Genomic DNA, 57,671 nt, shown 5'->3' with positions numbered 1-57,671 from the left:
GAGTGGACGGCTGCGCGTACGTCTCTTCGTACACGCGCCCTGCCGGGCTGGACACGCCACGGCCTCACCCCATCGTACGTGGCTTCGGCCGGGCAGGCCTTCTGGGGCTCTGGGGTCAGGGATGCACAGTGAGTGAACGCCGCGGAGAAGCGTGGGGGACGCCCCGGAGAAACCGCAGGTCAGTGGTGAAACGAACCTTGCCCGCCGGACGGCCGGCGGGCAAGGGACTTGAGCCAGATCTGAGCTGGGTGATCTTCCGGAAGATCACCCAGGGACTCTCGGAGTCTCTTCCGGGCACTCAGGGTGCGATGTGCGTCACTTCTCGGACAGGCTCGCGGACTGGCTCGCGGGCGACTCCACCGACCCGCTCGCCGAGCCGGAGACGTTCGGCTCGGCACCCGGCCGCGCACCCGGCTTCAGGAAGCCGATGTCCTCGTACTCGGGCTCCTGGAAGCCGAAGGCTCCCGCGTTGGCGACGGTGCGGCGGGCGGCCACCAGTTCCGGGCGCTGGAAGAGAGGAATCGATCCTGCTGCGGCCCAGATACGGGCGTCGGCCTGCTTGACCAGGGAGCGCTCCTCCCCCTCGTCGAGCTCACCGATCGCCTGGTCGAAGAGCTGGTCGATGTGGTCCGTGCCGACCCGGGTGTAGTTCTGCTCGACGGTGAGCGAGCCGTCCGCCGCCGGCACCGGCTTGGCGTAGATCGGGCGGGCGTCGGTGGCCGGGAAGGCCGAGGCGGGCCACGAGTAGAGCGCCATGTCGTACTGCCCGGACGCGATGTGGTCCTTGAAGTAGCTGGCGTCGGTGACCTTCGACGTCTCCGTGCGGATGCCGATCTTCGCCAGCATCTGCGAGATCCGGTCCGCGACCGCGTGCAGCGAGTCCGAGCCGGGGCCCGACGGGAGCACGAAGCGCAGCGTCAGCGGCTTGCCGTCCTTGGCGAGCGGACCGGCGGGGGCACCGGCCGGTGCGGGCGTCCCCTTCGGGGCGTAGGCGCCCGGGGCGCCGCCTCGCTCGGCGGCCTCCTTCGCGTACTGCTCGGCGTGCTTCTTCTCCTTGTCGACCTCGCGCAGCTTCTGCGCGTCGGCCTGGTGCAGGAGCGCCGCGTGCTGGATGGCGGCGGCGCGCTCGGGGGCGAACAGCGACGTCTGCCCGTCGCCCGGCTTCTGGTCGCTCTCCCCGACGATGTACGTGCCGTCGTCGGAGTCCTCGGAGACGGCCCCCTTCTTGTCCTCTGCGCCCTTCTTGCCTTCGCTGCCGGATTCGCCGTCGGCCTTGCTGCCGGCCGTCTTCGGCTTGGTCTTCTCGGTCTCCTTCTTCAGGGGACCGCCCTGCACCCAGCCCGCGTCCGAGAGCAGCGCACGGGCCTCCGCGGTGTCCTGGCTGCCGAGGGCGCCGCTGCTGTCGGCGTACGCCTGCTGCCCCGCGAGGGCGAGATGGCTGCCGACCGTGTGCGCGGGCAGGCCGAGCGGCTTGAGGACGACCTCGGCGAGCTTCTTGCGGTCGATGGCGCGGGCCACGGCGCGGCGCACGCGCTCGTCGGCCAGCGGGCCCTCGGAGCCGTTCAGCGCCAGCTGCGTGAAGGCGGGTTCGAGGGACTTGCGGACGACGTAGCCGCCCAGGCCCGTCTGTCCCTGCTCGTCCTTCTCGGCAGCCCTACGGGCCTCGACGCCCTGGCCGGCCGCCTCCTCGTTCTCGGCAGGCGTGCGCGCGGCGTCGGGGCCCTGGGCGAGCGGGCCCGAGGTGTCCTTGTCGCCGCCGGCGCGGGTGATGCGGGACGCGTCCTGCGGGTCGACGGCGGCGAGGTCGATCTTCCCCGCGACGAGCGCGTCGGCCCGCTTCTCGCGGGGCACGACCTGCAGGACGATCTTGTCCAGCTTGGCCTGACGGCCCCACCAGCGCGGGTTGCGCACCAGCGTGACGTCCTTGGCGCCCTGGTCGATGTCCTTGATCGAGAAGGGACCCGCGGTGACCTTGAGCTTGCGGCGGGCTCCCTCGTTGAAGGCGTCCGGGGTCCCCATGACGTCCTTGGGATACAGCGGCGAGAACAGCGAGCGCCAGTCCGCGTACGGCTTGGCGAAAGTGACCCGCACCTCCAGGTTGTTCTTGCCGCGCTCGATCTTCTCGATGCGGTCGTAGCCCGCGTTGTGGGCCGTCCAGTACGCGGATTCCTTGCCGGACAGGGCGCGCCACTGGGCGGCGAAGTCCGCTGCGCCGATCTCGCGGCCGTCGCTCCACACCGCCTGCTGGTTGAGCTTGTACAGGACGACCTGCTTGGGCTCGGTCTCGATGACCTCGGCCTTCTCCAGGAAGTCCGGGTCGCGCACCGCCCTGCCCTGCTTGTCGAGCCGGAACATCGACGGAAGCACGGCTCCGGAGACGCGGGTCGTGCCCGCGTCGGCGTCGGCCTGGAAGGAGTTGAGGGTCCCCGGCAGGGCGTCGACCGCCCAGCGCAGGGTGCCGCCGTCGGCGACGTCGCCGCGGGCCGTGGACGCGATGTCCTGGGCGGCGGCCGGGCTGCTGGACTCGTCGTCGTCATCGCCCGAGCCACAGCCGGCCAGGGCCGTCACCGCGAGTGCCCCCGACACGAGGAACGCGGCCGAGCGCAGGACGGGACGCCGCGCGGGACGCCTGGCGGGGCGCGATGTGGCGCCGTCATGGGACATCACGAGTACCTCCGGGGCTAGCCCGGCCGCCCGCTTACCAGGACTGGACCGGGTTTGATCACGTTTGGCGGTATATGGAGCTGATCACATCTATCGCCCCACTGAAGGCGGTGCCTCTCGACGGGTGGCGACGACACGGCGATATCCGCCCGGAACCCCACTCGTGCGGCCCAATGCGGCGCCGATCGGGGTGGGGGCCTGTCGCACTCGCGCGGCCCCGCCCGGGAGGCGCAAAAACGGGGCGCACGCCGACGCACGCTTCAGGAATCCGCGCAGATCCCTTCACAAGGCGTGATGTGACGCGCGACACTCGCAGGCGCATGAGCATCTCCGCCGCACCAGCGGAAGCGAGGGCAAGTCATGTCCCTGAACGACGACTTGGCGGCAGCCGAGCGCTGCCTCGACGAGCTGTGCCGGACCGTGGGGCGCCTGGAGCGGCAGCTCGACGGCGGCCTCGACGTACGGCGCGTACGCACCGACGCCGACCATCTGCGCGAGAGCGTCGCCCTGCTGCGGGCGGCCGCGGCAGGCGCCCCGCCACCGCGCCGGCCCGAGCTCGTACCCGTCCCCGACACCCCGTACGACAGCACGCTCTGGACCGACTCGGACGACGAAGGACTCGGCGTCCGGGACCGGCACGCCCCCTGACCCTCTGAGCGGAGGCTTCGTTGGCCACCGGCACGGAACCCCATCCCCAAGCGGGCGCGCACGGCGTCCGGGACAGGACGCGCGCCGCGATCGCGTCCGGGCACCTGCGCACCGACCGCTGGTGGCTGGCGCCCGCCAGTACCGCCGCGGGACTGCTCGCCTTCATCGTCTACTCGACCTGGCGGGCCTTCGCGAACGCGGACTACTACCACGCGCCGTACGTCTCGCCGTTCTACTCCCCGTGCATCGCGCAGAACTGCAAGCCGATGCACGCGGGCCCCAACTGGGAGATATTCGGCGGCTGGTGGGGCCTGTCCCCCGCCCTGCTCATCCTGATCTTCCCACTCGGCTTCCGGCTGACCTGCTACTACTACCGGAAGGCCTACTACCGCGGGTTCTGGGCGTCACCGCCCGCCTGCGCGGTCGCCGAGCCGCACAAGAAGTACACGGGCGAGACCCGCTTCCCGCTGATCCTGCAGAACATCCACCGGTACTTCTTCTACGCGGCGATCCTCGTGGCGGGAATCCTCACGTACGACACCGTGCTCTCGTTCCGCAACGAGCGGTACGAGTGGGGCCACATGGGTCTCGGCACGCTCGTCTTCCTGCTGAACATCACGCTGATCTGGGCGTACACCCTGTCCTGCCACTCGTGCCGGCACATCGTCGGCGGCAAGCTCAAGCACTTCTCCAAGCACCCGGTGCGCTACCGGATGTGGCAGTGGGTCGGAAAGCTGAACAACCGTCACATGCTGCTCGCCTGGGCGTCGTTGATCAGCGTCGCGCTCGCCGACTTCTACGTGTTCCTGCTGGCGTCCGGCGCCTTCGACGATCCGCGCTTCTTCTAGATGGGGTGGCACTTCTGATGTCTCAAGTGGAGCGGCAGCAGTGGGACGTTGTCGTGGTCGGGGCGGGCGGTGCGGGCCTGCGCGCGGCGATCGAGGCGCGCGAGCGCGGCGCGCGTACGGCCGTGATCTGCAAGTCCCTCTTCGGCAAGGCGCACACCGTGATGGCCGAGGGCGGCATCGCCGCGGCCATGGGGAACGTGAACTCCGGCGACAGCTGGCAGGTCCACTTCCGTGACACGCTGCGCGGCGGCAAGTTCCTCAACCAGTGGCGGATGGCCGAGCTGCACGCGCGCGAAGCACCCGACCGTGTATGGGAGTTGGAGACCTGGGGCGCCCTGTTCGACCGGACGGCGGACGGCCGGATCTCGCAGCGCAACTTCGGCGGGCACGAGTACCCGCGCCTCGCGCACGTCGGTGACCGCACGGGCCTTGAGCTGATCCGCACGCTCCAGCAGAAGATCGTGGCGCTCCAGCAGGAGGACTTCAAGGAGTTCGGCGACTACGAGGCACGCCTCAAGGTCTTCCAGGAGTGCACGGTCACCCGCGTGCTCAAGGAGGGCGAGAGGGTTTCCGGCGCCTTCTGCTACGAGCGTGAGAGCGGCCGTTTCTTCGTCCTCCAGGCGCCGAGCGTGGTGCTCGCCACGGGCGGCATCGGCAAGTCGTTCAAGGTGACGTCGAACTCGTGGGAGTACACGGGCGACGGCCACGCGCTCGCGCTCCTCGCCGGGGCGCCGCTGCTGAACATGGAGTTCGTCCAGTTCCACCCGACGGGCATGGTCTGGCCGCCGTCGGTGAAGGGCATCCTCGTCACGGAGTCGGTGCGCGGCGACGGCGGGGTCCTGCGCAACTCCGAGGGCAAGCGGTTCATGTTCGACTACGTCCCCGACGTCTTCAAGGAGAAGTACGCCGAGTCGGAGGACGAGGGCGACCGCTGGTACGACGACCCGGACCACAACCGGCGCCCGCCCGAGCTGCTGCCCCGCGACGAGGTGGCGCGCGCCATCAACTCCGAGGTGAAGGCGGGCCGCGGGTCCCCGCACGGCGGCGTCTTCCTCGACGTCTCCACGCGCATGCCGGCCGAGCGCATCCGGCGCCGGCTGCCGTCGATGTACCACCAGTTCAAGGAGCTGGCCGACGTCGACATCACGGCCGAGCCCATGGAGGTCGGCCCGACCTGCCACTACGTGATGGGCGGCATCGCCGTCGACTCGGACACGGCGGCGGCGCGCGGCGTGCCGGGCCTGTTCGCGGCCGGCGAGGTGGCGGGCGGCATGCACGGCTCGAACCGTCTCGGCGGCAACTCGCTGTCCGACCTCCTCGTCTTCGGCCGACGGGCCGGACTGCACGCGGCCGAGTACGCGGCCGGGCTCGACGAGCGCCCTGACGTCGACGCGGACCAGGTCGACACGGCGGCGGCGGAGGCGCTGCGCCCGTTCTCCGCGGAGGGTCCGCCGGACGGGGGCGTCGCCGAGAACCCGTACACGCTCCACCAGGAGCTTCAGCAGGCGATGAACGACCTGGTCGGCATCATCCGGCGCGAGGAGGAGATGGCCGAGGCGCTCGACCGGCTCGCCGGACTGCGGCTGCGGGCGCGGCGGGCCGGGGTGGAGGGGCACCGCCAGTTCAACCCCGGCTGGCACCTCGCGCTCGACCTGCGCAACATGCTGCTCGTCAGCGAGTGCATCGCGCGGGCCGCGCTGGAGCGCACGGAGTCGCGCGGCGGCCACACCCGTGAGGACCACCCGACGATGGACCGCGGCTGGCGGCGCGCCAACCTGCTGTGCCGGCTCGTCGACCCGACCGGCGGCCTCGCCGCCACGGACCCGGTCCGGGGCCAGATCGACCTCGTGCACGACACCACCGAGCCCATCCGCCCGGACCTGCTCGCCCTCTTCGAGAAGGAAGAGCTGGTCAAGTACCTCGCCGAAGAGGAGCTCTACGAGTGAGTTCGTACGACGCGCGTTTCAGGGTCTGGCGCGGGGACGCCGAGGGCGGTGACCTGAGGGACTTCTCCGTGGAGGTGAACGACGGCGAGGTCGTCCTCGACATCATCCACAGGATCCAGGCGACCCAGGCCTCCGACCTCGCGGTCCGCTGGAACTGCAAGGCGGGCAAGTGCGGTTCGTGCTCGGCGGAGATCAACGGCAGGCCCCGCCTGATGTGCATGACCCGCATGTCGGTCTTCGACCGCGAGGACGTCATCACGGTGACGCCCCTGCGCGCCTTCCCGGTGGTCCGTGACCTCGTCACGGACGTCGGCTTCAACTACGCGAAGGCCCGCGAGATCCCGGCGTTCGTCCCGCCGGCCGGGGTCGGGCCGGGCGAGTACCGCATGCAGCAGGAGGATGTGGACCGCTCACAGGAGTTCCGCAAGTGCATCGAGTGCTTCCTGTGCCAGGACACGTGCCACGCGGTGCGCGACCACGAGGAGAACAAGGCGGCGTTCGCCGGCCCGCGCTTCCTGATGCGGGTCGCCGAGCTGGACATGCACCCCCTCGACGCGGCGTCGGACTCCGGCCTCGACCGCAAGCGTTCGGCCCAGGAGGACCACGGCCTCGGCTACTGCAACATCACGAAGTGCTGCACGGAGGTCTGCCCGGAGGGCATCCACATCACGGACAACGCGCTGATTCCCTTGAAAGAAAGGGCAGTTGACCGCAAGTACGACCCGGTGGTGTGGCTGGGGGACCGGATTCGGCGCCGCAAGGGGTGACCCCTCGGCCGCTGTGCCAGACTGCGGCGCATGCGGAATTCTGCGGGGGTTCTCGGGACGCTTGTGCTCGCCGGGGTGCTGGCGACGGGGACGACGGGCTGCTCGTCGGGTGACGGCGTGGACGACTCTGGCGGCTCGGCGGGCTCAGGCCTGACGCGGGCACTGAGCACACTGCCCGCGTCGGCGGGCGACGAGACCATCACGTACATCGACGTGCCGACGGCCCGGAAGCTGTACGCGAAGGACCGCAAGCAGTACATGGTCCTCAGCGGCTACGGGATCCAGGAGCGCACCCAACTCGGTTACACCGGCGGCTCGTTGAAGGACGGTTGGGGCTTCGACGACAAGGACGTGGACACGTCGCTGATGGTGGGCGACGGCTCTTCACTCCTGTCCGGGAAGTTCGACACTGAGGCCGTTCGGCGCGCGATGACCAAGCACGGATACACGGCCGCCGAGGGCGACGGGGGCGTCAGCCTGCGCAAGTCGGGCAGCGTCGCCGTCGACGTCTCCGACACCGTCCGCGTCACGCATCGGTCCAAGTCCCCGAAGCTCCCCCTCACCGCCCCGGACAGGACGCCGGCCGACGACAAGGCGTACACGGCAGTCAGCGCGTGCATGGGAGACGTGTACGAAGCGACGTTCTACGGGAAGCGGAAGCAGGGCGGCGGGGTCGTGCTGTCCGGGATCGGGGGTCGCCTCGCCGGCGACGGCACCTCGTCCGAGAAGCTCTGCGCGCTGACTTCGTCGAGGAATGCGGCCGAACGAACCGCGAAAGCGCTGCGCAAGGAGACCGGGCCCGGGAAGGCGTACGCCGGCACGAAGGTGACGGTCGGCGAGGGGGACACGCCTCTGGTGACGATGAGCTGGAAGAACAGCCGGGAGTCGAGCCATCGCCCGATGGCCAACAACCAGACGTTCACGCTGCTGCACGCGTTGATCAGGTAACCCGTGCCGCACCGCTGAGCGGTCGGGCGGTCCGGCGTTGCGCGACGCCGGGTGAGCCCCTACCGCGTGCCCCCGTCGAGGCGGCGCATCAGCGTGTCCACGTCCCCCGCCACCAGCGGTCGCAGCCGCGCCGGCGTGACGCGGCCACCGGTCCTCTCGACGGTCACGCCCAGTGCGAACTCCGCGTCCCCGTCCAGGACATGGACCTCCGCCGTGCGCCCGTGGACGACCGTGTACGCCCGGTCCCCGAGCCCGGTCACCGTACGGACGTCCGCCCGCCCCGGTATCCGCTCGGCCGCCGTCGCCCTCGCCGCGTCGAATTCCTCCGCCGAGCTCACGCTCTTGTGCAAAACCACGGACGCCGTCAGCGTCGCGGCCCGCGCCGACCCTTCCTTGCGCTCCAGCTGCCCCGAACAGTCCGCCGTGTCCACGGCCGGATGCGCACTCTCCGTCGACTCCCAGCGGGACCCGCGGTCGAGGACCGTCGCGAGGTTCGGCATCGTGAGGAGCGAGCAGAGGCGGTCGCTCACCCGGTAACCCCTGAGGTCGGGGCCCGGCGCGCCGAAGGCGTAGAGGCCGGCCCCCCAGACGGCGGACGCGGCCACCGCGCCGACGAGCAGCGGGCCGAGGGAGCGTCCGGGCCGGCGCCGGGTGCCGGGTGCCGGCTCCGCGGGAACCGTCCCGCCGCCGGACACCACAAGCTCCGGTTCACTGATCGCGCCGCCCGCGGCCCGGGATCCGTACGTCATCCCGGAAACCTACGATGAGCAGCGGTTTCACAGGAGAGGCCGCCGATAACGATGCGGATTCGGATGGCTGGGCAACTCCGGGGGGCCAGGCGAGACGCACTAGTGGCCGACGGTGAAGTGCCTGTCTTCGCTCGGGCTCTCGAGTTCGTCGAGGACGGCCACCGCAAGGTCTTCGGCCGCGATCCGGGACGCGCCGTCGGCGCCGGTGATGAGGGTGGTGGTGCCGCGCCGGTACTTTCCGGTGCGGTGTCCGGGTTCGAGGACAGCGGGCGGGCTGAGGTAGATCCAGTCGGCCGGATGCGCCCGGCAGGCGTCCAGCTGCGCGGTGCTGGCTGCGGCGATCGTGCGCCATTGCTGCGGAACGTACTCGGGACTGTCGAGGACCAGCAGGTGAGGGCTTCTTGGGTTCAGCAGGGGTCCGGCTCCGCCGACGACGAGGATCCGCGTCCGGGCCGCCGCGGCCGCGTCGAGCAGGGCCGTCGTGGTCGGGGCGGCGGTGTGTTCGTACCCGGGGACAGGGCGGGTGGCGGCCACGATCGCGTCGACGCCGTCGAGCAGTCGGCTCATGGCGTGCGGGTCGGTCGCGTCGCCCTGGACTGCGGTCACGCCGGGCGGCAGGTCGGCCGGCCGCTTGCTGCGGAACACCGCGACAAGCTCGTGGCCCCGGTTCACGGCTTCGGTGACAACACGTGAGCCGACCATTCCTGCGGCTCCGATGACGGCGATCCTCATCGCGGGGTCCCTTCCGGTGCGGGTGTTGAAGTCGGGGGTGTTGAAGTGCCGGGCGCCGAAGTGGCGTCGGGTGAACGGGTGGGCCCGGGGAGCTGCCCCGCGACGATCGAGGCGAGGGCGAGGCCGAACCCGGCGAGCTGGACCGGGCCGAGGGTCTGGCCGAGCACGACGGCGCCCAGAACGGCGGCGACCAGCGGGGAGAACAGGCCGAGGACGGCGACCGACGTGACCGGCAGCGCGGCGATGCCCTGGAACCACAGCACGAAGGTGATCAGACCGCCGACCAGGCCCAGCCAGAGGTAGCCGAGAGCGGCGTGCAGGTCGATCGCGGGAGGCGCTCCCTCGACGAGGAAGGTCAGGGGCGTCAGGAACATGCCTCCGGCGGTGAGTTGCCAGCCGGTGAAGGCGAGGGGACTGACGCCGTCGGGGCGTCCCCAGCGTTTGGTGAGCGTCACGCCGAGGGCCATCGTGGCCGCCCCGGCGAGGCCCGCGGCGATCCCGGCGGTGTCGAGTGCCGCGTTCGGCCCGATCACCACCAGGGCGACCCCGGCGACACCCGCCCCGCCCCACAGAAGGCGCCGGGCGGAGAGGCGTTCGTGGAGCACGGTCACGGCCAGGACGGCGACGATGAGCGGCTGGGCGGCCGACAAGGTGGCGGCGACGCCTCCCGGCAGGCGCTCGGCGGCTATGAACAGCAGCGGGAGGAACAGGCCGATGTTCAGCACGCCGAGCACCGCGGCCTTCCCCCACCAGGCTCCGCGCGGCAGCTTCCGGGTGAGCGCCAGCGCGATCAGCCCGGCGGGCAGCGCGCGCAGGAATCCCGCGAACAGGGGGTGTCCCGGGGGAAGGAACTGGGTGGTGACGATGTAGGTCGTGCCCCACACAGAGGGCGCGAGCGCGGTCAGGGCGGTGCGGGCCATGGTCCCGTGGAGGGTGCCGCCGGCTCCGCCGGGAGCCCGTTGCACGGTTCGGCTTGTCATGTACCGAAGTCTCGCCGGGACTCGATCGATGAGTCCAACACATGCTTGTCACTTCATTGATCTCGATTCACGATGGATCAATGGAGCTTCAGCAGATGCGTTATGTGCTCGCCGTCGCCGAGACGCGCAACTTCACCCGGGCCGCCGAGCGGTGCCTGGTCGTCCAGTCCGCCCTCAGTCACCAGATCGCCGGCCTGGAACGGGAACTCGGGGCGAGGCTCTTCGAGCGCACCAGCCGCCGGGTGCGGCTCACGCCGGCCGGCGAAGCGTTCCTCCCGGCCGCCCGCCAGTGCCTGGACGCCGCCGACCGCGCGGCCGCCGAGGTCGCCGCGGCGGTCGGAGAGGTGCGCGGGCGGCTCGCCGTAGGCCTGATCCCCACGGTCACCGCGGTCGACATCCCGGGTGCGCTGCGGGATTTCCGCCGACAGCACGCGCACGTACGCATCAGCCTGAACGTGGGCGCGAGCAACGACCTCGTCGAGCAGGTCAAGCAGGGAGAGCTGGACGTGGCCTTCCTCGGGCTGCCGACAACGGCGCGGGCCCAGGGCGTCGCCGCCCATGAACTCGCCCGTGACCGGCTGGTCGCCGTGGTCTCGCCGGACCACCCGCTCGCCGGCGAACCGGCCGTCGACCTCCGCAGGCTCTCCTCCGAGGTCTTCGTGGACTTCCCGGCCGGGACGGCCGGCCGCGCGCAGACCGACCTGGCGTTCTCGGCCGCCGGTCTCGTCCGTGACGTCGCCTTCGAGGTCACCACCGCCGACTACATCGCTCAACTCGTCGGGCCGGGCCTCGCCGTGGCCATGCTTCCCTCCGCCTACGCGCCTCAGGTCGGCGGTGTCGTCACCGTCGACGTCTCCGACGCGCCGGCCCGCGTCGAGTACGCCATCTGGAGCCGCTCCGGCCGCACACCGGCGGCGACCGCCTTCCTCGGCATTCTCGATATCCCGGCGGAAGATCAAGCCACTCGTGAAGCGCAGACTCACGAAGCGACGACTCGTGAAGCGAAGACTCGTGAAGGGCGGCGGACCGGCTGAGAACGCGGCCGCCCCGGCGAGACGCGGCCGGCCTCCCGTCCGGTACCGCGCCCGTCATGCCGTGGGGCGTACCGGTAGCGGCACCCCAGATCCGGTCATACGCTCCCAACTGTGACGCCGCCTCCGAGTCGCCCCCGTCCGGTACGGATAGCCGCGCGGTCGGCCGTGGCCGCCGTGCTCGCGCTCTGCTGGACACTGCTGCCCGCCACGACCGCCCGCGCCGACGACCCCGTCACCCTGTCGAGGACCGGCCAGATCACCGACAAGGTGGACGCCCTCCGCGACCGGAAGCCCGCTGTCGCCTCCGCCCTCGACTCGCTCGACCGTGCGCGCAACATCCAGCTCTTCGTGGTCTACGTACGCGACTTCTCCGGCCGCTCCGCCCAGGACTGGGCGAACGACACGGCCGCCAAGAACGGCCTCGGCCTGGGCGACGTGCTCCTCGCCGTCGCCACGCACGACCGGCGGTACGCCTACTCCGTCGACCAGGACTCCCAGCTCACCGACGCGCAGCTCCGGGACGTCGCGCAGACCGCGATCGAACCGGCGCTGCGCAGGAACGACTGGGCGGGCGCCGCGATCGGCGCGGCGAACGGCATCTCGGCCACGCTCGCCGGCAGCCCCGTACCCGCCCCGTCGATCACCCCGGGCCCGGCCGACCCCGGCGGCTCGGACACGAGTCCCAGCGCGGCCGATCTCGCCCTGCCCCTCGTCGTGGTCGGCGGCGCGGGCGCCCTCGCGGCGTTCACGTACACCCGCCGCAGGAGGCGTACGAACACCCGCACCACACCCGGCGGCGGCTGGGGCGGGGGACCGCGGGTCACGCCGCTGCCCGAGCTGGACAAGCGGGCCAGGCAGATGCTGGTGGAGAGCGACGACTCGATCCGCACCAGTACGGAGGAACTCGGCTTTGCCACCGCGCAGTTCGGCGACGAGGCCGTCAAGCCGTTCACCGAGGCGGTGGCGTACGCCCAGTCGGAGCTGACGGCGGCCTTCCGGCTCCGCCAGCAGCTCGACGACGCCCACCCCGAGGACGACACGACGAAGCGGCGGATGCTGGACGAGATCATCAGCCGCTGCACCGAGGCGGGGCGCAGGCTCGACGCCGAGGCCGCGGACTTCGACCGGCTGCGGGCCCTGGAGCGCACCGCCCCCGAGGCGCTCGCGCACGCGGAGCTCGCCGCCCGTGACCTGGCCGCCCGCACCGCGGCGGCCCAGGAGACGCTGACGGGGCTCGGCTCCCACTACGCGCCGTCCGCGCTGCTTCCCGTGGCGGGCCACATCGAGCAGGCCAAGGACCGCCTGGAGTTCGCGACGACGAACCTCGGGCAGGCGCGGAGTCGTGTCGACGCGGGCGACAACGGCAAGGGCGCGGTGTTCCTGCGGGCCGCCGAGTCGGCCGTCGACCAGGCGGGCACCTTCGTGGACGCGATCGACCGGCTCGGCCATGAGCTGGCCGAGGCCGCCGAGAAGCTGCCGGCCGCGCTCACCGAGTCCGACACCGACCTCGCGGACGCGCACGGACTCCTCGAAGGCATGACCGAAGGCGCGTCCACGGCCGGTCTGCGCGGGCGCATGGCGCGCGTGGAGACCGTCGCCGCGGGCGTGCGCAAGGAGATGGCGGCCGGCCCCTATGACCCGATCGACGCGCTGCGCCGCGTGGAGCAGGCCGACTCCGCGCTCGACGCGTCCCTGGACGAGGCCCGCGAACGCGAGTCCGGCACCGCACGCGCGCGCTCCCTGCTCGACCAGGCGGAGCTCACGGCCCGCAGCAGCGTCGGCGCGGCGTCGGACTACATCACCACGCACCGCGGGGCGGTGGGCAGCGAGGCCCGTACGCGTCTGGCCGAGGCGCAGCGGCACCTGGAGTACGTACGGACGGCGGCGGAGGCGGATCCCGCGGCCGCCCTGGCCGGTGCGCAGCGGGCCGACGCGCTGGCCCGGCAGGCGCAGCAGCTCGCCGAGCAGGACGTGCGGTCCTTCGGGAATCCGTACGGAGGCGGAGGCGGGGGCGGGCGTGGTGGCGGGGGCCTGGGAGGCGCGGTGCTCGGCGGGATCATCCTCGGCGAACTCCTGGGCGGCGGGCGGTCCGGCGGAGGGTTCGGCGGGGGCGGCGGCTTCGGCGGCGGAGGTCCGGGGAGTTTCGGCGGGGGCGGGACCCGTGGCCGGAGGGGCGGCGGCGGACGTTTCTGACCCGGCGGCATTCCCCAGTCCCCCACGTACCTCCCTGTGCGTTCCCCACCTACCTCCCTGTGCAAGGAGCACCTCATGACCAAGCAGACCATTCTCGGCCGTGTCACCCAGCTCGCGAAGGCGAACATCAATGCCCTCCTTGACGGCGCCGAGGACCCGCAGAAGATGCTCGACCAACTGATCCGCGACTACTCGAACAACATCGCCGAGGCCGAGCAGGCCGTCGCGACGACCATCGGCAATCTGCGGATGATGGAGCAGGACCACAAGGAGGACGTCGAGGCGGCCGCCGAGTGGGGCGGCAAGGCGCTCGCCGCGAGCAAGAAGGCCGACGAGCTGCGGGCGGCGGGCGGCGCCGCGGAGGCCGACAAGTTCGACAACCTCGCCAAGGTGGCGCTCGGGCGGCAGCTGAACTCCGAGAAGGAGGCGAAGGACGCCGAGCCGACGATCGCCGCGCAGAACGAGGTCGTCGGAAAGCTGAAGTCCGGCCTCGACCAGATGAAGACGAAGCTGGTGGAACTCCAGTCGAAGCGCGACCAGTTGGTGGCGCGCTCGAAGACGGCGCAGGCCCAGAACCAGATGATGGACGCCGCCAAGAACATCAACGTCCTCGACCCCACCAGCGAGCTGAGCCGCTTCGAGGAGAAGGTGCGCCGCGAGGAGGCCAAGGCGCTGGGCAAGCAGGAGCTCGCCGACTCCTCGCTCGACGCGCAGTTCGAACAGCTGGAGGGTCTGGGCGACACGGCCGAGGTCGAGGCGCGCCTGGCGGCGCTCAAGACGTCGGCGTGAGTCCGCGCGGCGCGCGTCCGGTCAGTACAGGCTGAGCAGCGCCTCCGTCGGGTCCACGGCCGCCGAGTCGCCGTCCGGCAGCGGCAGTTCGAACCAGACGGTCTTGCCACGCGGCGTCCTGCGCGAACCCCACGAGGCGCTGAGCAGGCCGACGAGCTGGAGCCCGCGGCCGCCCTCGTCCGTGTCGCGCGCGCGGCGGCGGCGCGGCTGGACGAGGCCCGCGTCCCACACCTCGCACACGAGGGTGCGGTCGAGCAGGAGGCGCAGCCTGATGTCGCCCTCGCCGTACCGCAGGGCGTTGGTGACCAGCTCGCTGACCAGGAGTTCCGTCGTGTCGACGAGCGGCTCCAGGTCCCATTCGGTGAGCTTGGCGCGGGTCAACTCGCGGGCGCGGCCCACCGAGCGCGGCTCGCGCGGCAGCGTCCAGTCGCCCACGGCGTCGGCCGGCAGGCCTTGCACGCGGGCCATGAGCAGCGCGATGTCGTCCTCGCCGTGGTGCGTGTCGAGCGTGGTCAGCACGTGGTCGCAGACCTCTTCGAGCGCGGGTGAGGGATCGTCCAGGGCGCTGCGGAACGCGGACAGGCCCTCGTCGAGGGGGTGGTCGCGCGACTCGACGAGCCCGTCGGTGTAGAGGGCGAGGAGTGCGCCCTCGGGCAGTTCGACCTCGACCTCCTCGAAGGGCTCCCCGCCGACGCCAAGCGGCATGCCCGGGGGTACGTCGAGCATGAGCGCCCCTTCGCCGGGCTCGACCACGACGGGCGGCAGATGGCCCGCGTTGGCGAAGGTGCAGCGGCGCGTGACGGCGTCGTAGACCGCGTACACGCAGGTCGCGAGGTAGACCTCGGAGAGGTCGGCGTCGCCGGTTCTGCGGGCGGCGCGGGTGGCTTGCTGGACGCCGCGGCCGGGGCCGGGGCCGGGGGCCGGGGACGACGGGCTGCCGGGCGCGCCGAGGCCGCGGGCGATCTCGTCGAGCGCGGAGAGGACCTCCGCGGGTTCGAGGTCGAGGAGGGCCAGGGTCCTCACGGCGGTGCGCAGTTCGCCCATGGCGACGGCGGCGCGCAGGCCGCGGCCCATCACGTCGCCGACGACGAGTGCGGTTCTGTGCCCCGGCAGCTCGATGACGTCGAACCAGTCGCCGCCGACCTCGGTGGCCGCGTTGCCCGGGAGGTAGCGGCAGGCGATGTCGAGGCCGGACGCCTCGGGGTCGTCCGGCGGGAGCAGCGACCGCTGGAGTATCAGGGCGCGCTCGTGCTCGCGCCGGTAGAGGCGCGCGTTGTCGATGCAGACGGCGGCGCGGGCGGCGAGTTCGACGGCGAGGGCGCGGTCGCGGTCGTTGAAGGGCTCGCTGCCCTTCGTACGGGCGAAGCGCGCGAGGCCGACGACGGTGTCGTGGGCGACCATCGGCACGGCCAGCGTGGACTGGATGAGGCCGCCGGACTCGGCGGGGACGAACTGGGGGCGGGCGGTGCGCAGGGCGTCCGCGCAGGGCGAGTTGAAGGAGTAGCGGTGGACGGCCCCGACCTCGACGACCCCGTCGCCGCCGGACGCTTCGAGGAAGGGCACGTCGGCGACGGCGCTCGCGGCGGCGACCCTGCGCAGCTCGGCGCTGCCGTCGGCGAGGCTGCGGCTGTTGAGCGCCGACTCGTCGCCCGCGAGGAGGCCCTGGTAGAGGTCCACTGACGCGAGGTCGCAGAAGCCGGGGACGACGACGTCGAGGAGTTCGCGGGCGGTGGTCTCCAGGTCGAGGGAGTTGCCTATGCGGGCGCCCGCCTCGTTGAGGAGGGCGAGGTTGCGGCGGGCGTGGGCGGCCTCGCGGGCGGCGGCGTGCCGCCGGGTGACGTCGGTGGCGATCCCGGCGACGCCGATGGGCCGGCCGCTGCCGCTGTGTACGCGGTAGAGGTTGATCGACCAGTGGCGGCGCTCGGCGGAGTCGGGCGCGGGCCCGACGAGCTGCATGTCGGTGACTGAGTCGCCGGTGTCGAGGACGCGGCGCAGCGCGGCCTGGACACGGTCGGCCTCACCGCGGGGCAGATAGTCGTGGACGGTGCGGCCGCGGTGGTCGCCGGCCCCGCCACCGAAGACGGCGGCGAAGGGCCGGTTGGTCCGCTGCACCTTCAGGTCGGTGCCGAACAGCAGGAAGCCGAAAGGAGATTGGCCGAAAATGGCCTGCGACGCGGCGAGGTCCGTCTCGATCTGACGCAGGGCCCGGACGTCGACGACGATGCAGACGGCGGCGTGCTCGCCGGACTCCGTCTCGGTCGGCATGACATAGACCTCGGCTATCCCCTCCGTATACGGATCGGGGAGGTGCCGGCCGGGGCCGTCCTGATCAGGGACGTGCGGATCGCGCTCGCCGGACTCGGTGCCGCCCGCGTCCGCCGCCCGGTCCCTCGGCATCCGGAAGGGGACGACGCCGGTCCACTCGCGGCCGTCGAGGATCTCCGCCATCTTGCGGTGGCCGCGCTCGCGCAGCTGCGTGGAGACGAACGCCTCGATGGGGTCCTTGCCCACGGCTTCCTGCGCGGAGACGCCGAAGAGCTGCGCCGCGCGCCGGCTCCACTGGTCGATCAGGCCGTCGGGCCCGATGGAGAAGGAGGCGACCTTGATGTAGTCGTACATGGAGCCGGGCGGACTGCTCTGCCACGTCTCGGCCCGGGGCGGGCCTGCCGCATCGCGCGCGGCCGCCTCGCCCGAGGTGTCCTCGGACGACATGGCCTTCGCTGGTATCTCGCTCACGCGAACCGTCCCCTCCAGCTCACCGCGTCCGGCACCGGTCACCGGGGCGGCTGCCCGCAGTATCCAGCACTACGGAGCCGCGCAACACGGTGTTCACGATCACACCACGGTCCCGACGCTTTTTGGCCCGTCCCCGCATAACAGGACGACAACCAGATCCGCGACTGTCCCGTGCCTTTTCCTGGCCGGCCCCTTCGCCGGTCGGCATGCTCCCTGTCTCCTAACCAGGGAAGGTTCCTCTTAACCGGCGCGACGCCACCGGTTCCGGCCGCCGGTTCCGGCCCCCGGTTCCAGCCCCCTGCCCCGGCCGCCGGTCAGTGCACACCTGGCAGCGACAGTTCGAACCACACCGTCTTGCCCGTGTCACCGGGCCGCGTCCCCCACCGCCGTGCGGACCCCGCGACCAGCTGGAGCCCCCGCCCGCCCTCCTCGTCCGGTCCCGCGACGCGCTCGAGGGGTGGATCCGGAAGGGGATCGGAGACTTCCACCCGCAGGGTGTCCGCCGGGTCCGACGACCGCAGGAGGCGCAGGCCGATGGGACCGGAAGCGTGCCGGACCGCGTTGGTCACCAGCTCGCTGACGAGCAGTTCGGTGACGTCGCCGACCGAATCGAGCCCCCAGACGCCGAGCTGGCCGCGGACCGCGGCGCGAGCGGAACGGACTGCGCCCGGCTCCTCGGGGAAGAACCACTCGGCGCACTCCGCGTCGGTGTCGATCACTCCGATCACTTCCCAGGCAGCAGTAGAACCCCGTCCACCCCTTCGGAATGTGTCCGATTTCACAGGGTTAATTGGGATATACCCGGGTGGGCGTGAGGGCTACCGTCTCACAGCAACACTCCGCGAACGGCGGCACGAACGGAGCACCCAGGACGGCACGATGCCCGGATCACGGCCTGCGGATCGCGGATCGCGGATCGCGGATCGCGGATCGCGGATCGCGGATCGCGGCCAGCGGATCACGGCTGTTGCGCCGCGAGCACCGCCTTCACCGCCGGTACGTCCTGGTCGAGCCAGTCGACGGACCAGATCTCGTCGGGCCCGAGCCAGCGCAGTTCGTCGTGATCCTCCAGGGGGCGCGGCCGGCCGGACAGCAGGCGCGCGGTCCATACCCGCAGCACATATCCGGGCTTCAGGGGCCACTCCCCCGGGACGCGCGCCACCAGCTCCGCGCCGATCCCGAGCTCCTCGCGCAGTTCCCGTACGAGAGCCTGCCGCGGGTCCTCGCCGGGTTCGACCTTGCCGCCGGGAAGTTCCCAGCGTCCCGCGAGTTCGGGGGGCGCACTGCGTCGCGCGGCCAGCAGGGAGCCGCTCTCATGGAGGGCCGCCGCGACGACGACGGTCGGTTCAGTCATGCGCCGGAGCCTACGACGCACGGACGGACGTCAACGCGCGGCGCCGTTCTGTGCCTGGCCCAGGCGCTCGACCCAGTAGAGCTGTTTGTGGCCGCGGCCGTCGAGACTGTCGGCGATCTTCTGGGCTTCCGCCCTGGTCGCATACCTGCCGACGCGATAGCGGTTGCCGTTGTCGTCCTGGCGTATGACGAGCCACGGAAGTGTGGTCGTGCCCTCGCTCATCGCGCCCCTCCACTCCCCGACCCCGGCTCGCACAGCGCCCCGCTTTCTGAGGAAACCCCACTCCGCATATGCCCGAGCGTACGCCTGACCTTCACGCAGCGGATACGCATTGGCACAAAGAGATACGCAACCAGCCAATCCACAGGGGGCGCGCTCCGATGAGTGCGCCCCCTGGATGTTTCGTGGCTTCCCCGCTCCGGGCGTCAGCCCGTACGCACCGTCGGCATCGGCATCAGTACCGGTCCTGCCTGCGGCTGCTTGCGGCACGCGTCGCCGCACTCCGCGTCGAGCGAGCAGCACAGCGAGCAGATGGGGCCCGACCGGACAGGGCAGTCCGCGATGTCGGGGAGTTCGTACGCCGTATCGCAGACGCTGCACGAGTGGGTCGCCGTGATGTCGGCGATCTCGACGTCGGGCCCGTTCACGGGGTTGGGCCTGGCGAGGTAGTACCTGCCCTTGGTGGCCCAGGCGATCAACGGGCAGAGAGTCAGGGCGAGTCCGGCCGCGATGAACGTCGAGAAGGCCTCCGCGTACTCACCGAACACCCCGAAGAACGCGACGATCGACACGGTCGACGCGATCACCATGGCGCCGAAGCCGGCCGGGTTCACGGCGTACAGGTAGGCCCGCTTGAACTCGATGTACTTGGGGCTCCAGCCGGCGCGCTTGTTGATGACGAGGTCGGCGGCGACGGCCGCGATCCAGGCGATGCCCACGTTCGAGTAGAAGCCGAGCAGCTTGTTCAGGGCCGCGAACATGTTCATCTCCATCAGCGTCAGCGCGATGGCGAGGTTGAGGAAGATGTACCAGACCCGGCCCGGGTGGCGGTGGGTGATGCGGGAGAAGAAGTTCGACCACGACAGCGAGCCGCTGTAGGCGTTGGTCACGTTGATCTTGATCTGGGAGACGACCACGAAGAGCGCGGCGGCGGGCAGGGCGACCGAGCCGAGCCACGGCTTGAGCGCTTCGACCTGCGGCGCGATGGGCTCAAGCGCGTGGGTCTTGCCGACGGCTTCGAGGGCGACGAAGGCGAGGAGCGCGCCGCCGAGTTGTTTCGCGGCGCCGATGATCACCCAGCCGGGTCCGGCCGCGAGAACGGCCAGATTCCATCGCTTCCGGTTCTGTTCCGTCTTGGCCGGCATGAAGCGCAGATAGTCGGCCTGCTCGCCGATCTGCGCGATGAGGGAGAGCGCGACACCGGTGCCGAGGCCGAAGCCGAGCCAGGAGAACCCGCTGCCCGCACCCTCCGTGCCGCCGAAGTGGGTGAAGTCGCCGAAGGAGCCCGGCGAGTGGAAGGCCAGGATCACGAAGGGCAGGACGAGCCCGATGAGCCAGACCGGCTGCGTCCACGCCTGCACCTTGGCGAGCGCGCCCATGCCGCGGAAGACGATCGGGATGACGATGAGCGTGGTCAGCAAGTAGCCGACGGGCAGCGGCAGTCCGACGACCTCGTGCATGGCCTGCGCCATGATCGAGCCTTCGAGCGCGAAGAAGATGAACGTGAACGAGGCGTAGATGAGGGACGTGAGCGTCGAGCCGAAGTAGCCGAAGCCCGCGCCCCGGGTGATGAGGTCCATGTCCAGGCCGTACTTGGCGCAGGCGCGGGCGATGGGGATGCCGGTCAGGAAGATGATCGTCGCCGCGCACAGGATCGAGGCGAGCCCGCTCGTGAAGCCGTACGTGAAGACGATGGAGGCACCGATCGCGAAGTCGGCGAGGTAGGCGATCCCGCCGAGCGCGGTGGACGCGACCATGGTCGGTGACCAGCGCCGGTAGGAGTGGGGCGCGTAGCGCAGCGAGAAGTCCTCGCGACTCTCGTCCGCGGCGAGCTTGGCGTAGCTGCGCCGCGGCGGGGCTGCCTCTGTGTCACGGGTGACCGTGTCCGTCATGAGGGTTCCTGTCGTCCGGCCGATTTGCGGGTACGGACGGAAGTTAGGAGCCGTGCATGACGATGCGGGGCAGCCGGTGATTGCCCCGGCGTTACGGGAGGCGCCCGCGCGTTAAGTCGCCGTCACACCCAGCGGACAGGGCGTTCGCGTATCGGTCACTTCACGGGCAGGTGGTATGCGATCCGGTACCGGTCGGCGGGGACGACGACGTCCGCCGTCTCGACCGGTCTGCCCGACGCGTAGTACGTGCGCTGGATGACCAGGACGACATGGCCGGGCACTCCGCCGAGCGCCATGAGCTCCTCGGCGAGGCCGGGGCGGGCGCCGACCTCCTCCGTCACGTTGTCCACGACCACGTCGATGGCGGCCATGCGCTCGACGACGCCGCAGCCGCCGAGGGGGCCCTCCTCGGGGAGCATCACGGGGGTGCGCCCCGTGACCGCGAGGGGCTCCCAGGAGGTGGAGAGCATCATGACCTCTCCCGCGTCCCGGTAGACGTACTTCGTGCACATCACGCGGTCCCCGGCGCGCAAGCCCAGGCGTTCGGCGATGGCGCCGCTCGCCTCGGCCTGCTCGCTGCGGGAGTCCCAGGTGCCGCGCGCCGTCTCGTCGGCCTGCTCCTGCTTGAAAGGCGTGGAGTCGCTCGTCGGCCGGTATCCGGAGCGGGCGACGCGGCGCGGGACCGGGGTCTCGCGCACGTAGGTGCCCGATCCCGAGCGTCCCTCGACGAGGCCCTCGGCCATCAGCACCTTGCGGGCTTCGAGGGCGACGGTGTCCGAGACCCCGTACTCCTCGCGGATCCTGGCCTGTGAGGGAAGGCGGGTGTGCGGTGGCAGCGATCCATTGACGATCTTCTCGCGAAGATCACCCGCGACGCGCAGATACGCCGGCTGCTCACCGAATGTCACTGGCTGCACTCCCTAAGACCCATGGCGACCCGTCAGATTGACAGACAGCAACAGCGTCGCAACCCTGGGTTGTGCGCCGCAAGCAAAGGCCAGAGAATCACTCGAAGTGATGACAAGCTGGGGCGCGGGCCTTTACGCAGGGACTTTCTCCAGGTAGAGGTTCTCCAGGCAGAGGAACGCTTACTCCTGGCCGTCACGGCAGGGGGCGGCCGGTAACACCCCCGCCATCCGTGGGACCTCCGGCGCGGGTTGCCCGACTCCCGTCCGCAACCGCCCGCATCGTCGGAGCGTGACCCGATCCCGCCGCTCCCCCGCCCGCCTCACCGTCCTCCTCGCGCTCGCGGTGCTCGGGGCCGCACCGGGCGCGGCCCTGGCGACGCCCGGCCCGGCGCCCACCGCACCCGCGCGCACCCCCGGCCCCGCCGGCCCCGCGTCCGGAGCATGCACCGGCGACCCCGCCTGGGCCCCGGCCACCACCCGTATCGACCCCGCGAACGCCTATCACGCGTACACCGGCAACGGATATCTCGGCGTGCGCGTCCCCCCGTCCGGCGCGGGCTACGACGAGCCCGGCGGCAAGACCGGCTGGCCGCTCTACACGCCGCGCTACGACGGGGCGTTCACCACCGGGCTCTACGCGCGCGGCCCCGAGAACACCGCGCACCGCGAGGCCGTCGCCGCGCTGCCGAACTGGACCGGTCTCGACCTGACGGTGGGCGACGAGACGTACGGCCCCGAGAGCCGGATCTCGCACTACCGGCAGACCCTCAGCCTGCGCTGCGGATTCGTCCGTACGTCGCTGACCTGGACGCACAAGGACGGCCGGCACACCGACCTGACATACGACGTGCTGACCGACCGCTCGCACGCGCACACCGGGGCCGTGCGGCTGCGCCTCACGCCGCACTGGAGCGGCGCGGCGACCGTGACCGACCTGATCGACGGCCGCGGCGCCCGGCGGATCGCGCCCACGGGCGGCGGCGCCGCGGGCAAGCGCACGATGGCGGTGGGCTTCCGCACGGACGGCACCCGCACGGACGGCGTCGTCGCCTCCACCCTGCGCGCCCCCGGCCGCACCCGCGCGGCCGGCCGCACCAGCACCTTGACGGGCCATCAGGCCGCCACCTTCTCCGTCGACACGGGCCGCACGTACGCCGTCACCAAGTACGTCGGGGTGGACACCTCTCTCACCTCCCGCACCCCGCACGACTCGGCCGTCCGCGCCTCCCGGCAGGCGGCAGCCGCCGGATGGGACGAGTTGCTGCGCGAACACACCGCGGCCTGGCGCACGTTGTGGACGTCGGACATCGAGGTGCCGGACCGCCCTGATCTGCAGCAACAGGTGCGGGCCGCGCGGTATGGGCTCCTCACGGCGGTGCGCACCGGTGGCCGCGACAGCGTCGCGCCCTCCGGGCTCACCAGCGACGCCTACGCCGGCATGATCTTCTGGGACGCCGAGACGTGGATGTTCCCCGCACTGCTCGCCGACCGGCCCGAACTGGCGCGCCCCGTCCTCGAATACCGCTACCGCACGCGCGAGGCGGCCGCCGACAACGCCCGCAAGACGTCGGTCGAGGGCCTCATGTACCCGTGGACCAGCGCGAGCCGCGGCGCCCTGTGGACGGAGTGCCAGAGCTGGTTCCCGCCGCACTGCGTCACCCAGAACCACCTCCAGGGCGACATCGCGCTCGCCGCCTGGCAGTTCTACCTGGCCACGGGCGACCGCGCCTGGCTGCGCTCGCGTGGCCGGCCGCTCCTCAAGGGCCTTGCCGAATACTGGACTTCACGCGTCACGAAGAACGCCGACGGCTCGTACTCCGTCAAGGACGTCGCGGGCCCCGACGAGTACAGCAACGGCGTCGACGACGGGGTCTACACGAACGCCGTCGCGGCCACGGCGCTGCGCTCCGCCGCCCGCGCCGCCCGGCTCGTGGGGGCCGCGCCCCCGGCCGCGTGGACGACGATCGCCGACGGGCTCCGCATCCCGTACGACCCCGAGCGCAGGGTCTTCCTCCAGTACGAGGGCTACAACGGCTCGACGATCAAGCAGGCCGACGCGGTCCTGCTGCTGTACCCGCTGGACTGGAAGCCGATGCCGAAGGGCGCGGCGGCGGCGACCCTCGACTACTACGTCGCGCACACCGACCCGGACGGGCCCGCGATGACGGACTCCGTGCACGCGGTGGCCGCCGCGTCGATCGGGGAGCCGGGCTGCGCCACGTACACGTTCCTGCGGCGCGCCTCGAAGCCTTTCTTCCGCGAGCCGTTCGGGCTCTTCTCTGAGGCGCGCGGCACGAGGGCGGGGTCCAGTGACCCGCTCTCGGGCACGCCCGCTCAGGACTTCCTGACCGGGAAGGGCGGCTTCCTCCAGGTGTTCACGCACGGCCTGACCGGTCTGCGCCTCCAGGAGGACGCCCTGCGCCTGGACCCGTCGCTGCCGCCGCAGCTCGGCAGGGGCGTGACGCTGCACGGGCTGGCCTGGCGCGGACGGACGTACGACATCGCGATCGGGCCGGAGCGTACGACGGTCAGGCTGACGGCGGGCAAGCCGTTCCCCGTCGTCACGCCCGCCGGGCGCGCCACGGTCGACCGCGACGGGCTCGTCCTGCGCACCCGGCGCCCCGACCTCGAACCCACCTCCGACCTGGCCCGCTGCCGCACCGCGACGGCGACGTCCGAGGAGCCGGGCCTGTACGCGGAGGCGGCGGTGGACGGCAATCCGGTCACGGCCTGGCGCCCGGCGACCGCACACGCCTCCCTCACGGTCGACCTCGGCCCGAGCCGGACCGTGTCCGGGGTGGACGTGACGGGCACGCGCGCGTACACGGTGACGACATCCGCTGACGGGGCGGCGTGGCGGGCCTTCACGCCGGGGCACACGGCCCGGTACGTGCGCGTCACCGAGGACGGTGAAAAGCCCGAGCCCGTAAGGGAGTTGAGGGTGAGGTAGGTGAGGTGGGTGGAGTAGGGCACGAGGCAGCCGGGCGCCGGGCGCGCGGCCCCACACCGCGCGACGGCGCCCGGCTGCCGGTCAGTTGGCCTCGGCCGGTACGGCGGCCAGGGAGCGGGAGCGCACGACGAGCTGAGCCGCCGCCGTCACCACCAGGTTCGGGACGAGCGCGATCAGCCCCGTGTCGACCGTGCCGACGTCCACACCTCCGAACGTGAGCCAGATCAGGACGCCGACGCCGGTCAGGATGCCGAGCAGCGCGGGCACGGCATCCAGACGGACCTTCTTCGCCAGGCCCATGACGATCGCCGGGGCGAGCTGGGTGAGGCCTCCGTAGGTGAGGAGCAGCAGGTCGGACAGGAGCCCCGGCCTGGTCAGGCCGAGCACGAGGGCGAGCGCGGCGGCGGCGATCACGCACAGGTGGTTGGTGCGCAGTTGCGTACGTTCGTTGCGCACGCTCAGCAGATTGCGGGACAGCAGGCTGGAGATCCCTACGACGATGGCCGCCGAGGGGACCATCGCGGCCGAGGCCGCGGCGACCGCGACGACGCCGACGAGCCAGCCGGGCAGGGTCTGTCCGGCGAGGGTCAGGGCGACGGAGTTCGCGGGCGACCCCGGCTTCACCAGGAGGATTCCGGCGAAGCCGACGATCACCGGGATGCCGAGGGCTATCTGGTAGAGCGGCAGCCAGACCGCGTTCTTGCGCAGGGCGCGCCCGCTGCCGGCGGCGAGGACCGGCGGCCACAGGTGGGCCATGGTGCCGAGTCCGCCGCCGATACCGGAGACGATGACGGCCGTGACGAAGAAGGTTGAGTCATAACCCTCTTGATGGAGCGTCAGGAGCTGCGGATGACTGTCGCGCACCGCCTCGAAGAGGCCGCCGACGCCGCCCTTCACCGAGACCGCGACGCCGGCGAGCAGCACCACGAGCCCGACGATCATCAGGGCGTCCTTGAGGTAGGCGACGCGGGCGATGCCGCGGATCCCGGACCACAGGACGAAGGCGACGGTGAGGACGGTCGCGAGGACCATGCTGAGGTTGCCGCCCGTGCGGCTGCCGGTGGCGAGCTGCACGATCATGCCGAGCCCGGTGATCTGGAGCTGGAGGTAGGGCAGCAGGAAGACGGCTCCGACGACGGCGACGACCTTGCCCAGCAGGGGGCTGCGGTAGCGGTCGACGAAGAAGTCCGCCTGCGTCAAGTAGCGGCCCTCGCGCCCGAGTTCCCGCATGCGGGGCGCGGTGAAGTACTGGAGGACGAAGTTGATCGCGAGGTAGCACAGGGCGAACGCGGCGGCGACGCCTCCGCCGAAGGCGATGCCGGCGAGGCCGAGGAAGCTGAACGTCGTGAAGGCCTCGCCCGCCTGGAGGAACCAGGTGGTGAAGGTGGAGAACTTGCGCTTCCCCACGGTCCATTCGCCGAGTTCCCCACTGCGCGGCCTGCGTCCGCTCACGCCGACGACGGCGACGCCGACGATGCCGATGAGGGTGATGACCATGGTGGTGTTCACGCGGCGGCCTCCTCGGCCTCGTCGCGGTCGTCCGCGTCGTCCGTGTGCTGCGCGAAGTGCTCGACGAGCGCGAGCGACGCCGTCGTCCCGGCCGTCCAGAGCAGACACCAGGCCAGGACGGAGGGGATGCCCAACCAGAGGTACGGGCCGTTGACGAAGGGCAGGAACGGGGTGCTGAGGAAAGCCAGTACGGGCACGACGGCCCAGAGCATGTGCGGTTTTCTCATCAGGGCTCCATACAGCTGCGGAAGGTACGGCTACGGGAGGGAGGGGCGGCGGCGTCCGTGCCCGGTGGCGGCCTCGTACGCGGCGCCGGTCTCGAGCACGGTCCGCTCGGCGCGGGGCGGGCCCACGATCTGGAGGCCGACGGGCAGCCCGGCCGCGGTGAAGCCGGCGGGTACGGAGAGGGCGGGTGCGCCCAGGACCGAGACGAAGTAGGCGGAGCGCATCCAGTCGAGATAGGTGTGCTGCGGCCGCCCGTCGATGACGGTCGGGTACTCCGCCTCCACGTCGAAGGGGGTGACCTGACTGACGGGTGCGACCAGTACGTCGTAGCGCTCGAAGAAGCCGACGGCCGCGAGGTGGATGCGGGCGTGTTCGGCTGTGGCGCGGGCGAGGTCGGCGCCGGTCAGGCGGCGCCCCTCCTCGATGTTCCAGACGAGGCTGTCCTTCAGCCGGGCGCGGTCGCTGTCGAGGAGCGCGCCGAGACCCTGGTTGAACTCCTGGGCGCGCAGCGTGCGGAAGACGTCCTCGGCGCCGTCCAGGTCGGGGCAGTCCTCGACGACGGCGCAGCCGAGGTCCTCGAAGACCTTGGCCTGCCGTTCGAAGACGTCGCGCACGTCGCGGTCGACGGCGACCCGCCCGCCGAGGTCGGGCGCGAACGCCACCCGCAGTCCGGCCGTGTTCCGCCCGAGCGGTGCGCGGAAGACGGCGCCCGGCGCCTCCAGGGAGATCGGGACGCGCGGGTCGGGCCCGGCCATGACGGACAGCAGAAGCGCTGTGTCGGCGACGGTGCGGCCCATGGGCCCGGCGACGGCGAGGGTCTCCCACAGGTTGCCGGTGGGGTGCGAGGGAACGCGGCCGGGGGTCGGGCGCAGGCCGACGACGTTGCAGAAGGACGCCGGGTTGCGCAGGGAGCCGCCCATGTCGCTGCCGTCGGCCAGCGGCTGGAACCCGGCGGCGAGCGCGGCGGCGGCCCCGCCGCTGCTCCCGCCCGCCGACCGCTTCGTGTCGTACGGGTTCCTGGTCGCGCCGAAGACGGGGTTGAAGGTGTGCGAACCGGCGGCGAACTCGGGGACGTTGGTCTTGCCGATGCGGATGGCGCCCGCGTCCTGGATGCGCCGCACGATCAGCTCGTCCTCGTCGGGGACATGGTCGGCGAAGAGGGGCGAGCCGTGTGTGGTGCGCATGCCGCGGGTGAGGTGGGTGTCCTTGAACGCGATGGGCAGGCCGTGCAGCGGCCCGAGCTCGTCGCCGCGCGCCTGGCGCTCGTCGGCGGCGGCCGCCGCGGCGAGCGCGCCCTCGGGGTCCATGGTGACGATCGCGTTGACGGCGGGGTTGAGGCGTTCGATGCGGTCGAGGTGGGCCTGGACGACCTCACGGGCCGACAGCTCACCGCTGCGGACGCGCGCCGCGAGGTCGACGGCGTCGAGGGCGCAGAGTTCGTCGTTCACGGGACCGGCTTCGGAGGGACCTGTGGAATCGGGCATGGCAGTCCTAGGGCAGCGGGCAGAGAGACGCGGCCGGCCGGGGCGGGGCGACGCGTGTGGTGCACCACACTGCGGGCGCTGACGATTTCAGTCAACACCTGAGACTCTATGAACTTTTAAGACGCCAGACCCACAGGTGTGAATATTTCGGTCGCGTTACGCAGGCCGGCTGGACGTCGGAAACTCCACCCCGCTGCGCTTGAACGCGTCGACCACGAGATGTGACTGCACGGCCTCCACGTGCCGCACCCAGGGCGAGGCGGTCAGGAACTCGTACAGCGCGGCCTTCGACGGCTGCGTCACGTCGACCAGGAGCTGGTGTTCGCCCATGACCACGGCGGCGTACCGCACGAGCGGCGATTCCACGAGCAGCCGCCCCACGTTCTCGACCTCGTCGGGCCGGGTCCTGATCCACAGGAGCGCCTCGACCGGCAGGCCGAGCAGCGCGGGCTCGACGGCGGCCCGGATGCTCACGCGCCCGTCCCGGGTCAGCGTCTCGACGCGGCGGCGGGCGGTCGCCACGGAGACCCCGGCGACGGCGGCCAGGTCCTCGTGCGTGCGCCGCCCGTCCTCGGCGAGCGCGCCGAGGATCGCCCGCTCCTCGGGCCCGGCCTCGACGTCCGGGAGCCCGATCTCGTCGACGATTCCGGACGGCCCGCCGAGCGCCTCGATCTCCCCGGCGTCCAGGATCCCCGGCGACCACTCGTGCACGGTCCTGAAGTACCGCAGCACCGGCGACACACTCTGCGAGACGAGACCGGGCAGCGCGGGCACCTCGTCGAGCATCAGAGGCCCCAACCGGCCCTGCGGAAACTGAAGTTCGGCCACACAGTCGACCGGCCCCGCGAGCGCGTACGAAAAGATGCAGTCCGCCCGCCGGGCCGCCGCCACGGCCGCGTCCCGCACCGAGCCGGGCCGGCACGTCATCCGCAGAATCACGGTCTCGCCCCGCACGACGAGCCCGCGCACGGCCACGTCCCCGCTCTCCAGCAGCCGCAGCCCTCGCCGCGCCACCTTCCGCTCGGGCTCCCCGATGGCCGCGGCGATCCGCCGCCACGAGGCCCTCCCGTCGATCTGCAGGGCAGCGACGATGCGCCGGTCGAGGGGGTCGAGGGGGGCGGGGCCGGTCGGAGTGGGCGGTACTGGGTGCGTCACAGGACGACCCTAACGACCGGGGGCCGCTGACGATCGGGGTCCGCCCGTACCCCTGGGTGACAGGCGGCTCCTGCGCGCTTACTTGTCCGGCTTCGCCGGGGAAGGGTCCGGTCCGCGGCGGAGGGTCGCGCCACGGCGACGGCCCCCAGCACGGCCACGCCGGCCACAGTCCATGGAAGCCATGCCCCAGTCCGTGGAAGCCACGCTGCCGCGCCCGATCGATCGTCCGTGCCTGTGGTCACTGCTGCGGGAGAACCGGCCGTCACGGCCGGCTCGGGCTGTGCGGGCTGTGCGGATGCGGCCCGCCGGGCCTGTCGCGCCTTCGCCGCCGCGGCGGCGAGGACCAGCACGGGCGTCGGGAAGTCCGGCTCCTCGCCGCCCGTGCCCGACTCGTTCCAGTTGACGACGGACCCGACCGAGTACGTCTGGGCCACGTCGAAGGTGAGGCTCGCCTCCTTCGGCAGCGGGCCCACCCGTACGTGGAAGTAGCGGTGTGCGTCGCCCGAGAAAGCGCCGGACGCCCGAGAAGGGCGCGGGGCCGGACCGTAGGTGACGGTCCGACCTCGCGCCCCGGCGTCTCCCGGCGGGCCGCGCGATGTGGGGGCTCAGTCCTCGATCACCGGATTGCACGGCGAGAGGAACGGGTCCAGGCGCTCCTCGACGACCCCCCGGCGCACGACGCGCACCCGGAACGCGTTGTCGGCGTTCGGGATGTCGCCTTCGTCGGAGCGGTCGTGGAGCAGCCCCCACGAGCCGGGGAAGCGGCGCGCGATGTAGGCCACCAGTTCGTCCAGCTGCCCGGCCTCGTAGCCGATGTGGTTCGTCTGGCCGGCGGCCGTGACGACGTGCAGCCCGTTGAAGACGTCGAGCACGACCTTGCAGCTGGAGGACCACTGGACCGCGTCGATCCGCGCACGCAGCTCCTCGACCCCTGACCTCAGAGACTGCGGGTCGTCCTCGTACGGGTCCTCGGAGATACCGAACCAGCCATGGAACTCGTACATGCCCTCACTCCAGCGGAGTCGTGTCGATCACCGGCTCGACGCCGTACCGGCGCCCGTATTCCTGGAGCTTATCGATCACGCCTGGTCCGGGCGGTCCGTCGAACTGGAAGTACGGCGTGCGGCCGCTTTGGATCGCCGCCTCGAACGTGGCTTGTGCCTGCTTGCGGAACTTCTTGTTCAGGGTGAAGTCCGCGGGCTTCGCCTGGGCCACGTACTCGTCGCTGATCGCGTCGAACTCACGTCCGTCCGGGTCGTTCTCGAACCTCCTGCGGGGCTCTCCGCCGAGCTTCTCGGCCAGCTTGTCCGCGTCGGGGTCGGGCTTGTTGACCTCGTGGAGTTCGCCGAGCCCCCCGTTGTCCTCGTACGGCGCGAGGCCCAGGGGATCGCTGAACCGGTGCGGGTTGTGCACATACGCCGTCGGGTTGGGCGCGGGCGCGAGGCCCAGCGGGTCGGGCGTGACGTACCGGGCGGTCTGCGGGTCGTAGTAGCGGTGGTGGTTGTAATGGAGGCCGGTCTCCGGGTCGAAGTACTGGCCGGGGAACCGCAGTGGTGTGTACGCGGACGCGTCGGCGTTCCACGTCGTGATGCCCCACAGCGTGGTGCGGCTCTGCCAGGCGATGCGCCCGTCCTCGTCGATGAGCTCGGTCGGGGTGCCGATGAGGTCGGTCGCGATCGCGAAGAACCGCGCGTCGATCTCCCGCTGGGTGGCCGCGTCGGTGAGCCGTTCGGTCTGGGCGACAGGGGTCAGGCCGTCGTGGTCCCAGCTCAGCGTCGTGTGGTGAGGCAGGTCGCCGGGGAGCTCCGTGGTCTGCTCGGCGAGCACGGGACCGTCCCAGACGAAGCGCGTGCGCTCGGCCACCGCCTCGCCGTCGGCCGCCATGCGCTCCTTGGCGATGCGCCGGCCGAGCGGGTCGTACCGGTAGCGCCACAGGGTGCTGTCCGGGGTCCTGACCTCGGTGAGCCGGTCCTCGGCGTCGTACGCGTACGTCCACACGTCACGCTTCTTCGACAGCCGGGTCTTCGAGCGGCGGATCAGCCGGCCGGCGTCGTCGTACACGTAGCGGTTGGCCCCGGCCTCCGTGATCCGGGTGCCGGTGTAGGAGCGTTCGCCGCGCGCGTCCCCGTCGGCGTGGCGGTCCGGCCAGGCGGCGGAGATGTTGTTGCCGCCGCTGTCGTACGCGTAGGACTCGCTCCACCGGTCGGCCGTCACGGCGGTGACCCGGCCCGTCGCGTCCAGGCCGAAGCGGCGCGGGCCGCGCAGGGCGTCGTCGACCGCGACGAGATGGCCGTCCTCACGGTACGTGTACGTCCGCAGGTTCAGCCGGTGGGCACCGCGCGCGATCTCCTGGGCGGTGAGCCGGCCTGCGGCGTCCCAGTCCGACGTCAGCGTCAGCGTCTCCCCGACGCTGCGCGTCAGTTCGCGCCCCGCGGCATCACGCGTGAACACGATGTCGTGGCCCGCGACGGTCAGCGCGGCGGCGCGGCCCGCGCTGTCGTGCGTGTACGAGGTGACATGGCCGCTCGGGGTGACGCGCCGGGTGCGGCGCCCGGCCGCGTCGTACGAGAACGTCAGCGCACGCCCGTCGGCCAGCTCGGTCTTGACGTGGCCCCGGCGGTCGTACGCGTACGTCAGCTCCGCGTCGGGCCCGATGGCCCGCAGCAGCCGGCCCGCGGGGTCGTACTCGTAGGTCGTCACGGCACCGCCGGCGTCCTTGCGGACGACCTGGCCGAGCAGGTCCCGCTCGTAACGGACGGCCGCGCCGAGCGGGGTGGTGCGGGTCAGCACCCGGCCGAGCGGATCGACGTCGTAGGTGAGGGTGCGGCCGTCGAAGTCGGTCTCGGCGATGAGGTTGCCGACCGGGTCGTAGGTGTAACTCCAGTGCAGGCCGAGGGGGTTGCGGACCTCGGTGAGGCGCAGCTCGGTGTCGTGCGTGAACTCGTGGCGGGTGCCGTCGGGGTCGGTGCGGGCCGTGAGCAGGTCGAAGTGGGTGTACTCGAAGGCCGTGATGCCGCCCTCGGGGTCGGTGTGGCGGACGCAGTTGCCCTCGCCGTCGTACGTCCACGACTCCACGGCGCCGTCCGGGCCGGTGAACCGCGCGAGCCGGCCCTCGGGGGTCCACTCGAAGCGGGCGACTGCGCCGCTCGGTCCGGTGCGCTCGGTGATCCGGCCGAAGGCGTCCCGCACGTACGCCGTCGTGCCGCCGTCCGGGGCCGTCCGAGCCAGGAGAAGGCCCGCGGCATTGTGGCGCAGCAGGGTCGTGTCGCCGAGCGGGTCGGTGACCGAGGTGACGTGGCCGAGCCCGTCGTGGGTGTACCGGGTGGTGCGTCCGGCGGGGTTGGTGACCGCGACCCGGTTGCCGCGTTCGTCGAACTCCTGCTTCCAGCGCAGCCCGCCCGGCTTGACCAGCTCGACCGGGCGGCCGTCGCCGCTGTACGCCGCCGTCTGCACGCTGCCGTCGGGACGGGTCGTCGAGACGAGGCGGCCCTCGTCGTCCCAGCGGAACTCGGTGCGCGCGCCGAGCGGGTCGGTACGGGACAGCAGTCGGTCGTCGCGGTCGTACGTGTACCGGATCGTCGCGCCCCCGGGCCAGGCCTCGGCGACGACCTGGAGGTGGCTGTTGACCCCGTAGCGCCAGGTGTGGCCGAGGGAGTCGGTGACCGTGGTGGTGGTCAGGCCGGTGCCGGGGTGCGGGTCGCTGTAGTGGAACTCCGACCGTAGATGCCCTTCGGCACCGGTCTGGGACACACACCGGTCGCTGTCGTCGTACACGAAGCTGTAGCTGGAGCCGTTCGTGTCGGTCCAGGCGACGATGCGGCCTTCGGTGTCGTATGTGAAACGGGTGGGGATGCCGGAGGACTTGCTGACCTCTGTGAGATGGCCTTCCTCGCTGTATCCGTACCTGGCGATCTCGGTGCCACCGAGGCTCAGCGAGGTGATCCGGCGGTTCTCCGTGGTGAAGGTGAGGCGGTAGCCCCCCGAGTGGGTGAGGGCGAGCGGGGCGCCCTCCTCGTCGTACTCGGCGATGATCGTGTGCCCGTCGCGGTCGGCGATCTCGGCGAGCGGCGCGGAGCCGTTGCCTCCCGGCTCGGCGCCGGGCGGGGCGAGGAAGTGCCGGACGACGCCCGTTTCCGGGTCGGTGAGCGTGTAACTGCCGTCGGTGTGCCGTTCCAGCGGCCGGCGCGGCCCTGCCACGGGGAGCACGGGTGTGCCGGGGGCCGGGTGCGGATACGGGACGAGCAGGTTGTCCTCACCGTGGAGAACGACACCGATCGGGTCGACGGTCAGGCGCTGGTCGATCGTCGACGACCAGCTCTCGCCGAACCAGCGGCCCGCCCGGTACGAGGACTCGAAGTCCCTGCGGAACAGCAGCGGCAGGCTGCCCGGCAGCAGCACGTCCTCCTGCGGCAGGAACATGCGGCCGGTCGCGAAGTCGACGGGCTCACGGCCGCACCGCTTGCCGTCGGGCCTGCGGACGGTCTCCCTGAGCTTCTTGGCGCGGCGCGCCTTGGCGGCATCCGCGAGCTCGTCCGTGAGCCTCGCGCCCTTCGCGGCGGCTCCGGCGCCACCCGTCGCGGCGGTGAGGATCGCGTCCGGCACCATCGTGCCGAGGCCTTCCGCCGGGTCCTTCATGAAGTCGTCCAGCATCTGCTTGCCGGTGCCCCAGGGGTCGTTGGCGACCTGGACGAGACCGGCGACGGTGCTGTTGAGGTTCATGACGTAGTCGGCGGGATGCGTGATGTTGTACGGGTCCATCGGGTTGAGGCCCCGCACGAAGTTCACGATGCCCGCGGCGCCCTTGACCACGCCCATGGTGAAGTGGGTCTTCATCAGTTCGTACTCGTCGAGCCCGTCCTTCAGCTGTTCGCCGTAGGAGGGCTTGGGCGGGGCTGCGTCCCGGGCCTTCTGCACGGCTTTGCGGGCGGGCTCCGCGGCGGAGTTCCGCTGCTTGCGCGCCTCGGCGAGGATGTCCTGCGCCTCTTTCATCAGCGCCTTGCCCGGGTCGGAGAACTCGCCCGGCTTCGCCGGCAGTGTGGCGGGATCACGCTTGTCGGCGGGCATCGCGTTGTACTTGTCGACGGCGTCGTTGTAGCCGTCGACCTTCTTCTTGTGCGCGTCCAGGGCGTCCGCCGAGGACTTCGTGCCTTCCTTCCACTTGTCGATCGCGAGCTGCGCCTGGCCCTGCGCCCAGGTCACCGTGTCCGCGAACGACTCCAAGGACTTCGTCGCTTCTTCGAACGCGTCCGCGCCCTTGTACCACTTGGACGGCTCCGGCTTCACCGTCCTGCGGAACGCGTCCGCCGCCTGGCCCTGCAGCGAGTCCGAGTCGAGCCCTTCGAGACCGAGGCCGACGTCGTTGAACGAATCCGTGAGGTCACGCAGGTGGGAGGCGGTGGAACGCAGCTTGCCCGGCGAGCCGTAGATGAGCTTGGTCTTGTCCTCGGTCTGCCCGAGGTCCATCTCGTCGACCTCGGCACCCATCCGGTTCGCCAGTGAACGCGACTGCTCGCGCACCCAGTCCGCACCGGACTCCCAGCCGACGTCGTCGAGCCGGTCCGCCGCCCAGTCACCGGCGTCCTCGACCCGGTTGCCTGCCCACTCGACGCCGTCCTCGACCGCGTCCTCGACGACATCCGGCGTGAGGTCACTGACGATGTCCCCGATACCCATACGTCAGTTCCCCTCGCCGTCGTTCCGCTGCTGTTCCTGCTGGGCCCGCTCCTCGGGCGACGGCCCGAAGGTGTCGTCGACGGCCCTGTCGAACTGTTCCTGGTCGATGCCGAAGAGGTCGTTGAGCCTGCGCGACTGTTCGCCGCCCTGTCCCTCGGTGACCAGCGCGCGCCCGGTGTCCTTCCAGGTCTGGCCCATCTCGTCACCGGCGCGGTCCCACGACCCGGCGCTCCAGTCCGGGTTCAGCGCGTCGGGGGTGAAGACATCGCCCCAGTCCTGCCCCGCGATGTCCTCCTCGGAGGCGTACGGGCTACCGCCGGCGATCGAGTTGACGCCGTACTTCAGCGCGCTCTCGACGTACCGGTCCTCCTCCCACAGCACGCCCGCGGCCAGGCCGAGCTTCGCCGCGATGGTGTTGGCGTCCTGGACCAGTGCCCGTACGCCCCACTCCCACCGCTCGCAGAAGTCCTCGAAGTCCACGGACAGGCCGTGGTGCCCGGCTTCCATGCCGGTCATCGCCAGTTCGGAGAAGCCTTTGCCGAGCACCGCTCCGGTGCTGGTACCGATCTCCTTCAGCTCACCGACCGCGTCGCGTATGCCCTGGGTGAGCCGCTGGACGGTGTAGTGGTCGACACCGAGGTCCTTCGCCCCGTCGCCCATCAGGCGGCACCCCCTGCGGTCCCGCCGACCGGCTTGTCCGGCCCGTCGACGGCGGCTTCGTCCGGAACGATGCCCATGGCGGGCGGGAAGAGCATGGACCCGTCGGGGTCCGCGACATCTACGGCGACGCCCGCGGGCTCGCCCATCGCCGGGATGATCTCGTCGAGCAGCCGGGCGCCGAGCAGTTCGGCGAACTCCCAGGGCCGCGCGCTGTCCTGGGCGTTCGTGGACTCCCGCGATTGCGCGAAGCGGGCGAGGGCCTCCTCGCCGGTGAACGCGAACACCCACCGCACACCGCCGAGATGCCCCGTCCACAGCCCGCCCCGGTCCAGCGGTACGAGCACCGTGGCCCGCCTCAGCTCCCCGAGGAGCGCCCGTGGGTCACCCGCCCCGTCCCGCCGCTCAGCGATCTGCTCGGCGAGCGCAGTCCCGTCACGCACTTCATTGCCTCCCCCGGCATCGACAACAACGCGCCTTCCCACAAAGCACGCCCCACCCACCCCCGATGGTTCCCGCCCACCGCCACGGCCACCACCGCCGTGACCGCCCTCAAGGCCGCCACCGCACCCGGCAAGCCGAGGACTCCCCACAGCCAGAAAAGCGCCCGCCCGCCCAACAGGCGGTACGGACGCATTTCCTGACGAAGGATCAGACGTTGAAGCGGAACTCCACCACGTCCCCGTCCTGCATCACATAGTCCTTGCCCTCCATGCGGGCCTTGCCCTTGGCGCGGGCCTCTGCGACCGAGCCCGTCTCCATCAGGTCGTCGAAGGAGATGACCTCCGCCTTGATGAAGCCCTTCTGGAAGTCGGTGTGGATGACACCGGCCGCCTCGGGGGCCGTGGCGCCCTTCTTGATGGTCCAGGCGCGCGTTTCCTTCGGGCCTGCCGTCAGGTACGTCTGGAGGCCCAGGGTGTCGAAGCCGACGCGGCCGAGCGTGGCCAGGCCCGGCTCTTCCTGGCCCATCGACTGGAGGAGTTCGAGTGCCTCGTCGTCGTCGAGCTCGATCAGCTCGGACTCGATCTTGGCGTTCAGGAAGATCGCCTCGGCGGGGGCGACCAGGGCACGCTGCTCGTTCTTGAAGTCCTCGTCGACCAGCTCGTCCTCGTCCACGTTGAAGACGTAGAGGAAGGGCTTGGTGGTCAGGAGGTGGAGCTCGTGGAGCAGGCGGCCCTTCTCCGTGCCGGCGGTGATGCCCGCGGCGAAGAGCGTCGTGCCGGACTCGAGGATCTTCTGCGCCTCCTCGACCGCGGCGAGCACCGCGACCTTCTCCTTCTGGAGGCGGGACTCCTTCTGGAGGCGCGGGACCTGCTTCTCGACGGACTGGAGGTCCGCGAGGATCAGCTCGGTGTTGATCGTCTCGATGTCGTCCTTGGGCGAGACCTTGCCGTCGACGTGCACGACGTTCTCGTCCTTGAAGGCGCGGATGACCTGGCAGATCGCGTCCGACTCGCGGATGTTCGCGAGGAACTTGTTGCCCAGGCCCTCACCCTCGGAGGCGCCGCGCACGATGCCCGCGATGTCGACGAAGTCGACCGTCGCCGGGAGGATCTTCTGCGAGCTGAAGACCTCGGCGAGCTTGGCGAGGCGGGGGTCGGGGACACCGACGACGCCCACGTTCGGCTCGATCGTGGCGAACGGGTAGTTGGCCGCCAGCACGTCGTTCTTGGTCAGGGCGTTGAACAGGGTCGACTTGCCGACATTCGGCAGGCCGACGATTCCGATCGTGAGCGACACGTTGCGACTTCCCGTACGTGAGGATGGAGGACCCCCAGTCTACGGCGTGCCGCGCGACCCCCCGGCGCCGTATCGAACGCTTGGCCAAGGTCGGCGAAACCGCGTGTCCCGGAGCGGATTCCACACATAACCCGACCTAAGTTGGTGCAGTGGATCAACCCCGACGCACGCCGCCGCGCGCCCCGCAGACCAGGCCCCGCCGCACGCCCCCGCTCCCCCCGCAGGCGCAGGGCGGCAGCGACGGCCGCGACGGGCCCGCCGGGTCCGGGTCCGGCACGGTGTACCGGGCGTCGGGCAAGGTCGGCGGCACAGTGCCCCGCCCCGTGCCGCCGGTCGTCCTTGCGCTGCGCCGCTTCCCCGATCCGCGCCTCACCGGCCTCGGCAGCGGGCTGTTCTGCGTGGCCACGATGTTCGGGCTCGCCTGCCTGGACGGCCTGCTGCTCGACGGCTCGATCGCGGTGTACGGGGTGCTGTTCATGCTGGTGAGCACGCTCACCGCGATGTGGGTGCGGCACGCCGACCTGGTGTCCGCTCCGGTCGCCGTGCCGATCGGCTTCGCCGTCGGCATCCTGCCGGTGGCCGACGGCTCGGGCGGGTTCGGCGGGCGGGTGATGGGGCTGGTGACGGCCCTCGCGATGCACGCCGGCTGGCTGTACGGCGGCACGCTCGTCGCCGGACTCGTCGTGACCGTACGCGGCATCCGCCACATCGCCCGGCGCGCGGCCCGCCGGCGAGCCCTCGCACAGGCCCGCGCCGGCTCCCCGGGGACGGGAGCGCAACAGGTGACCTCGGCCCCACGCCCCAGGCGGCGTACGCCCTGACCGGCGGCCGCCGGCCCGAGCCCCCTTCGGCACCCCCGCCACCGCACGACCCAGCCCGGTGCTCGCTACCCCTGCTGTGCCGCCGCCATCGCCGCGCCCACGATGCCCGCGTTGTTCTGCAACTGCGCCGGGACGATCTCCGCCTTGATGCCCTTGATCAGGGGCAGGAACTTGTCGGCCTTGCGGCTGACACCGCCGCCGATGATGAACAGTTCGGGTGAGAACAGCATCTCGACGTGCGCCAGGTACTTCTGGACGCGGTGCGCCCAGTGATCCCAGCTCAGGTCGTGGTCTTCCTTCGCCTTCGTCGAGGCGTGCTTCTCGGCATCGTGGCCGTGCAGCTCGAGATGGCCCAGCTCGGTGTTCGGTACGAGCTGCCCGTCGACGAACAGGGCGCTGCCGATGCCGGTGCCGAACGTGAGGAGCATGACCACGCCCTTGCGGCCGCGGCCCGCGCCGAAGTGCATCTCGGCGACGCCCGCCGCGTCCGCGTCGTTGAGGACCGTCACGGGGAGCCCGCCGAGCCGCTCGCCGAGGAGGGCGCGGGCGTCGACGTCGATCCACGACTTGTCGACGTTGGCGGCCGTACGGATCATGGCGCCGCCCGTGACGACGCCGGGGAAGGTGATGCCGACCCGGTCGGGCCGCGTGCCGAAGTGCTCCACGACCTGCTCCACCCCGTCGGCCACGCCGTCGGGCGTGGCCGGATGCGGGGTGAGGACCTTGAACCGCTCCTGTGTCAGGTCTCCGCGGTCCAGGTCAACGGGTGCGCCCTTGATTCCTGATCCGCCGATGTCCACGCCGAAGATCTGCATGGACACCACGTTACGACGAGTGGCTGACGGTCACTCCCCGGCGGAGTCGTCCACGGCGAGGGCCGCGGCCTCCGCGCGCAGGTCACGGCGGAGTTCCTTCGGCAGCGAGAAGGTGATGGACTCGTCGGCGGTCTTCACGGTCTCCACGTCGCCGTAACCGCGCTCGGCCAGCCACTCGAGCACGCCGTCGACCAGGACGTCGGGGACCGAGGCGCCGGAGGTGAGGCCGACCGTGGTGACGCCCTCGAGCCAGGCCTCGTCGATCTCGGCGGCGAAGTCCACGAGATGGGCGGCGGGCGCCCCGGCGTCCAGGGCGACCTCGACCATCCGGATCGAGTTCGAGGAGTTCTTGGAGCCGACGACGATGACGAGCTGGGCGTCCTCGGCCAGCTTCTTCACCGCGATCTGCCGGTTCTGCGTGGCGTAGCAGATGTCGTCGCTGGGCGGCGAGAGCAGGTTCGGGAACTTGGTCTTGAGTGCGTCGACCGTCTCCATGGTCTCGTCCACGGAGAGGGTGGTCTGGGAGAGCCAGACGACCTTGTCCGGGTCGCGCACCTCGACGCCCGCGACGTCCTCGGGGCCGTCGACCAGCGTGATGTGGTCCGGGGCCTCGCCCGACGTGCCGATGACCTCTTCGTGGCCCTCGTGGCCGATCAGGAGGATGTCGTAGTCCTCCTTGGCGAAACGGACGGCTTCCTTGTGGACCTTGGTGACCAGGGGGCACGTCGCGTCGATGGTCGCGAGCCTGCGCTCGGCGGCCTCCTCATGGACGGTCGGTGCCACACCGTGGGCGGAGAACATGACGATCGACCCCTCGGGGACCTCCGCCGTCACGTCGACGAAGATCGCGCCCTTCTTCTCCAGGGTCTGTACGACGTACTTGTTGTGGACGATCTCGTGGCGGACATAGATCGGGGCCCCGTACTGCTCGAGGGCCTTCTCGACGGCGATCACGGCACGGTCCACACCGGCGCAGTAGCCCCGGGGGGCGGCGAGCAGGACGCGGCGGGGGCCAGTCGTAGCAGTCATGCACACCATCGTAAGGCCGCGCCCAACGGGTCAAAGATCGCCCGTCTGGGGAGACTGGAGGCCTGTGCGCGACGAACGGAGGCACGATGTCCGCCAACGCTCCCGCCGACGTCCCCCCGCAGCCCGCCGAGGAGGACGGACTGCGGCGCAGCCTCGGCTTCCGGGACCTCGTCGTCTACGGGCTCCTGTTCATCGCCCCGATGGCCCCCGTCGGGGTCTTCGGCACCCTCGACGCCAGGTCGCACGGCGCCGTCGCACTGGTGTACGTCGTCGCGACGGTCGCGATGGCGTTCACCGCGTTCAGCTACGCGCAGATGGTGCGGGTCGCCCCGCAGGCCGGCTCGGTCTTCACCTACGCGCGCGTGGGACTCGGTGAGGCGCCGGGGTTCATCGCCGGGTGGATGGCGATGCTCGACTACCTCCTCATCCCGGCTGTCGCCTATCTCTTCTCCGGGATCGCGATGAACGCCCTGGTGCCGTCCGTGTCGCGCTGGGTGTGGACGGCCCTGGCCGTGATCATCACGACGCTCCTGAACCTGTGGGGCGTGCGGGCGGCGGCCCGGGTGGGCTTCGCGGTCCTGGCGATGGAGATCGTCGTGCTGCTCGTGTTCATCGGGTCGGCGATCGTCGTACTCGCACGCGACGGGGCGGCGCGCGGCTGGCTCTCGCCGCTGACCGGGGACGGCTCGCAGGGCGCGTTCGCGCTGTCGGCGGTCGTCGGCGCGGTGTCCGTCGCCGTGCTGTCGTATCTGGGTTTCGACGCGATCGTCTCGTTCGCGGAGGAGGTCACGGGCGGCTCGGCGAAAGTGGCGCGGGCTGTGCTGTTCTGTCTGGCGCTCGCGGGTGTGCTGTTCATCGCGCAGACGTATCTCGTGGCGCTCCTCGAACCGGTGCCGTCGGCGGAGCTCGCCGCGGACCCGGCCAAGCAGGGGTCCGCCTTCTACGACGCGATCGACGTGTCGGTCGGCGGGTGGCTGCACGACCTGGTGGCGGTCAGCAAGGCGATCGGCGCGGCGTTCGCGGCGCTGGCCGGGCAGGCGGCGGCCGGGCGGCTGCTGTTCGCGATGGCCCGCGACCGGCGGCTGCCGAAGGCGCTGTCGCGCACCGACTCCGGGGTGCCACGGGTCGCGCTGCTGTGCGCGGCGGTGGTGACGCTGGTCGCGGCGGTCTGGGCGGCCCGCAGGGACGACGGCCTCGACCATCTGGTCTCGGTGGTCGACATCGGCGCTCTCACGGCGTTCGTGCTGCTGCACGCGAGCGTGGTGGGCTGGTTCGTGGTGCGGCGCGGCGGGGGGACGGTCAGCTGGTGGCGGCATCTGCTCGTCCCGGTGCTCGGCGCGGCCATCACGGTCGCCGTGATCGTGGAGGCGTCGGGCACGGCCCAGGTGGTGGGCGCGATCTGGCTGGCGGTGGGGCTCGTGGTGCTGGTGGCGCAGAGGGGACGGCGGGGCGGGCGGGCGGTCTGACGGGGCGTCGGGGCAGGCGGGCGGGAGGTCCGACGGGGTGGACGCCGGTGCGTACGGCCGGGCCGCCACGGCGTCCCCTCTGCGCCCTTCGCGTCACGGAGCGTTGTCGGTGGGTGCGGCTACGCTCACCGGCATGGCTGTGAATACGTCCGCGGACGCCCCGCTGCCCGTCGGGGAGGTGTCGCGGCTCATCGGGCGGTGGATCGACCGGCTCGGTGCCGTGTGGGTCGAGGGGCAGATCACCCAGCTGTCCCGGCGCCCCGGCGCCGGCGTCGTGTTCCTGACGCTGCGCGATCCGTCGCACGACATCTCGGTCGGCGTCACCTGCTACCGCCAGGTGTTCGACGCGGTCGCCGACGTCGTGAGCGAGGGCGCGCGCGTCGTCGTCCAGGCGAAGCCCGAGTGGTACGCGCCGCGCGGCCAGCTGTCGCTGCGCGCCTCCGAGATCAGACCGGTGGGAGTCGGTGAACTGCTCGCCAGGCTGGAGCAGTTGAAGAAGTCCCTGGCCCGCGAGGGCCTCTTCGCGCCGGAGCGCAAGAAGGCGCTGCCGTTCCTGCCGCAGCTCATCGGGCTCGTGTGCGGGCGCGCGTCGGCCGCCGAGCGGGACGTCCTGGAGAACGCGCGGCACCGCTGGCCCGCCGTCCGCTTCGAGGTCCGGAACGTCCCGGTGCAGGGCGTGCACGCCGTGCCGCAGGTCGTGCAGGCGGTCAAGGAGCTGGACTCGCTCGACGACGTCGACGTGATCATCGTGGCGCGCGGCGGCGGCAGCGTCGAGGACCTCCTGCCGTTCTCGGACGAGCAGCTGGTGCGGGCGGTCGCCGCCTGCCGCACGCCGGTCGTCTCGGCGATCGGCCACGAGCCGGACAACCCGCTCCTCGACCACGTGGCCGACCTGCGCGCCTCCACTCCGACCGACGCGGCGAAGAAGGTCGTGCCGGACGTCGGCGAGGAGTACGAGCGGGTGCAGTTGCTGCGGGACCGGGCACGGCGCAGCGTCGAGTCGTTCGTGGACCGGGAGGAGCGCGGGCTCAGACATGCCCTCGCCCGGCCCGTCATGGAGGATCCGCACCGCATGATCGAGGTGCGCGAGGAGCAGGTGACGTCGCTGGCCGAGCGCGGCCGGCGCACGCTCGGGCATCTCCTCGACCGCGCCGAGTCGGAGCTGTCGCACACGCACGCGCGCGTGGTGGCCCTGTCCCCGGCCGCGACCCTGAAGCGGGGTTACGCGGTGCTGCAGAAAGCCGACGGGGACGTCGTGCGCGCGGCGGAGGACGTGACGGCGGACGAGGTACTGCGGGCACGGGTCGCCGAGGGCGAATTCACCGTACGGGTCGAGAACGGGAACGTGCAGGTCGAGACCGGGAACGTACGGGTCGAGAACGGGAACCAGGAGAGCGCATGACCACCAAGACGGACGAGGCCGGGCTCGGCTACGAGCAGGCGCGGGACGAGCTGATCGAGGTCGTCCGGCGGCTCGAGGCGGGCGGCACGTCGCTGGAGGAGTCGCTCGCGCTGTGGGAGCGGGGCGAGGAGCTGGCGAAGGTGTGCCGGCGCTGGCTGGACGGGGCGCGGGCGCGCCTGGACGCGGCGCTGGCGGAGTCCGGGCCTGACGGGGACGCGGACGACGAGGAGTGAAGGGCCGTGCGGGGGGTCTGCGGACGGTGAGCGGCACGAGACGCGGCGTCAGGGGTTTGTGAAGCGGGTCACGAGGTTCCGGGTTTGATTGAAAGTTAAACGGTACTGACGTACTGTCGTGTGCATCGGCTGGTCCGTTCGCAGCGTCGCGACGGACCCGCCGCACCCCCAGAACGTACGTATCGAGAAGGTTGATCCATGTCTCTCGTTCTTGACCCCGCCGCCCAGGACCTGCTGTTCCGCGAGGCCCGCACCGCGAACACCTTCACCGACGAGCCGGTGACCGACGAGCAGGTCCAGGCGATCTACGACCTGGTCAAGTTCGGTCCGACGGCGTTCAACCAGTCGCCGCTGCGCATCACGCTGGTCCGCTCCCCCGAGGCCCGCGAGCGCCTCGTGCAGCACATGGCCGAGGGCAACCAGCCGAAGACGGCCTCCGCCCCGCTGGTCGCGATCCTCTCCGCGGACAACGAGTTCCACGAGGAGCTCCCGGCGCTGTTCCCGCACTTCCCGCAGGCCAAGGACGTCTTCTTCGCAGAGCGTCCCGCCCGCGAGGGCGCCGCCGCCCTGAACGCCACCCTCCAGGCCGCGTACTTCATCATCGGCGTCCGCGCCGCCGGCCTGGCCGCGGGCCCGATGACCGGCCTCGACTTCGCCGGTGTCCAGAAGGAGTTCCTGGACGACGACCACACCCCCCTGATGGTCATCAACATCGGCAAGCCGGGCGAGGACGCCTGGTTCCCGCGCTCCCCGCGCCTGGAGCACGACCAGGTCATCACCACGGTCTGAGTCTCCGGCCGAGTGCTCTCGCCGAGCACTCCCGCACGCTTCACGGGAAAGGCCCCCCGGCAACAGCCGGGGGGCCTTTCCCATGCGTCGAAATCCCTGCAACAGCCGGAATACCTGAACCCGCTACTTCGTCCGCAGCGCCTCGGCCATCTTCGTCAGCTGCGCGAACGACGCCGTACCGGTCACGACGGTCGTCGACTTGTCGCCCTTGAGCACCAGGGCGTCGTACTGGCCGCCCTTGTAGCGCCGCCAGGTCTCGTCGCCGATGCGCTGCGTCGCGCTGGTCTCGGTGGCACCCTGGCTCGTCCGGTCGATGAAGACGGACGCCTTCTCCGTGGACTGCTCGACGCCCACGTACTGGCCGTCGGCATCGTGGAAGCCGAGGTGCCAGGCGTCGAAGTTCGAGCCCTGGAACCGCACCGACGTCGGCTTCCAGGACTTCGCGAGCCCCTCGGGCGCCGCCACCGGGTACGCCGCCGCGCGCCGCGCCGTCAGCAGCTCCACGCGGTAGTCCACGCGCTTCACCGGCGGGGTGCCGGAGTCGTCGTGCGGGACGAACACGTAGATGCCTGCCGCCGCGAGGACAGTCGCGCCCATCGAGAGGACCAGACTTCCCACGGTCTTCTTGCCTTTGGTACCTGCCACGCCCCCAATCGTCGCAGGTACGTGAGCGATCACCGCACGTGGGCCCGGTCTGCTCAAACGTGGGGCCCTCTGCTCATTTTGTCGGCCTGACGATAGAGTCGTGGCCATCACCCTCATCCGGCCGTCGTCGTATCAGAAAGGTGCGTCTCGATGACCGAGCATCACCAGTTGCCGTCCGAACTCGAAGTCCCCGCGGAGGCTCCCGACCGGAACCTCGCCCTGGAGCTCGTCCGGGTCACCGAGGCCGCGGCCATGGCCGCCGGCCGCTGGGTCGGCCGCGGCGACAAGATCGGGGCGGACGGCGCCGCCGTACGCGCCATGCGGACCCTCGTCTCCACCGTCTCGATGAACGGCGTCGTCGTCATCGGTGAGGGTGAGAAGGACGAAGCCCCGATGCTCTTCAACGGGGAGCGCGTCGGCGACGGGACGAGCGCCGAGGTCGACATCGCCGTGGACCCGATCGACGGCACCACGCTCTGCGCCAAGGGCATGCCGAACGCCATCGCCGTCCTGGCCGCCGCCGACCGCGGCACCATGTTCGACCCGTCCGCCGTCTTCTACATGGACAAGCTGGTCGCGGGCCCCGAGGCCGCCGACTACGTGGACATCAACGCCCCGGTGGCGGTGAACATCCGCCGTATCGCCAAGGCCAAGCGGGCCGCTCCCGAGGACGTCACGGTCGTCATCCTGGACCGGCCGCGCCACGAGGGCATCATCAAGGAGGTCCGCGAGGCCGGCGCCCGGATCAAGCTGATCTCCGACGGCGACGTCGCGGGCTCCGTGCTCGCCGTGCGCGAGGACAGCGGCGTCGACCTGCTCCTGGGCATCGGCGGCACCCCCGAAGGCATCATCTCGGCGTGCGCCATCAAGTGCCTGGGCGGTGTCATCCAGGGCAAGCTGTGGCCCAAGGACGACGCGGAGCGCCAGCGGGCGATCGACGCGGGCCACGACCTGGACCGCGTCCTGTCGACGAACGACCTGGTCTCCGGCGAGAACGTGTTCTTCGTCGCCACCGGCATCACGGACGGCGAGCTGCTGCGCGGCGTCCGCTACCGCGCCGAGAGCGCCACGACGTCCTCGCTGGTGATGCGCTCCAAGTCGGGCACGATCCGTCAGATCGACTCGCAGCACCGGCTGTCGAAGCTGCGCGCGTACAGCGCGATCGACTTCGACCGCGCCAAGTAGGTCACGCGAAGCAGGTACTTTCCGCTACGCGTTCGGGGCGCCCCTTTGTGCGGAGGGGCGCCCCGTTCGCGTATCGGGAGGGGTGCGGCTAACCGGCCGCGCGGATCTGGTCGACCGAGCTCGCCGCCTTGTGGAGCTCGACCTCACGACGGCGCCTGCGGGCGAGGGCCACGCGGCGCTCCGCGGCGGTGAGGCCGCCCCACACGCCGTAGGGCTCGGGCTGAAGGAGCGCGTGCTCGCGGCACTCGACCATCACGGGGCAGCGGGCGCAGACGCGCTTGGCCGCCTCCTCGCGGGACAGGCGGGCCGCGGTCGGCTCCTTGGAAGGGGCGAAGAAGAGGCCGGCTTCGTCGCGCCTGCACACGGCCTCCGTGTGCCACGGGGCGTCCTGGTCCCGATCTCGCACTGGCCCCCGCTGCGGGGGGACGGCGGCGACCTGCAGGGACTGATGCGGCGGGTGCGGCACGGTCTACTCCTGACGACGGCTTCGCGAGCGAGCGACGATGCAGCAACCTCTACCCGCTGTGTGCGCGCCTATGCACTGAGTTCCGAAGGACGGGAGTTCCCCGGCCACCGGACGCCGCGCTTCCTCAGCGCCTCCGCCACGCCTCCTCAGCGCCTCCGCCGTGCGTCCGCCGCGGCGGAGGTGTCAGCCGTCGAGGTGTTTGCGCATGCGGTCGTGGAGATCGCGCAGGCGCTTGCCGCGCTTGGGCTTGGCCTCGATGTTGCCGAGGACCGCGATGCCGTCGACGTAGACGACGGGCGCGTCCGGGTCGGCCGAGTCGAGGGTGTCCACCTCGAAGTTGCCGAGGACGCCGCCGCCGCTGCCGCGCAGCGAGATGTTCTCCGGGACGCGGACCTCCACGTTCCCGAAGACGGAGACCGCCTTGATCACGACCTGCTGGTACTCGAAGATCGCCTCGCTGAGGTCGATCTCGATGTTGCCGAACACGGCGTACGCGTGGGTCCTGCGGCCCACCCGCCAGCGGCCCTTGCGGGACGAGGTGCTGAAGACGGCGACCAGGTTCTCGTCGGCGACCGCGGGGACCGTGCCCGTGGCGGGGCGGTTCGGGGCCGGCGAGGAGGACGCGGGCCGGTGCTGCGTGTGGGCGCCGGGCAGGTCCCTGACGAGCGGCTCCAGCTCGGCGTGGGTCTTGGCGCGGTACACCCCGTCGATCCGCTCGGCGTGCTCCTCAGCGGTGAGCCGGCCCTCGGCGAGGGCCTCGCGCAGGATGTCCGCGGTGCGGTCGCGGTCGGCGTCGGAGGCGCGCAGGTCGGTCTGCGGCGCGGGCTGCTCGGGGCGCTTCTCAAGGTCCACCCGGCCACAGTACCCAAACGCGATAGATCGCGACTAGGGGGCGAGCGGTACAGGACGGTGCGCAACTGAGCCTTACCTCACAGGTTCGGCCGTGCCGTCAGGTTCTACGCTGGTTGGCGCTGCCAATGGATGCCAGCTGCTACCGGCCGAAAGAGGAATGGGCGAGATGCCTGAGTTCGCGTACACCGATCTGCTCCCCCAGGGCGAGGACACCACCCCGTACCGACTGGTGACCACGGAGGGTGTCTCCACCGCCGAGGGGCCGGACGGCCGTACGTTCCTGAAGGTCGAGCCCGAGGCGCTGCGCAAGCTCGCCGAGGAGGCCATCCACGACATCCAGCACTACCTGCGCCCGGCCCACCTCGCGCAGCTGCGCCGCATCATCGACGACCCGGAGGCGTCGGGCAACGACAAGTTCGTCGCGCTCGACCTGCTGAAGAACGCGAACATCGCGGCGGCCGGCGTGCTCCCCATGTGCCAGGACACCGGCACCGCGATCGTCATGGGCAAGCGCGGGCAGAACGTGCTCACGGAGGGCGGCGACGAGGCGGCTCTCTCCCGCGGCATCTACGACGCGTACAAGAACCTGAACCTGCGCTACTCGCAGATGGCCCCGCTGAACATGTGGGACGAGAAGAACACCGGCTCGAACCTGCCGGCGCAGATCGAGCTGTACGCGACCGACGGCGGCGCCTACAAGTTCCTGATCATGGCCAAGGGCGGCGGCTCGGCCAACAAGTCCTTCCTCTACCAGGAGACGAAGGCGGTCCTCAACGAGGGCTCGATGATGAAGTTCCTGGAGGAGAAGATCCGTTCGCTCGGCACGGCGGCCTGCCCGCCGTACCACCTGGCGATCGTCGTCGGCGGCACGTCCGCCGAGTACGCGCTGAAGACCGCGAAGTACGCCTCCGCGCACTACCTGGACGAGATCCCCGCCGAGGGCTCCGAGCTCGGCCACGGCTTCCGTGACAAGGAGCTGGAGGAGAAGGTCTTCGAGCTGACGCAGAAGATCGGCATCGGCGCGCAGTTCGGCGGCAAGTACTTCTGCCACGACGTGCGCGTGGTTCGCCTGCCGCGGCACGGCGCGTCCTGCCCGGTCGCCATCGCCGTGTCCTGCTCGGCCGACCGCCAGGCCGTCGCGAAGATCACCGCCGAGGGCGTCTTCCTGGAGCAGCTGGAGACGGACCCGGCGCGCTTCCTGCCGGAGACGACCGACGAGCACCTCGAGTCGGACGGCGACGTCGTGAAGATCGACCTGAACCAGCCGATGGACGACATCCTCGCCGAACTCACCAAGTACCCCGTCAAGACCCGCCTCTCCCTGACCGGCCCCCTGGTCGTGGCGCGCGACATCGCGCACGCCAAGATCAAGGAGCGCCTGGACGCGGGCGAGGAGATGCCGCAGTACCTGAAGGACCACCCGGTGTACTACGCGGGCCCGGCGAAGACCCCGGAGGGTTACGCATCCGGTTCCTTCGGTCCGACGACGGCCGGCCGCATGGACTCCTACGTGGAGCAGTTCCAGGCGGCGGGCGGCTCCAAGGTCATGCTGGCCAAGGGCAACCGCTCGCAGCAGGTCACCGACGCGTGCGACGCGCACGGCGGCTTCTACCTCGGCTCGATCGGCGGCCCGGCCGCCCGTCTCGCGCAGGACTGCATCAAGAAGGTCGAGGTCGTCGAGTACGAGGAGCTCGGCATGGAGGCGGTCTGGAAGATCGAGGTCGAGGACTTCCCGGCGTTCGTCGTCGTGGACGACAAGGGCAACGACTTCTTCAAGGAGCCGGCCCCGTCCCCGACGTTCACGAGCATCCCGGTGCGCGGCCCCGGCCTCGCGTAACACCTGACGCGCGACAGTTCGCGTAACACCTCACCCACGACAGAAGGGCCGCCCCCGCCGAGTCACGGCGGAGGGCGGCCCTTCTTCGGTTCCGCCGTGGCTAGGCGAAGCGCTGGCCCGCCGAGCCGTCGCAGTTCTGCAGCCGCACGTTGTCCTTCGCCGAGGCGAGGGTCAGGCACAGGCCCGTCGAGGCGGCCGGGCGCAGGGTGTCGCCCTGGCGGACGAACTGCTGGTTGGTGCCGCCGTGGCAGTTCCACAGGACGAGGGCCGTGCCCGCCTTGTAGGCGCTGTCGGGGACGTCCACGCAGCGGTCCTGGGTGAGTTCGGTGTGCAGGGACCGGCCGGTGGTGTCGTACCACCAGCCCTGGTTCCGGGCTCCCGAGCAGTCCCAGCCGATGACGGCCGTGTTGTTCGCGCTGCTCGCTCCCCGGGCGTCAGCGCACATGCCGGTGCCCGCGTTCTTCAGTGGCCGGTACGCGTCGTCCCAGCCGCCCTTGTAGAGCTTGGGGGTGCCGGTGCTGGCCGGATCGGCGCAACCTGCTTCCTGGTAGCCGGAGTTGTAGAGCTGGGTGAGACAGGAGGCGAAGGCGCCGTGGCCGCGCACGTTCGGGTGGAAGGACTGGCGCACGGAGTTGGAGTCGGGCGGGAACGGGTTGGAGATGTCCACGTAGAGGCCGCGGGCCCAGGTGTCCTCCATGCAGACCTCGTGGCCCTGGAAGAGGCGGGAGTTGTCGAGGTAGACCGCTCCGGACTCCTGGGCGGCCTTGCGCATGCCGCGTTCGAAGGCGGGGACGGCCGCGTTGCGGCCCCAGGCGGCGTCGGAGTCGTAGCCGAGGCAGCCGCCGGGGAGTTTGCCGGGGAAGCTGGGGTTGTCGTGGATGTCGGGGCCGATGGGGCTGGGGTAGCCCATGAGGACGAGCTTGTAGTCGCTGTCGGCGTAGCCCGCTCCGCGCATCACGGTCTTCAGGTCGGCGACGGTCGACTCGACCTTGGGCACGAGCCCGTCGACCCTGGCCTGCCAGCCGGGCGCGTACTTGGGCTCGCACGTGCCCTGGAGGGTGAGGTAGCGGGTCACGCAGTCGGTCATGACGGGGCCGAACTGGAGGTCGTCGTTGGCGCCCGCGACAAGCACGATCATCTTGATCTTCGTGTTGCGTGCCTTGACGGCGAGAGAGTCACTCTGCACCAGCTCGTCGGCGTACTGCTTGCTGCCGCCGATGCGGATGTTGCCGGTGTACGCGCCCGAGCAGGAGACGTTGTACGTCACGTCGGCCGGGATCCCGGAGCGGTGGATGGCGGAGTCCGGCGAGCGGTGGCACCAGTTGTCCGGGCCGTTCGTGCCGGGCTCGTACGTGCCGGTGCCCTCCCCGGAGATCTCGCTGTCCCCGAGCGAGATGAGGGCGGTCTTGCGGTCGGCGAGGGGCCGCTCGGCGGGACTCCCGTAGAGCTTGGTGGCCTCGGCGGCGCGGATCTGCTCCAGGTCGGGCGGGAGCGGGGTGGTGGCCGTGGCGGCGGGTGCCGCGGACGCGGTCGGCGCGGTCAGGCCGACGAGTGCGGCGGCCGTCGCCGCGACAACGGCGACGGCGCATCTGATGCTGGGTCTGGTGCGGTGCAGGACGTTCATGACGCCTCCCCGGTTTGGGTGTTACCCGAGGTATTTACTGGCGGGTAAGGGACTTGGGAATAGCCAGAACAAGACAAGTGCTCATGTTTTACGGAGGGATGACGATGACGACGGCAATGGATGACGGCGGCGGCGACAGCGGCCGGTACCGGATCGAGCACGACTCCATGGGCGAGGTGCGGGTGCCCGCGGACGCCAAATGGCGGGCCCAGACACAGCGGGCCGTGGAGAACTTCCCCATCTCGGGCCAGCGCCTGGAGCGTGCCCACATCGAGGCGCTCGCGCGCATCAAGGCGGCCGCGGCCCATGTGAACGCCGAGCTCGGCGTCGTGGACAAGGACATCGCGCAGGCCATCGCCGAGTCGGCGGGCGAGGTCGCCGACGGGCGCTGGGACGACCAGTTCCCCGTGGACGTCTTCCAGACCGGCTCCGGCACGTCGTCCAACATGAACACCAACGAGGTGCTCGCGACCCTCGCGACGGAGCGCCTCGGCCGCGACGTCCACCCGAACGACCATGTGAACGCGTCCCAGTCGTCGAACGACGTCTTCCCCTCGTCGATCCACATCGCGGCCACCGCCGCCGTCACCCATGAGCTGATCCCGGCGCTCGGCCATCTGCGGGCGGCCCTGGAGCGCAAGGCGGAGGAGTTCGCCGACGTCGTGAAGTCGGGGCGTACGCACCTCATGGACGCGACGCCGGTGACCCTCGGGCAGGAGTTCGGCGGATACGCGGCGCAGGTCGCGTACGCCATCGAGCGCCTTCAGGCCTCGCTGCCACGCCTGGCCGAACTGCCGCTCGGGGGAACGGCGGTGGGCACGGGGATCAACACGCCGCCCGGGTTCTCGGCCGCCGTCATCGCGGAGGTCGCGCGCACCACGGGCCTGCCGCTGACCGAGGCGCGCAACCACTTCGAGGCGCAGGGCGCGCGCGACGGCATCGTGGAGACGAGCGGGCAGCTGCGGACCATCGCCGTCGGCCTGACGAAGATCGCCAACGATCTGCGCTGGATGGCGTCGGGCCCCCGCACCGGACTGGCCGAGATCAACCTGCCGGATCTCCAGCCGGGCTCGTCGATCATGCCGGGCAAGGTGAATCCGGTCATTCCCGAGGCCGTGCTCATGGTCGCCGCCCAGGTCACGGGGAACGACGCGACGGTCGCCACCGCGGGCGCCGCCGGAAACTTCGAGCTCAACGTCATGCTGCCGGTCATCGCCAAGAACGTCCTGGAGTCGATCAGGCTGCTCACCAACGTCGCCCGCCTGCTCGCCGACCGGACCGTGGACGGCATCACCGCGAACCGCGAACGTGCCCGTGAGTACGCCGAGTCGTCACCGTCCGTCGTGACACCCCTGAACAAGTACATCGGCTACGAGGAGGCCGCGAGGGTGGCCAAGAAGTCGCTGGCCGAGAGGAAGACGATCCGCGAGGTCGTCATGGAGGGCGGCTACGTGGAGCGCGGCGACCTCACGGTCGGGCAGTTGGACGAGGCGCTCGATGTCCTGCGGATGACGCGCCCGTAACAGCATCCGGCGACTGACCGAATTCGTGACGCGCACCGCAGTGTCATGTGCCAGATGCACCTAATATCTGTCCATGACGGACCGGACGAGCATTCTGGCGGGTGAGACCGACGGCAGCGTGGGGCGCTGGGCGCCCGGCAGCCGGATTCTGTGGCGCTACAGGGCGAACGGCGGGGACGGCTTCCATATCTGCCGTCCCGTCACCGTCGTCGAGGACAGCGCCGAGCTGCTCGCCGTGTGGCTGGCACCCGGCACCGAATGCGTGAAACCGGTCCTGGCCGACGGCACACCGGTGCACGAGGAGCCGCTGGCCACCCGGTACACCAAGCCGCGCACCGTCCTGCGCGACCGGTGGTTCGGCACCGGCGTCCTGAAGCTGGCGCGCCCCGGCGAGCCCTGGTCGGTGTGGCTGTTCTGGGAGCCGGGCTGGCGGTTCAGGAACTGGTACGTGAACCTGGAGCAGCCGCGGGTGCGCTGGGCCGGCGGCGTGGACTCCGAGGACCACTTCCTCGACCTGTCGGTCTACGCGGACCGGACCTGGCGCTGGCTCGACGAGGACGAGTTCGCGCAGGCGCAGCTCGCGGGCCTGATGAGCGCGGCGCAGGCCGAATCCGTACGGAGAGCGGGGCGCGCCGCGGTCGAGGTGATCGAGGGCTGGGGGCACCCGTTCCCCGACGGCTGGCAGCACTGGCGGCCCGATCCGTCGTGGCCGGTTCCCGCCCTTCCAGGTGACTGGGACCGTACGCCCGCGCATGTGTCCTCATGAGACCCTTGATGCGCCCCCGTGGTTCAAACGTAGGATCGTCCTCCGCAAGTGCACGCAGGTACAACTCTTCGTGCTTGCAGCAGGTCTGACACGATGTCAACGAGGTCATCGAGGGGCGGCGGGACCGTGAGTCACGGCAGCGAGGATTACGAGACGTACGCGAGCGGCCGCCGGACCCCGGCGCCGGACCGTACGGGCCAGGCCGAGGCCTTCGACGCGATCGGTGCCCGCTACGACGACGCCTTCCCGCACAAGGAAGGCCAGTTGGCCGCGGGGGACGCACTGCTCGCGGGCCTCGCACCCGGCTCGCGCATACTCGACGTGGGCTGCGGCACGGGAGTTCCGACGAGCCGGCAACTGGCGGACGCGGGACACTCGGTGGTCGGCGTGGACCTGTCGGCCGGCATGCTGGAGCTCGCCCGCAAGAACGTCCCCGAGGCCGAGTTCCACCATCTGGACCTGGCATCACTGAGACCCGAACCGGGCCAGGAGCAGGGCGAGTTGGGCGAATTCGACGCCATCACCTGCTTCTTCACGCTGCTGATGCTGCCGCGCGCCGAGATCCCCGCGGCGCTGCGGCTGCTGCGCTCGATGCTGCGGCCCGGCGGGCTGCTCGCCCTGTCGATGGTCGAGGCCGATCTGGACGACGCCGAGATTCCGTTCCTGGGGCACACAATCCGGGTATCGGGATTTCTGCGGGACGAGCTGCGCCAGGTCGTACGCGACGCGGGACTGGAGATCACCGGCGAGCACACGTACGCGTACGCTCCGGCGAGCACCGACGCCCCACCCGAGCACCAGCTGTTCTTCAACTGCCGGCGCTCCGGAAAGTGAAGCGGCACGTCGTACGGCGCGCAGCCCAGGACGGACGGATTCGAAACGCGTGACGGAGCACCCGACCTCCCACGAGGGCCGCCGGCAGGCCGCCCGCCCCGCCGCCCCCGCGGACCCCCGCGGGGCCCTGAGGCGCGCCTCCGACGCGTTCCCCGCACAGGGGCGCCCCGGAGTGAACGCGTCCGCCGAGGACGCCGATGCCGCACGCCGGGGGCCCGCCTCGGGCGCCTCCGCGCAACGGGGCGCCGAGCCCGAACACTCCGGAGCCGCACCCGTACCGGAGCCCCCGCGCCGTGAGAGCGGCGCCGGTGGCGTGCCCGGACGGCGCAAGCCCGGTTCCGCCTCCGGGGCCGCCGACAGCGCGCCGGAGCATGCCCTGTCGGACGCCGGACCGGACGATCCCCACCGGCCCAGGCCCGTGCCCGACCGACGCAGCGGACAGCCGCGCCCGGCGGGGACGCCCGTCGCGATGCGGCGGGACGGGGACCGGCTGCGCTTCGTCGGGGCCGCGACCCGGCGGATCGCCCGCGGGATAGATCTCGACGAGATCGTCATGGGCCTGTGCCGCGCCTCCGTACCCACGTTCTCCGACGTGATCCTGGTGTATCTGCGGGACCCGCTGCCGGTCGGCGACGAGCGGCCCACCGGGCCCGTCGTGCTGCGGCTGCGCAGGACGGACCGGCTGCGCCTCATCGAGGAGGGCGCCGAGGACCCGGACACCGACGGCGGCGGTCTCCTGACGATGGCGGCCATCGCCGCCCAGGGCGACCCCGTCACCGCCGAGCTGTGCGAGGTGCGGACCGGCGGCGCGCTCGCCGAGGTGCTCAGGGGCGTACGGCCCGTGTTCGCGGACTCGCCGGCCGCCCTGGCCGCGCTGCCGGAGCTGCTCGGGGACGACCCGGACCTCGCCCTGCCCACCGGGCAGCGGGCGATCCTCGCGCCGCTGCGCGGGCGCCGCCGGGTCATCGGCGCGGCCGTGTTCCTGCGCCGCCCCGAGCGTCACCCGTTCGAGAACGACGACCTGCTGGTCGCGGGGCAGCTCGCCACGCACAGCGCGCTCGGCATCGACAAGGCCGTCCTGTACGGCCGCGAGGCGTACATCGCGGACGAGCTCCAGCGCACGATGCTGCCCGAGACGCTGCCGCGGCCCACGGGCGTGCGCCTCGCGTCCCGGTATCTGCCGGCCGCGGAGACCGCGCGCGTGGGCGGCGACTGGTACGACGCGATCCCGCTGCCGGGCAGCCGCGTCGCCCTCGTCGTGGGCGACGTCATGGGCCACTCCATGACGTCCGCCGCGATCATGGGCCAGCTGCGCACGACCGCGCAGACCCTCGCCGGCCTCGACCTGCCGCCGCAGGAGGTCCTGCACCACCTGGACGAGCAGGCCCAGCGCCTCGGCAGCGACCGCATGGCGACCTGCCTGTACGCCGTCTACGACCCGGTCTCGCACCGCATCACCATCGCCAACGCGGGCCACCCGCCGCCGGTCCTGCTGCATCTGGGCGGGCGCGCCGAGGTACTGCGTGTCCCGCCGGGGGCGCCGATCGGTGTCGGCGGGGTCGACTTCGAGGCGGTCGAGCTGGACGCACCGGCGGGCGCGACGCTCCTCCTGTACACGGACGGTCTGGTCGAGTCGCGGCTGCGGGACGTGTGGACCGGGATAGAGCAGCTGCGGGAGCGGCTCGCCGCGACGGCCCAGCTGACGGGCCCCGATCATCCGCCGCCGCTCGAGGCGCTGTGCGACGAGGTCCTCGACATGCTCGGTCCGGGCGACCGGGACGACGACATCGCGCTGCTCGCGGCCCGGTTCGACGGGATCGCGCCGAGCGACGTCGCGTACTGGCTGCTCGAACCCGAGGACGCGGCGCCGGGCCGGGCCCGCCGCCTGGCGCGCAGCGCGCTCGCCCGCTGGGGCCTCGAGGAGCTGACCGACTCGGTGGAGCTGCTCGTCAGCGAGGTCGTGACGAACGCCGTGCGGTACGCGTCCCGGCCCGTCACGCTGCGCCTGCTGCGGACCGACGTGCTGCGCTGCGAGGTCGGCGACGACGTGCCGCAGCTGCCGCGGCTGCGGCAGGCGCGCGCCACCGACGAGGGCGGGCGCGGCCTGTTTCTGGTCAACAGGCTGGCGCGGCGCTGGGGTGCGACGCGGCTGAGCACCGGCAAGGTCGTGTGGTTCGAGGTGCCGCACGGGAACGGCGCGGGATCGCCCGCCTGAACCTGTCCCTACGCGAGTGGGGCCCGGCCCCGACGGGTGCGGGGCCCCACGCGGGCGGGCCAGTGAGCCGGGCAGGCCGCGGGGGGCGGTGGGGCTGCCCGCGTCGCCGGGGGTGTGCCGGGTCCGCCGGGCCCCGGGGGGGGAGCGCCCGCTTCACCCCGGCCCCGGGCGGGGGGGCCCGCAACCTTCGGGTGCCGCCCCCACTCGCGTGCGTCACTGTCAGCCGGTCAGGCCGCGTGGTCCGTTGCTGCTGCCCGAGTCGCCGGGGTTCTCCGGGATCCCGAAGGTCGGCGACGACGGGTCCGTCGGAGGCGTGACGCCGCCTGACGGCTCGTCGGTCGGCGGGGTGGACTCGGGGGTCGACTCCGGGGCGCTCGGGGTCTCCTCGGGGGTGGACTCGGGAGCGCTCGGCGTGTTCTCCGGGGTGGACTCGGGGGCGCTCGGGGTGTCCTGCGGGGTGGACGGCACCTCGACGGCCGCGCCCATGTCCGTGTCGAGGTCGAACTCGGCGGTGGGGCTGGTCGAGTTGAAGGTGTACTGGGCCCAGATGCGGGCCGGGAAGCTGCCGCCATCGACGCGGGGCAGACCGCCGGCGCCCTTCATCGGCACCTGGTTGCCCGCCTCCGCGGTCTTCAGCGCGCCCTCGCCGAACAGGCCCACCGAGGTGACCAGATCCGGCGTGTAGCCGGTGAACCAGGCCGACTTGTTGTCGTCGGAGGTACCGGTCTTACCCGCCACCTGCTGGCCGTCGCGGGCCGGGTTGTCACGCACCGAGGTCTTCGCCGTACCGTCGTCGACCACGCCGGTCAGGACCGAGGTGATCGAGTCCGCGGCGCCGCGGCTGATCACCTGGTTGCCGATCGCGTCCGGCAGCGGGACGTCCGCGCCCTGCTTGGACACGGACTTCACGATCTGCGGAGTGACCTGCTTGCCGTGGTTGTCGAGCGTCGCGTAGACACCGGCCATCTCCATCGGGCTCGCGCCCATGGTGCCCAGGGTCTGCGCCGGGAACGGCTTGAGGTCGGCGTCGTCCATGCCGAGCTTCTTGGCCGTCGCCATGACCTGGTCCATGCCGACGTCGACGCCCATCTGCGCGAAGACGGAGTTGATGGACTTGTTCATGGCGGTCTGCACGGTGACCGGGCCGTAGCTGTGGTCGTCCTCGTTCGGCGGCGCGAAGCCGACCTTCTTGCCGTCGCTGACGACCTGCCGCTTGTTGGTGCCGTCGTAGATCGTGCTCGCCTTGATCGACTGCCCGGTCTGCGTCGTGGCGTTGTTCTCCAGGGCGGCCGCGAGGATCAGCGGCTTGAAGGTGGAGGCCGGCTGGTAGTCGGTGCGGGTCGCGTTGTTGACGTAGTGCTCGCTGAGCCCTGCACCGCCGTACAGCGCGAGGACCTTGCCGGTCTTCGGGTCGACCGAGGCGGCACCTGCCTGCACCCGGGAGTCGGCCTTCTTGGTCTTCGGGTCCAGGTTGTCGGTCAGCTGCTGCCTGACCGACTTCTCCAGCTGCTTCTGCTTCTTGCGGTCGATGTTGAGGGTGACCGTGTAGCCGCCCGCGTCGAACTGCGCCTCGGTGAGGTTCAGGTCCTTCATCACCTCGGCCTTGGCGGCGGTGTAGAGGTAGCCCTCCTGGCCCTCGAGCCCGGCGGCGGCCTTCGGCGCCTTCGGCTTGGGGAACGTCATGCCCTCGCGCTCGCTCGCGCTCAGCCAGTGCATGTCGACCATGTTGTCCAGGACGTAGTTCCAGCGCTCCACGGCGAGCTTCTTGCCGGTGTCCGAGGCGATGCCCCAGTCGTACTGGTTCGGAGCCTGGAGGAGCGCCGCGAGATACGCGCCCTGCTCCACCGTCAGCTTCTTGGCGTCGACGTGGTAGTAGGCCTGGGCTGCCGCCTGGATGCCCCACGAACTGCGGCCGTAGAAGCTGGTGTTGATGTAGCCCGCGAGGATGTCGTCCTTGGACTTCTTGCGGTCCACCTTCAGCGAGATGACCAGTTCCTTCAGCTTGCGGGAGACGGTCTGGTCCTGCGTGAGGTAGTAGTTCTTCACGTACTGCTGGGTGATCGTCGAACCACCCTGCTTGCCCTTGCCGGTGAGCGTGTTGACGACACCGCGGGCGGTGCCCTTCAGGTCGACGCCCTTGTCCTTGTAGAACGTCTTGTTCTCAGCGGCGACGAACGTGTGCTGCACGCCCGTGGGCACCTCGGAGAGACCGACGATCTCGCGGTTGACCTGGCCGACACGGGCCATGGTCGCGCCGTCGCTGTACTTGTAGACGTTGCTCTGCCGCATCGCGTCCGGGTTGCCCTCGGGGACGTCGATCACCATGTACAGCACGATGAACGCGCCCATGCCGAGCAGGCACAGGCCGA

General features: G+C 71.3%; 47 protein-coding genes (1 of these 47 only partly in view). 20 read left to right on the top strand and 27 right to left on the bottom strand.

Going from position 1 to position 57,671, the window contains the following annotated elements; all coding sequences use genetic code 11:
* Positions 1–315 precede the first annotated feature (315 nt).
* Positions 316–2,664, bottom strand: coding sequence for an ABC transporter family substrate-binding protein (locus ACIPWY_RS30145; protein ID WP_401535822.1), 2,349 nt, complete (start codon positions 2,662–2,664; stop codon positions 316–318).
* Between the two features lie 360 nt (positions 2,665–3,024).
* On the opposite strand from ACIPWY_RS30145, the gene ACIPWY_RS30140 reads away from it, so the two are divergent.
* The 5 genes from ACIPWY_RS30140 to ACIPWY_RS30120 are packed head-to-tail and all read left to right on the top strand — an operon-like array spanning position 3,025 to position 7,821.
* A complete protein-coding gene (locus tag ACIPWY_RS30140; RefSeq protein ID WP_362903681.1) occupies positions 3,025–3,312 on the top strand; it encodes a hypothetical protein in 288 nt (95 codons plus the stop codon).
* A gap of 20 nt (positions 3,313–3,332) precedes the next feature.
* Positions 3,333–4,160 (top strand): hypothetical protein, encoded by an 828-nt coding sequence (locus ACIPWY_RS30135; protein ID WP_362903679.1) that lies wholly within the window; start codon positions 3,333–3,335, stop codon positions 4,158–4,160.
* A 17-nt stretch (positions 4,161–4,177) separates the two neighbouring features.
* Positions 4,178–6,106: a fumarate reductase/succinate dehydrogenase flavoprotein subunit gene (locus ACIPWY_RS30130; protein ID WP_383886827.1), complete on the top strand. Its 1,929-nt coding sequence runs from the start codon at positions 4,178–4,180 to the stop codon at positions 6,104–6,106.
* On the top strand, positions 6,103–6,873 hold the full coding sequence (locus tag ACIPWY_RS30125; protein ID WP_362903676.1) for a succinate dehydrogenase/fumarate reductase iron-sulfur subunit: 771 nt from the start codon (positions 6,103–6,105) through the stop codon (positions 6,871–6,873). Before ACIPWY_RS30130 ends, ACIPWY_RS30125 begins: the two co-directional genes overlap by 4 nt.
* Before the next feature lie 30 nt (positions 6,874–6,903).
* Positions 6,904–7,821 carry a hypothetical protein gene (locus tag ACIPWY_RS30120; RefSeq protein ID WP_401535819.1) on the top strand — a complete coding sequence of 306 codons (918 nt, stop codon included), beginning with the start codon at positions 6,904–6,906 and terminating at the stop codon, positions 7,819–7,821.
* A 59-nt stretch (positions 7,822–7,880) separates the two neighbouring features.
* Here the strand turns inward: ACIPWY_RS30120 and ACIPWY_RS30115 are convergent, their stop codons facing one another.
* The 3 genes from ACIPWY_RS30115 to ACIPWY_RS30105 all read right to left on the bottom strand — a co-directional run bounded on the left by ACIPWY_RS30115 (position 7,881) and on the right by ACIPWY_RS30105 (position 10,282).
* A complete protein-coding gene (locus ACIPWY_RS30115) occupies positions 7,881–8,570 on the bottom strand; it encodes a hypothetical protein (protein ID WP_401535817.1) in 690 nt (229 codons plus the stop codon).
* 99 nt (positions 8,571–8,669) lie between these two features.
* Positions 8,670–9,302: an NAD(P)H-binding protein gene (locus ACIPWY_RS30110; RefSeq protein WP_362903670.1), complete on the bottom strand. Its 633-nt coding sequence runs from the start codon at positions 9,300–9,302 to the stop codon at positions 8,670–8,672.
* Positions 9,299–10,282, bottom strand: coding sequence for an EamA family transporter (locus tag ACIPWY_RS30105; RefSeq protein WP_401535815.1), 984 nt, complete (start codon positions 10,280–10,282; stop codon positions 9,299–9,301). The genes ACIPWY_RS30110 and ACIPWY_RS30105 overlap by 4 nt, the downstream gene beginning before the upstream one ends.
* 80 nt (positions 10,283–10,362) lie before the next feature.
* Here ACIPWY_RS30105 and ACIPWY_RS30100 point away from each other — a divergent pair, with 80 nt between their 5' ends.
* The 3 genes from ACIPWY_RS30100 (at position 10,363) to ACIPWY_RS30090 (ending at position 14,298) form a co-directional block, all read left to right on the top strand.
* On the top strand, positions 10,363–11,316 hold the full coding sequence (locus ACIPWY_RS30100) for a LysR substrate-binding domain-containing protein (RefSeq protein WP_362903668.1): 954 nt from the start codon (positions 10,363–10,365) through the stop codon (positions 11,314–11,316).
* 111 nt (positions 11,317–11,427) lie between these two features.
* Positions 11,428–13,509: a TPM domain-containing protein gene (locus tag ACIPWY_RS30095; protein ID WP_401535812.1), complete on the top strand. Its 2,082-nt coding sequence runs from the start codon at positions 11,428–11,430 to the stop codon at positions 13,507–13,509.
* Between the two features lie 75 nt (positions 13,510–13,584).
* Positions 13,585–14,298 (top strand): PspA/IM30 family protein, encoded by a 714-nt coding sequence (locus ACIPWY_RS30090; RefSeq protein WP_362903664.1) that lies wholly within the window; start codon positions 13,585–13,587, stop codon positions 14,296–14,298.
* A 21-nt stretch (positions 14,299–14,319) separates the two neighbouring features.
* Here the strand turns inward: ACIPWY_RS30090 and ACIPWY_RS30085 are convergent, their stop codons facing one another.
* From ACIPWY_RS30085 to ACIPWY_RS30060, 6 genes are all read right to left on the bottom strand, one after another.
* A complete protein-coding gene (locus ACIPWY_RS30085) occupies positions 14,320–17,034 on the bottom strand; it encodes a SpoIIE family protein phosphatase (RefSeq protein WP_362903662.1) in 2,715 nt (904 codons plus the stop codon).
* Between the two features lie 314 nt (positions 17,035–17,348).
* Entirely contained in the window at positions 17,349–17,762 is a 414-nt protein-coding gene (locus tag ACIPWY_RS30080; protein WP_362903660.1) for an ATP-binding protein, read from the bottom strand.
* 230 nt (positions 17,763–17,992) lie between these two features.
* A complete protein-coding gene (locus ACIPWY_RS30075) occupies positions 17,993–18,388 on the bottom strand; it encodes a (deoxy)nucleoside triphosphate pyrophosphohydrolase (RefSeq protein WP_362903658.1) in 396 nt (131 codons plus the stop codon).
* Between the two features lie 30 nt (positions 18,389–18,418).
* Entirely contained in the window at positions 18,419–18,610 is a 192-nt protein-coding gene (locus ACIPWY_RS30070; protein WP_362903656.1) for an SPOR domain-containing protein, read from the bottom strand.
* A gap of 203 nt (positions 18,611–18,813) precedes the next feature.
* The gene (locus ACIPWY_RS30065; RefSeq protein WP_362903654.1) at positions 18,814–20,499 is read right to left on the bottom strand and encodes a hypothetical protein; all 1,686 of its coding nucleotides are present in this window, start codon (positions 20,497–20,499) and stop codon (positions 18,814–18,816) included.
* A gap of 155 nt (positions 20,500–20,654) precedes the next feature.
* Positions 20,655–21,407, bottom strand: a complete 753-nt coding sequence (locus ACIPWY_RS30060; RefSeq protein WP_362903652.1) for a GntR family transcriptional regulator — start codon at positions 21,405–21,407, stop codon at positions 20,655–20,657.
* A 289-nt stretch (positions 21,408–21,696) separates the two neighbouring features.
* Here ACIPWY_RS30060 and ACIPWY_RS30055 point away from each other — a divergent pair, with 289 nt between their 5' ends.
* Entirely contained in the window at positions 21,697–24,357 is a 2,661-nt protein-coding gene (locus tag ACIPWY_RS30055) for a discoidin domain-containing protein (RefSeq protein ID WP_362903650.1), read from the top strand.
* An 81-nt stretch (positions 24,358–24,438) separates the two neighbouring features.
* On the opposite strand, the gene ACIPWY_RS30050 is transcribed toward ACIPWY_RS30055, so the two are convergent.
* From ACIPWY_RS30050 to ychF, 10 genes are all read right to left on the bottom strand, one after another.
* Positions 24,439–25,866 (bottom strand): sodium:solute symporter family protein, encoded by a 1,428-nt coding sequence (locus ACIPWY_RS30050; protein WP_362903649.1) that lies wholly within the window; start codon positions 25,864–25,866, stop codon positions 24,439–24,441.
* Complete coding sequence (locus tag ACIPWY_RS30045) at positions 25,863–26,093, bottom strand: hypothetical protein (protein ID WP_362903647.1); 231 nt, start codon at positions 26,091–26,093, stop codon at positions 25,863–25,865. Before ACIPWY_RS30045 ends, ACIPWY_RS30050 begins: the two co-directional genes overlap by 4 nt.
* A 30-nt stretch (positions 26,094–26,123) precedes the next feature.
* Positions 26,124–27,575 (bottom strand): amidase, encoded by a 1,452-nt coding sequence (locus tag ACIPWY_RS30040; RefSeq protein ID WP_401535806.1) that lies wholly within the window; start codon positions 27,573–27,575, stop codon positions 26,124–26,126.
* A gap of 156 nt (positions 27,576–27,731) precedes the next feature.
* Positions 27,732–28,730: an Lrp/AsnC family transcriptional regulator gene (locus tag ACIPWY_RS30035; protein ID WP_362903643.1), complete on the bottom strand. Its 999-nt coding sequence runs from the start codon at positions 28,728–28,730 to the stop codon at positions 27,732–27,734.
* Complete coding sequence (locus ACIPWY_RS30030; protein WP_362903641.1) at positions 28,727–29,203, bottom strand: DUF1775 domain-containing protein; 477 nt, start codon at positions 29,201–29,203, stop codon at positions 28,727–28,729. Before ACIPWY_RS30030 ends, ACIPWY_RS30035 begins: the two co-directional genes overlap by 4 nt.
* Positions 29,204–29,335: 132 nt before the next feature.
* Positions 29,336–29,734, bottom strand: coding sequence for an Imm7 family immunity protein (locus ACIPWY_RS30025; protein WP_362903639.1), 399 nt, complete (start codon positions 29,732–29,734; stop codon positions 29,336–29,338).
* 4 nt (positions 29,735–29,738) lie between these two features.
* Positions 29,739–34,403, bottom strand: a complete 4,665-nt coding sequence (locus ACIPWY_RS30020) for a putative T7SS-secreted protein (RefSeq protein ID WP_401535803.1) — start codon at positions 34,401–34,403, stop codon at positions 29,739–29,741.
* A gap of 3 nt (positions 34,404–34,406) precedes the next feature.
* A complete protein-coding gene (locus ACIPWY_RS30015; protein ID WP_401535894.1) occupies positions 34,407–35,066 on the bottom strand; it encodes a hypothetical protein in 660 nt (219 codons plus the stop codon).
* Positions 35,063–35,503, bottom strand: a complete 441-nt coding sequence (locus ACIPWY_RS30010; RefSeq protein WP_401535801.1) for a hypothetical protein — start codon at positions 35,501–35,503, stop codon at positions 35,063–35,065. The genes ACIPWY_RS30015 and ACIPWY_RS30010 overlap by 4 nt, the downstream gene beginning before the upstream one ends.
* Before the next feature lie 208 nt (positions 35,504–35,711).
* Positions 35,712–36,800: a redox-regulated ATPase YchF gene (ychF, locus tag ACIPWY_RS30005; RefSeq protein ID WP_116510423.1), complete on the bottom strand. Its 1,089-nt coding sequence runs from the start codon at positions 36,798–36,800 to the stop codon at positions 35,712–35,714.
* Positions 36,801–36,949: 149 nt separating this feature from the next.
* Between ychF and ACIPWY_RS30000 the strand changes: the two genes are divergently transcribed.
* Positions 36,950–37,621: a DUF6542 domain-containing protein gene (locus ACIPWY_RS30000; protein ID WP_401535799.1), complete on the top strand. Its 672-nt coding sequence runs from the start codon at positions 36,950–36,952 to the stop codon at positions 37,619–37,621.
* Between the two features lie 65 nt (positions 37,622–37,686).
* Here the strand turns inward: ACIPWY_RS30000 and ppgK are convergent, their stop codons facing one another.
* Complete coding sequence (gene ppgK / locus ACIPWY_RS29995; protein ID WP_393703711.1) at positions 37,687–38,436, bottom strand: polyphosphate--glucose phosphotransferase; 750 nt, start codon at positions 38,434–38,436, stop codon at positions 37,687–37,689.
* Between the two features lie 30 nt (positions 38,437–38,466).
* On the bottom strand, positions 38,467–39,465 hold the full coding sequence (locus ACIPWY_RS29990; RefSeq protein ID WP_383886765.1) for a 4-hydroxy-3-methylbut-2-enyl diphosphate reductase: 999 nt from the start codon (positions 39,463–39,465) through the stop codon (positions 38,467–38,469).
* Between the two features lie 86 nt (positions 39,466–39,551).
* Here ACIPWY_RS29990 and ACIPWY_RS29985 point away from each other — a divergent pair, with 86 nt between their 5' ends.
* The 4 genes from ACIPWY_RS29985 (at position 39,552) to ACIPWY_RS29970 (ending at position 43,355) form a co-directional block, all read left to right on the top strand.
* A complete protein-coding gene (locus ACIPWY_RS29985) occupies positions 39,552–40,931 on the top strand; it encodes an APC family permease (RefSeq protein ID WP_362903599.1) in 1,380 nt (459 codons plus the stop codon).
* Between the two features lie 133 nt (positions 40,932–41,064).
* Positions 41,065–42,333 (top strand): exodeoxyribonuclease VII large subunit, encoded by a 1,269-nt coding sequence (gene xseA, locus ACIPWY_RS29980; protein ID WP_362903597.1) that lies wholly within the window; start codon positions 41,065–41,067, stop codon positions 42,331–42,333.
* On the top strand, positions 42,330–42,566 hold the full coding sequence (locus tag ACIPWY_RS29975) for an exodeoxyribonuclease VII small subunit (RefSeq protein WP_362903595.1): 237 nt from the start codon (positions 42,330–42,332) through the stop codon (positions 42,564–42,566). Before xseA ends, ACIPWY_RS29975 begins: the two co-directional genes overlap by 4 nt.
* Positions 42,567–42,764: 198 nt before the next feature.
* On the top strand, positions 42,765–43,355 hold the full coding sequence (locus ACIPWY_RS29970; protein WP_362903593.1) for a malonic semialdehyde reductase: 591 nt from the start codon (positions 42,765–42,767) through the stop codon (positions 43,353–43,355).
* Positions 43,356–43,478: 123 nt separating this feature from the next.
* Here ACIPWY_RS29970 and ACIPWY_RS29965 read toward each other — a convergent pair whose 3' ends face one another.
* Positions 43,479–44,000 (bottom strand): DUF4245 domain-containing protein, encoded by a 522-nt coding sequence (locus tag ACIPWY_RS29965; RefSeq protein WP_362903591.1) that lies wholly within the window; start codon positions 43,998–44,000, stop codon positions 43,479–43,481.
* 150 nt (positions 44,001–44,150) lie between these two features.
* Here ACIPWY_RS29965 and glpX point away from each other — a divergent pair, with 150 nt between their 5' ends.
* Positions 44,151–45,185, top strand: coding sequence for a class II fructose-bisphosphatase (glpX, locus tag ACIPWY_RS29960; protein ID WP_362903589.1), 1,035 nt, complete (start codon positions 44,151–44,153; stop codon positions 45,183–45,185).
* 88 nt (positions 45,186–45,273) lie between these two features.
* Here the strand turns inward: glpX and ACIPWY_RS29955 are convergent, their stop codons facing one another.
* Both ACIPWY_RS29955 and ACIPWY_RS29950 read right to left on the bottom strand, forming a co-directional pair.
* Positions 45,274–45,651, bottom strand: a complete 378-nt coding sequence (locus ACIPWY_RS29955) for a WhiB family transcriptional regulator (protein WP_362903587.1) — start codon at positions 45,649–45,651, stop codon at positions 45,274–45,276.
* Between the two features lie 183 nt (positions 45,652–45,834).
* Complete coding sequence (locus ACIPWY_RS29950; protein ID WP_362903585.1) at positions 45,835–46,503, bottom strand: DUF1707 domain-containing protein; 669 nt, start codon at positions 46,501–46,503, stop codon at positions 45,835–45,837.
* Positions 46,504–46,669: 166 nt separating this feature from the next.
* Between ACIPWY_RS29950 and ACIPWY_RS29945 the strand changes: the two genes are divergently transcribed.
* Positions 46,670–48,340 (top strand): fumarate hydratase, encoded by a 1,671-nt coding sequence (locus ACIPWY_RS29945; protein WP_362903583.1) that lies wholly within the window; start codon positions 46,670–46,672, stop codon positions 48,338–48,340.
* 100 nt (positions 48,341–48,440) lie between these two features.
* On the opposite strand, the gene ACIPWY_RS29940 is transcribed toward ACIPWY_RS29945, so the two are convergent.
* A complete protein-coding gene (locus ACIPWY_RS29940; RefSeq protein WP_401535792.1) occupies positions 48,441–49,964 on the bottom strand; it encodes a ricin-type beta-trefoil lectin domain protein in 1,524 nt (507 codons plus the stop codon).
* 104 nt (positions 49,965–50,068) lie between these two features.
* On the opposite strand from ACIPWY_RS29940, the gene ACIPWY_RS29935 reads away from it, so the two are divergent.
* The 4 genes from ACIPWY_RS29935 (at position 50,069) to ACIPWY_RS29920 (ending at position 55,302) form a co-directional block, all read left to right on the top strand.
* Entirely contained in the window at positions 50,069–51,487 is a 1,419-nt protein-coding gene (locus tag ACIPWY_RS29935) for a class II fumarate hydratase (RefSeq protein ID WP_401535790.1), read from the top strand.
* Positions 51,488–51,560: 73 nt separating this feature from the next.
* Positions 51,561–52,253: a DUF402 domain-containing protein gene (locus tag ACIPWY_RS29930; RefSeq protein WP_362903581.1), complete on the top strand. Its 693-nt coding sequence runs from the start codon at positions 51,561–51,563 to the stop codon at positions 52,251–52,253.
* A gap of 93 nt (positions 52,254–52,346) precedes the next feature.
* Complete coding sequence (locus ACIPWY_RS29925) at positions 52,347–53,087, top strand: class I SAM-dependent DNA methyltransferase (protein WP_393703724.1); 741 nt, start codon at positions 52,347–52,349, stop codon at positions 53,085–53,087.
* Positions 53,088–53,136: 49 nt separating this feature from the next.
* A complete protein-coding gene (locus ACIPWY_RS29920; RefSeq protein ID WP_362903577.1) occupies positions 53,137–55,302 on the top strand; it encodes a SpoIIE family protein phosphatase in 2,166 nt (721 codons plus the stop codon).
* A 219-nt stretch (positions 55,303–55,521) separates the two neighbouring features.
* On the opposite strand, the gene ACIPWY_RS29915 is transcribed toward ACIPWY_RS29920, so the two are convergent.
* On the bottom strand, positions 55,522–57,671 hold the 3' portion of the coding sequence (locus tag ACIPWY_RS29915) for a transglycosylase domain-containing protein (RefSeq protein WP_362903576.1). The gene runs 130 nt beyond the window's last position; the window shows 2,150 of its 2,280 coding nt (coding positions 131–2,280); the start codon falls outside the window, past its right edge; its stop codon occupies positions 55,522–55,524.

Origin of the sequence: Streptomyces sp. NPDC090032, assembly GCF_044748025.1 — a bacterium.
Taxonomy (GTDB): domain Bacteria; phylum Actinomycetota; class Actinomycetes; order Streptomycetales; family Streptomycetaceae; genus Streptomyces.
This window is presented reverse-complemented; position numbering and strand designations above follow the sequence as displayed.

Coding starts and splice junctions, on each gene's coding strand:
- ACIPWY_RS30145 (WP_401535822.1), bottom strand. CDS start 2,664: ATGTCCCATGACGGCGCCACATCGCGCCCCGCCAGGCGTCCCGCGCGG.
- ACIPWY_RS30140 (WP_362903681.1), top strand. CDS start 3,025: ATGTCCCTGAACGACGACTTGGCGGCAGCCGAGCGCTGCCTCGACGAG.
- ACIPWY_RS30130 (WP_383886827.1), top strand. CDS start 4,178: ATGTCTCAAGTGGAGCGGCAGCAGTGGGACGTTGTCGTGGTCGGGGCG.
- ACIPWY_RS30120 (WP_401535819.1), top strand. CDS start 6,904: ATGCGGAATTCTGCGGGGGTTCTCGGGACGCTTGTGCTCGCCGGGGTG.
- ACIPWY_RS30115 (WP_401535817.1), bottom strand. CDS start 8,570: ATGACGTACGGATCCCGGGCCGCGGGCGGCGCGATCAGTGAACCGGAG.
- ACIPWY_RS30110 (WP_362903670.1), bottom strand. CDS start 9,302: ATGAGGATCGCCGTCATCGGAGCCGCAGGAATGGTCGGCTCACGTGTT.
- ACIPWY_RS30105 (WP_401535815.1), bottom strand. CDS start 10,282: ATGACAAGCCGAACCGTGCAACGGGCTCCCGGCGGAGCCGGCGGCACC.
- ACIPWY_RS30100 (WP_362903668.1), top strand. CDS start 10,363: ATGGAGCTTCAGCAGATGCGTTATGTGCTCGCCGTCGCCGAGACGCGC.
- ACIPWY_RS30090 (WP_362903664.1), top strand. CDS start 13,585: ATGACCAAGCAGACCATTCTCGGCCGTGTCACCCAGCTCGCGAAGGCG.
- ACIPWY_RS30075 (WP_362903658.1), bottom strand. CDS start 18,388: ATGACTGAACCGACCGTCGTCGTCGCGGCGGCCCTCCATGAGAGCGGC.
- ACIPWY_RS30070 (WP_362903656.1), bottom strand. CDS start 18,610: ATGAGCGAGGGCACGACCACACTTCCGTGGCTCGTCATACGCCAGGAC.
- ACIPWY_RS30065 (WP_362903654.1), bottom strand. CDS start 20,499: ATGACGGACACGGTCACCCGTGACACAGAGGCAGCCCCGCCGCGGCGC.
- ACIPWY_RS30045 (WP_362903647.1), bottom strand. CDS start 26,093: ATGAGAAAACCGCACATGCTCTGGGCCGTCGTGCCCGTACTGGCTTTC.
- ACIPWY_RS30040 (WP_401535806.1), bottom strand. CDS start 27,575: ATGCCCGATTCCACAGGTCCCTCCGAAGCCGGTCCCGTGAACGACGAA.
- ACIPWY_RS30025 (WP_362903639.1), bottom strand. CDS start 29,734: ATGTACGAGTTCCATGGCTGGTTCGGTATCTCCGAGGACCCGTACGAG.
- ACIPWY_RS30020 (WP_401535803.1), bottom strand. CDS start 34,403: ATGGGTATCGGGGACATCGTCAGTGACCTCACGCCGGATGTCGTCGAG.
- ppgK (WP_393703711.1), bottom strand. CDS start 38,436: ATGCAGATCTTCGGCGTGGACATCGGCGGATCAGGAATCAAGGGCGCA.
- ACIPWY_RS29990 (WP_383886765.1), bottom strand. CDS start 39,465: ATGACTGCTACGACTGGCCCCCGCCGCGTCCTGCTCGCCGCCCCCCGG.
- ACIPWY_RS29985 (WP_362903599.1), top strand. CDS start 39,552: ATGTCCGCCAACGCTCCCGCCGACGTCCCCCCGCAGCCCGCCGAGGAG.
- xseA (WP_362903597.1), top strand. CDS start 41,065: ATGGCTGTGAATACGTCCGCGGACGCCCCGCTGCCCGTCGGGGAGGTG.
- ACIPWY_RS29975 (WP_362903595.1), top strand. CDS start 42,330: ATGACCACCAAGACGGACGAGGCCGGGCTCGGCTACGAGCAGGCGCGG.
- ACIPWY_RS29970 (WP_362903593.1), top strand. CDS start 42,765: ATGTCTCTCGTTCTTGACCCCGCCGCCCAGGACCTGCTGTTCCGCGAG.
- glpX (WP_362903589.1), top strand. CDS start 44,151: ATGACCGAGCATCACCAGTTGCCGTCCGAACTCGAAGTCCCCGCGGAG.
- ACIPWY_RS29945 (WP_362903583.1), top strand. CDS start 46,670: ATGCCTGAGTTCGCGTACACCGATCTGCTCCCCCAGGGCGAGGACACC.
- ACIPWY_RS29940 (WP_401535792.1), bottom strand. CDS start 49,964: ATGAACGTCCTGCACCGCACCAGACCCAGCATCAGATGCGCCGTCGCC.
- ACIPWY_RS29935 (WP_401535790.1), top strand. CDS start 50,069: ATGACGACGGCAATGGATGACGGCGGCGGCGACAGCGGCCGGTACCGG.
- ACIPWY_RS29930 (WP_362903581.1), top strand. CDS start 51,561: ATGACGGACCGGACGAGCATTCTGGCGGGTGAGACCGACGGCAGCGTG.
- ACIPWY_RS29925 (WP_393703724.1), top strand. CDS start 52,347: ATGTCAACGAGGTCATCGAGGGGCGGCGGGACCGTGAGTCACGGCAGC.